General features: G+C 64.2%; 44 protein-coding genes. 26 read left to right on the top strand and 18 right to left on the bottom strand.

Translation table 11 applies throughout. The features are described 5' to 3' along the window. Positions 1–395: 395 nt before the first annotated feature. From CCR82_RS13705 to CCR82_RS13730, 6 genes are all read right to left on the bottom strand, one after another. Positions 396–584, bottom strand: a complete 189-nt coding sequence (locus CCR82_RS13705; protein ID WP_201246365.1) for a DUF1353 domain-containing protein — start codon at positions 582–584, stop codon at positions 396–398. 278 nt (positions 585–862) lie between these two features. Next, positions 863–2,806 (bottom strand): S9 family peptidase, encoded by a 1,944-nt coding sequence (locus tag CCR82_RS13710; RefSeq protein ID WP_201246366.1) that lies wholly within the window; start codon positions 2,804–2,806, stop codon positions 863–865. Between the two features lie 75 nt (positions 2,807–2,881). Then, positions 2,882–3,553: a thiol:disulfide interchange protein DsbA/DsbL gene (locus CCR82_RS13715; protein ID WP_338073172.1), complete on the bottom strand. Its 672-nt coding sequence runs from the start codon at positions 3,551–3,553 to the stop codon at positions 2,882–2,884. A 46-nt stretch (positions 3,554–3,599) separates the two neighbouring features. Then, positions 3,600–4,319 carry a DsbC family protein gene (locus CCR82_RS13720; RefSeq protein WP_201246367.1) on the bottom strand — a complete coding sequence of 240 codons (720 nt, stop codon included), beginning with the start codon at positions 4,317–4,319 and terminating at the stop codon, positions 3,600–3,602. Between the two features lie 163 nt (positions 4,320–4,482). Continuing rightward, complete coding sequence (gene xerD / locus CCR82_RS13725; RefSeq protein ID WP_201246368.1) at positions 4,483–5,484, bottom strand: site-specific tyrosine recombinase XerD; 1,002 nt, start codon at positions 5,482–5,484, stop codon at positions 4,483–4,485. Further along, entirely contained in the window at positions 5,481–5,984 is a 504-nt protein-coding gene (locus CCR82_RS13730; RefSeq protein WP_201246369.1) for a methylated-DNA--[protein]-cysteine S-methyltransferase, read from the bottom strand. The genes xerD and CCR82_RS13730 overlap by 4 nt, the downstream gene beginning before the upstream one ends. Before the next feature lie 53 nt (positions 5,985–6,037). On the opposite strand from CCR82_RS13730, the gene CCR82_RS13735 reads away from it, so the two are divergent. From CCR82_RS13735 to CCR82_RS13765, 7 genes are read left to right on the top strand one after another with little or no spacing between them, the layout of a single operon-like run. Beyond that, a complete protein-coding gene (locus CCR82_RS13735) occupies positions 6,038–6,508 on the top strand; it encodes a YcgN family cysteine cluster protein (RefSeq protein ID WP_201246370.1) in 471 nt (156 codons plus the stop codon). Further along, positions 6,505–7,095 (top strand): Maf family protein, encoded by a 591-nt coding sequence (locus CCR82_RS13740; protein WP_201246371.1) that lies wholly within the window; start codon positions 6,505–6,507, stop codon positions 7,093–7,095. The genes CCR82_RS13735 and CCR82_RS13740 overlap by 4 nt, the downstream gene beginning before the upstream one ends. 9 nt (positions 7,096–7,104) lie before the next feature. Continuing rightward, a complete protein-coding gene (locus tag CCR82_RS13745) occupies positions 7,105–8,586 on the top strand; it encodes a DUF3375 domain-containing protein (protein WP_338073173.1) in 1,482 nt (493 codons plus the stop codon). A 49-nt stretch (positions 8,587–8,635) separates the two neighbouring features. Beyond that, positions 8,636–9,109 (top strand): Uma2 family endonuclease, encoded by a 474-nt coding sequence (locus CCR82_RS13750; protein WP_201246372.1) that lies wholly within the window; start codon positions 8,636–8,638, stop codon positions 9,107–9,109. Between the two features lie 14 nt (positions 9,110–9,123). Beyond that, positions 9,124–9,774: a DUF4194 domain-containing protein gene (locus CCR82_RS13755; RefSeq protein ID WP_201246373.1), complete on the top strand. Its 651-nt coding sequence runs from the start codon at positions 9,124–9,126 to the stop codon at positions 9,772–9,774. Then, positions 9,771–13,196, top strand: a complete 3,426-nt coding sequence (locus tag CCR82_RS13760) for an ATP-binding protein (protein ID WP_242513491.1) — start codon at positions 9,771–9,773, stop codon at positions 13,194–13,196. Before CCR82_RS13755 ends, CCR82_RS13760 begins: the two co-directional genes overlap by 4 nt. A 25-nt stretch (positions 13,197–13,221) precedes the next feature. Beyond that, the gene (locus CCR82_RS13765) at positions 13,222–14,430 is read left to right on the top strand and encodes a DUF3322 domain-containing protein (RefSeq protein WP_201246374.1); all 1,209 of its coding nucleotides are present in this window, start codon (positions 13,222–13,224) and stop codon (positions 14,428–14,430) included. Positions 14,431–14,466: 36 nt separating this feature from the next. Here the strand turns inward: CCR82_RS13765 and recD are convergent, their stop codons facing one another. The 4 genes from recD to CCR82_RS13785 all read right to left on the bottom strand — a co-directional run bounded on the left by recD (position 14,467) and on the right by CCR82_RS13785 (position 25,692). Next, positions 14,467–16,509 carry an exodeoxyribonuclease V subunit alpha gene (gene recD, locus CCR82_RS13770; protein WP_201246375.1) on the bottom strand — a complete coding sequence of 681 codons (2,043 nt, stop codon included), beginning with the start codon at positions 16,507–16,509 and terminating at the stop codon, positions 14,467–14,469. Further along, the gene (recB, locus tag CCR82_RS13775; protein ID WP_201246376.1) at positions 16,509–20,534 is read right to left on the bottom strand and encodes an exodeoxyribonuclease V subunit beta; all 4,026 of its coding nucleotides are present in this window, start codon (positions 20,532–20,534) and stop codon (positions 16,509–16,511) included. The genes recD and recB overlap by 1 nt, the downstream gene beginning before the upstream one ends. Position 20,535: 1 nt before the next feature. After that, positions 20,536–24,309 carry an exodeoxyribonuclease V subunit gamma gene (gene recC / locus CCR82_RS13780; protein WP_201246377.1) on the bottom strand — a complete coding sequence of 1,258 codons (3,774 nt, stop codon included), beginning with the start codon at positions 24,307–24,309 and terminating at the stop codon, positions 20,536–20,538. 180 nt (positions 24,310–24,489) lie between these two features. Next, a complete protein-coding gene (locus CCR82_RS13785; protein ID WP_201246378.1) occupies positions 24,490–25,692 on the bottom strand; it encodes a YbfB/YjiJ family MFS transporter in 1,203 nt (400 codons plus the stop codon). A gap of 176 nt (positions 25,693–25,868) precedes the next feature. On the opposite strand from CCR82_RS13785, the gene CCR82_RS13790 reads away from it, so the two are divergent. Both CCR82_RS13790 and CCR82_RS13795 read left to right on the top strand, forming a co-directional pair. Then, the gene (locus tag CCR82_RS13790; protein WP_201246379.1) at positions 25,869–27,056 is read left to right on the top strand and encodes an efflux RND transporter periplasmic adaptor subunit; all 1,188 of its coding nucleotides are present in this window, start codon (positions 25,869–25,871) and stop codon (positions 27,054–27,056) included. 4 nt (positions 27,057–27,060) lie between these two features. Then, on the top strand, positions 27,061–30,144 hold the full coding sequence (locus CCR82_RS13795) for an efflux RND transporter permease subunit (RefSeq protein WP_201246380.1): 3,084 nt from the start codon (positions 27,061–27,063) through the stop codon (positions 30,142–30,144). A gap of 47 nt (positions 30,145–30,191) precedes the next feature. Here CCR82_RS13795 and urtD read toward each other — a convergent pair whose 3' ends face one another. The 3 genes from urtD to urtB all read right to left on the bottom strand — a co-directional run bounded on the left by urtD (position 30,192) and on the right by urtB (position 33,811). After that, complete coding sequence (gene urtD, locus CCR82_RS13800; RefSeq protein WP_242513498.1) at positions 30,192–30,965, bottom strand: urea ABC transporter ATP-binding protein UrtD; 774 nt, start codon at positions 30,963–30,965, stop codon at positions 30,192–30,194. Between the two features lie 200 nt (positions 30,966–31,165). Then, complete coding sequence (gene urtC, locus CCR82_RS13805; RefSeq protein ID WP_201246382.1) at positions 31,166–32,287, bottom strand: urea ABC transporter permease subunit UrtC; 1,122 nt, start codon at positions 32,285–32,287, stop codon at positions 31,166–31,168. A gap of 18 nt (positions 32,288–32,305) precedes the next feature. Next, complete coding sequence (gene urtB, locus CCR82_RS13810; protein WP_338073174.1) at positions 32,306–33,811, bottom strand: urea ABC transporter permease subunit UrtB; 1,506 nt, start codon at positions 33,809–33,811, stop codon at positions 32,306–32,308. Between the two features lie 700 nt (positions 33,812–34,511). Here urtB and nifB point away from each other — a divergent pair. From nifB to draG, 7 genes are all read left to right on the top strand, one after another. Then, positions 34,512–36,143, top strand: coding sequence for a nitrogenase cofactor biosynthesis protein NifB (gene nifB, locus CCR82_RS13815; RefSeq protein WP_201246383.1), 1,632 nt, complete (start codon positions 34,512–34,514; stop codon positions 36,141–36,143). 109 nt (positions 36,144–36,252) lie between these two features. Continuing rightward, a complete protein-coding gene (locus CCR82_RS13820) occupies positions 36,253–36,531 on the top strand; it encodes a 4Fe-4S binding protein (RefSeq protein WP_201246384.1) in 279 nt (92 codons plus the stop codon). Between the two features lie 7 nt (positions 36,532–36,538). After that, positions 36,539–36,850: a hypothetical protein gene (locus tag CCR82_RS13825; protein ID WP_242513493.1), complete on the top strand. Its 312-nt coding sequence runs from the start codon at positions 36,539–36,541 to the stop codon at positions 36,848–36,850. Between the two features lie 50 nt (positions 36,851–36,900). Continuing rightward, positions 36,901–37,185, top strand: a complete 285-nt coding sequence (locus CCR82_RS13830; RefSeq protein WP_201246385.1) for a 2Fe-2S iron-sulfur cluster-binding protein — start codon at positions 36,901–36,903, stop codon at positions 37,183–37,185. Between the two features lie 63 nt (positions 37,186–37,248). Continuing rightward, the gene (locus CCR82_RS13835) at positions 37,249–37,596 is read left to right on the top strand and encodes a 2Fe-2S iron-sulfur cluster-binding protein (protein ID WP_201246386.1); all 348 of its coding nucleotides are present in this window, start codon (positions 37,249–37,251) and stop codon (positions 37,594–37,596) included. Positions 37,597–37,599: 3 nt separating this feature from the next. After that, entirely contained in the window at positions 37,600–38,310 is a 711-nt protein-coding gene (locus CCR82_RS13840; protein ID WP_201246387.1) for a nitrogen fixation protein NifQ, read from the top strand. Beyond that, on the top strand, positions 38,285–39,244 hold the full coding sequence (gene draG, locus CCR82_RS13845; protein WP_201246388.1) for an ADP-ribosyl-[dinitrogen reductase] hydrolase: 960 nt from the start codon (positions 38,285–38,287) through the stop codon (positions 39,242–39,244). The genes CCR82_RS13840 and draG overlap by 26 nt, the downstream gene beginning before the upstream one ends. Before the next feature lie 138 nt (positions 39,245–39,382). Here the strand turns inward: draG and CCR82_RS13850 are convergent, their stop codons facing one another. Continuing rightward, the gene (locus CCR82_RS13850) at positions 39,383–40,498 is read right to left on the bottom strand and encodes an FIST signal transduction protein (protein ID WP_242513494.1); all 1,116 of its coding nucleotides are present in this window, start codon (positions 40,496–40,498) and stop codon (positions 39,383–39,385) included. 37 nt (positions 40,499–40,535) lie between these two features. Continuing rightward, complete coding sequence (gene parE, locus CCR82_RS13855; protein WP_201246389.1) at positions 40,536–42,425, bottom strand: DNA topoisomerase IV subunit B; 1,890 nt, start codon at positions 42,423–42,425, stop codon at positions 40,536–40,538. A 128-nt stretch (positions 42,426–42,553) separates the two neighbouring features. Here parE and CCR82_RS13860 point away from each other — a divergent pair, with 128 nt between their 5' ends. The 5 genes from CCR82_RS13860 to CCR82_RS13880 all read left to right on the top strand — a co-directional run bounded on the left by CCR82_RS13860 (position 42,554) and on the right by CCR82_RS13880 (position 46,935). Then, positions 42,554–42,814, top strand: a complete 261-nt coding sequence (locus tag CCR82_RS13860) for an exodeoxyribonuclease VII small subunit (RefSeq protein ID WP_201246390.1) — start codon at positions 42,554–42,556, stop codon at positions 42,812–42,814. 68 nt (positions 42,815–42,882) lie between these two features. Beyond that, positions 42,883–43,785, top strand: a complete 903-nt coding sequence (locus CCR82_RS13865) for a farnesyl diphosphate synthase (RefSeq protein ID WP_201246391.1) — start codon at positions 42,883–42,885, stop codon at positions 43,783–43,785. Positions 43,786–43,895: 110 nt separating this feature from the next. Next, on the top strand, positions 43,896–45,089 hold the full coding sequence (proV, locus tag CCR82_RS13870) for a glycine betaine/L-proline ABC transporter ATP-binding protein ProV (RefSeq protein WP_201246392.1): 1,194 nt from the start codon (positions 43,896–43,898) through the stop codon (positions 45,087–45,089). 3 nt (positions 45,090–45,092) lie between these two features. Continuing rightward, positions 45,093–46,010, top strand: coding sequence for an ABC transporter permease (locus CCR82_RS13875; RefSeq protein ID WP_201246393.1), 918 nt, complete (start codon positions 45,093–45,095; stop codon positions 46,008–46,010). 52 nt (positions 46,011–46,062) lie between these two features. Further along, positions 46,063–46,935: a glycine betaine ABC transporter substrate-binding protein gene (locus tag CCR82_RS13880; protein ID WP_201246394.1), complete on the top strand. Its 873-nt coding sequence runs from the start codon at positions 46,063–46,065 to the stop codon at positions 46,933–46,935. Between the two features lie 97 nt (positions 46,936–47,032). On the opposite strand, the gene CCR82_RS13885 is transcribed toward CCR82_RS13880, so the two are convergent. Then, complete coding sequence (locus CCR82_RS13885; RefSeq protein ID WP_242513495.1) at positions 47,033–48,391, bottom strand: hypothetical protein; 1,359 nt, start codon at positions 48,389–48,391, stop codon at positions 47,033–47,035. A gap of 432 nt (positions 48,392–48,823) precedes the next feature. On the opposite strand from CCR82_RS13885, the gene CCR82_RS13890 reads away from it, so the two are divergent. The 5 genes from CCR82_RS13890 to CCR82_RS13910 all read left to right on the top strand — a co-directional run bounded on the left by CCR82_RS13890 (position 48,824) and on the right by CCR82_RS13910 (position 55,071). After that, positions 48,824–50,641 (top strand): BCCT family transporter, encoded by a 1,818-nt coding sequence (locus CCR82_RS13890; RefSeq protein WP_201246395.1) that lies wholly within the window; start codon positions 48,824–48,826, stop codon positions 50,639–50,641. Beyond that, a complete protein-coding gene (locus CCR82_RS13895; RefSeq protein WP_201246396.1) occupies positions 50,638–51,615 on the top strand; it encodes a glycine betaine ABC transporter substrate-binding protein in 978 nt (325 codons plus the stop codon). The genes CCR82_RS13890 and CCR82_RS13895 overlap by 4 nt, the downstream gene beginning before the upstream one ends. Further along, a complete protein-coding gene (locus CCR82_RS13900; RefSeq protein ID WP_201246397.1) occupies positions 51,561–52,313 on the top strand; it encodes a S1 family peptidase in 753 nt (250 codons plus the stop codon). Before CCR82_RS13895 ends, CCR82_RS13900 begins: the two co-directional genes overlap by 55 nt. Positions 52,314–52,441: 128 nt before the next feature. Next, positions 52,442–54,343: a DUF294 nucleotidyltransferase-like domain-containing protein gene (locus CCR82_RS13905; RefSeq protein ID WP_201246419.1), complete on the top strand. Its 1,902-nt coding sequence runs from the start codon at positions 52,442–52,444 to the stop codon at positions 54,341–54,343. Between the two features lie 5 nt (positions 54,344–54,348). Continuing rightward, positions 54,349–55,071: a 3'-5' exonuclease gene (locus CCR82_RS13910; RefSeq protein ID WP_201246418.1), complete on the top strand. Its 723-nt coding sequence runs from the start codon at positions 54,349–54,351 to the stop codon at positions 55,069–55,071. A gap of 109 nt (positions 55,072–55,180) precedes the next feature. On the opposite strand, the gene CCR82_RS13915 is transcribed toward CCR82_RS13910, so the two are convergent. Both CCR82_RS13915 and CCR82_RS13920 read right to left on the bottom strand, forming a co-directional pair. Further along, positions 55,181–56,866 (bottom strand): BCCT family transporter, encoded by a 1,686-nt coding sequence (locus CCR82_RS13915; protein ID WP_201246398.1) that lies wholly within the window; start codon positions 56,864–56,866, stop codon positions 55,181–55,183. Between the two features lie 63 nt (positions 56,867–56,929). After that, the gene (locus tag CCR82_RS13920; RefSeq protein WP_201246399.1) at positions 56,930–57,361 is read right to left on the bottom strand and encodes a universal stress protein; all 432 of its coding nucleotides are present in this window, start codon (positions 57,359–57,361) and stop codon (positions 56,930–56,932) included. Between the last annotated feature and the right edge of the window lie 310 nt (positions 57,362–57,671).

The following is a 57,671-nucleotide window of genomic DNA, read 5'->3' on the forward strand; positions in this document are numbered from 1 at the left end:
GTCGACAGTGGCTGTGGGTGTTGAAACATCATCATCACATGCTTTAATGATTACTCGAAGATGACCTTCATATCTCGCTGATCATGTAGGCTAACAAACGTGCCAAAACCTGGCGATTGTTGCTTGGACGCAACAGGTAAGCATCAGTTTCTTAAGAGATTATTTTTCGTCGGGAATTGCTGACTCCAGGGCGGCCATGGGTGTAACCTGCCGAGCGCGCTTACTGAAAATCAATAAGTTAGAGTCATAACTGGGCAAATCCTTAAAAGGGCTGCACTTTGAGAGCCATTCTCATTGCGTCGACGCATTGACTCAGATTGCGCCCCAAATCGAATCATCAGCCCAAATCAACAGCGCATCGGCCCGGCGGATCGCTGAATCGCATGGGTTGTCTGTCAGGCACTATTTAGGGTCATGGCTTCGTTGAAGATGTCGGCTGCCATTCGGTGGTCGACGCTGTGCGGCTGCTCGTCGCAGAGCCAGTCATGGATGACGGTGGCTTTGCCGCTGCGCCCCACGGGCGGCAGCAGGGGCCAGAGCAGGCGCGGGATGGAGGCGAAGTCGGTGCGATGGCCGGCGGGCACGTTGCTGCTTAGTTGCGGGTCCCTGGCCTGGATTCCGGCTTCCCGGCCGGGATGACGGAGGGGTCGGATGGCTCAAGACGCGCGTTTAAGCTGGGTCAGCCAAGTGTCCCCGCCGAGGCTGAGCAGGAGTTGATCGGCCAAAAAGGGCTAGGCTCAGTTAGCGGTTGTCGTACCTTGCGGGGGCTCAACATCGTCGACCGCCTTGCGACACCTAGGTCGAGGAAGGGGATGGTTATTTCGAGCGAGCGCTCAGAGGTCTTCAGCGATGTGTTACCAGCTCACCGCGCCTCGGCCGTGCTGCCCTCGATCGGCGTGACCGGCTCGGCGCGACCGCCGAGTTGTTCGGCGAGGAACTGCTCGATGCGGGCATTGGCATCAAGCCGGTTCTCCGGTCGCGCGAAGCCGTGGCCTTCGTCGGGGAAGACGATGTAGGTCACGCGCAGTTCCTTCTCGCGCATCGCGCTGACGATCTGATCGGCCTCGGCGATCTTCACCCGGGGGTCATTGGCGCCCTGTAACACCATCAGCGGCGACTCGATCTTTTCGGCATGGAACAGCGGCGAGATGCGCCGGTTCAGCGCGGGGTCGTTCTCGACATCGCCGACGCGCTTGACCAACTGCTTCTTCATCGGTGCCCAATATGGCGGCACCGATTGGAACAGGGTCTCGATATTCGAGGGGCCGACGATATCGACCCCGCAGGCGTAGAGTTCAGGCGTGAAGGCGAGCCCGGCCAGGGTCGCATAGCCGCCATAGGAGCCGCCGTAGATGCAGACGCGCTCGGGATCGGCGATCCCCTGCTCGATCGCCCAGCGTACCGCGTCGGTAAGATCGTGCTGCATGGCGCCGACGCCCCACTCCTCGTTGCCGGCGTTCAGGAAGGCCTTGCCGAAGCCGGTGGAGCCGCGGAAGTTGACCTGCAACACCGCGTAGCCGCGATTGGCCAGCCATTGCGCCTGTGCGCTGTAGCCCCATTCGTCCCGCGCCCAAGGGCCGCCGTGGACCAGCAGCACCAGCGGCAGTTGCTTGGGCTCGACGCCGAGCGGCAGGGTCAGGTAGGACGGCAGCGTCAGACCATCGCGAGCCTGGATCTCGATCGGCTGCATCTTGGCGAGATCGTACTCGGCCAACTCCGGGCGGGTCACGAACAGGCGCTCGGCCTTGCGTGGTTCACAATCATAGAGATAGTAGGTCGCCGGCCCGTCGTCAGGCTGGTCGATGAAGACCCAGCGGTCATCGGCCAGGGTGCGGCTGACGATGGCCACCGTGCCCTGCGCCGTCTCTTCCAGATAGGCCAGATCATCGGCGATGCTCGGGTCGATGACCGTCCATTCCGGCTTCAGGTAATCGAATTCGACCGCTTGGATGCGATGCTCGGTCGGATGCATGATCACCGAGCCGACATCGGCCTTGGAATCTTTGGCCAACTCGCTGCTGACCTCGCCCGTCTTCGCGTCGATGGCCACCAGTCGAGTGGTGTCCGAGCCGAGCGAGCTGGTGACGTAGAGCTGATCGCCCTCTTCATTGAACGCTAGCGCACCGCCGTTCTCGCCGAACGGGAAGCGCAACAGCTCCCGCCAAGGCTGACCGACCGTGTCGCGCACGCGAATGATGTCGTCGCCGGTCTCGGGGTCGGAGGCCTCGGCGGCGCGGATGCGGAACTCGGCATCGGTGAGCCAGCTGACCACGTCTCCCGGATTCTCGGTATCCAGCGCGACCTTGCCGCTGTCGAGCTGCACCCGGTACATATCGAAGACGCTAGGCTCGCGCTTGTTGAGCCCGACCAGCACCTCATTCGGATGCTCGGGGTCGGTCATCAGGTTCTGCGCGCGCACGCCCTCGAAGGGCGTCAGGTCACGCGCCTCACTGCCATCCAGCGCCACCGCGTAGAGGTGCCAGTTTTCATCGCCGCCCTCGTCCTGCACATAAAGGATGCGCGAGCCGTCCTCCGTCCAGCCATAGTTGCGGATGCCGCGTTTTTGATCATCGGTGATCTGGCGCGCCTCCTCGCTGCGGTCAGCCGGCTGCATCCAGACGTTGAGCACGCCCTCGGCGGACGGTGCCAGCCAGCTCAGATAGCGACCCTCTGGCGACAGCCGCGCCTGGGCGCGGGTTGGATTGCCGAACAGGACCTCGCGGGGGATCAGTCGCGGCAGTCCGTCTTCAGCGGCTTCCGTGGCGGAGTTGGCATCCGATGCGGGATCAGCGGCATGACTCGACATTGAACTGCTCATAAGGAGAGTGAAGACAATCAGCAGGGAGGCGGGGCGAAATGAATGAAGGAGCATGAGCGGCGATCAATCTTGCCGAGCTTGACCTTGTCGCGCTTGACGGGCCTTGTCGATCAGCCCCTCGGCGATCTCAAGCAGCTCGGCATGGGTCTTAGCGCCCTCGTTGAGGACCACATAACGCCCGTCGACGATGAACATCGGCACCGCGTCGACGCGATAGCGGGCCGCTAGGGTATTGGCCTTGGCTAGCGCCGCCTCGACGGCAAAGCTGTTGTAGACCTTGGCGAAGGCGTCGCGGTCAAGCCCTTGCTCGGCGACCCAATTGAGCACGGCCTTTTCGGTATAGAGGTTGGTGCGCTGTTTGGTCACGGCCTCAAAGACGGCCTGATCCACTTGGTCGAGTTCGTCGGCGAAATCGAGCGCGAAGTAGAGTCGCGCCAAGCTCTCCCAGGCCGCGCGCCCGAAGGTCACCGGCACGCGCTCGAAGCGCACGTCGCTCGGTAGGTCATCCGCCCACTGCTTGGCCAGTGGGTTGATGTCCGCGCAATGTGGACAGCCGTAGGAGAAGAGCTCCAACACCTCGATCTCGGCCCCTTCGGGTGTGTCTTGGGCGCTGCCGCTCAGGGCGCGCCAATCGCGTCCCTCGACGAGGTCGGCGCTGGCCACGAACGGGCACAGCAGGAAGGCCATGGCGGCCAGCAGGCAGACGCTGAAACGCCGTTGCATCATCTTCATCATCAGTCTCCTCCGCGCCGAGACATCCTCTCAACGATCATCACAGGGGTTATTGCTGTTCGAGCACTTGCGCCAGACGCTTCGGCTCGACGAAGCCGGGCACCATCTGGCCGTTGTCGAGCACGATGGCCGGGGTACCGCGGATGCCCATCAGTTCAGCGAGTTCCATGTGGCGCTCGATCGGATGGTTGCAATCCCGACTCTGCACCGGCTGGCCATTCTTGGCCTCGGTCATCGCGGCTTGCTGATCGTCCGCGCACCAGACCGCGACGGCCTTGTCATAGGACGGGGTATCCACGCCGGTGCGCGGGTAGAACAGGTAGCGCACGCTGATGCCTTCCGCCGCATAGGCGTCGATCTGCTGATGCAGCTTGCGGCAGTAGCCGCAATCGATGTCGGTGAAGACGGTGATCTCGTGCTCGGCGTTGGGGGCCTCGAAGACGATCATTTCGTCCTCGCCGAGGGCGTTGATCGCCCGCAGGCGCGCCTTGTTCTGGGCCGCGTCGGCCAGGTTCTCGCGCGTCTCGAGGTCGACGATGGCGCCATCGATCAGATAGCGCCCATCGCCGGTCATGTACATCACCTGCGGGCCGATCTCGACCTGGAACAGGCCATCGATCGGGGTTGGCTGCACACTGGTCGGCTTCGCATCCGGCAGCACCTTCGCCAGCGCCTCGCGGATGGTCTGTGCCTCGCTGGCGCTGAGCGCCGTGCTGGCGACCAACAGCGCTGCAGCGGCGGCCATTCCGAGCCCAAAACGTGTTGTCATCCTGGTGTCCTCATGTGTCGATCATGATGTTCAAAAGGGAGCGGATCGAGATCGGCCGCGGCAACGATGCCGACAAAAGCGCGATGACGAGCCCGATCACAAAGGCGGGCAACATAGAGCATGCGAGCCTTGAGGTCTACTCCCGGTCGGTTGGCGAGCCCGATCAAGCCCGCGGATGGTGTTTGGTATGCAGTTGCTTGAGACGTTCGCGCGCGACATGGGTATAGATCTGGGTGGTCGAGAGATCGGCGTGGCCGAGCAATAGCTGTACGACGCGCAAATCGGCCCCATGGTTCAATAGATGGGTCGCGAAGGCATGCCGCAGAGTATGCGGCGACAGCGGTTTGATGATCCCGGCCAGCAGCGCGTAGCGCTTGATCAACTGCCAGAAGGCCTGGCGCGTCATGCAATCGCTGCGCTGGGTCGGGAACAGATACTCACAGGCGCGCGCGCCGAGCAAGACGGCGCGCGGGCCGCGCATGTAGCTCACCAACCAATCGGTGGCCTCTTCGCCGAGCGGCACCAGACGCTCCTTGTCGCCCTTGCCGGTGATGCGCACCACGCCTTGGGTCAGACTGACGGCATCGGGCCGCAGGGTGACCAGCTCGGTGACGCGCAGACCGCTCGCATACAGCACCTCGAGCATGGTGCGATCCCGATGGCCGCGCGGATCATCCGGGTCGGGCGCCGCCAGCAGGGCCTCGACATCGGCCTCGGTCAGCGTCTTCGGCAGCGGGCGCCCGAGGCGTGGTGCATCGACCCGCTCGCTCGGGTCTTCGTGGATGCGGCCCTGGCGCCTGAGATGGCCATAGAACTGCCGCAGACAGGACAGCACCCGTGCCGACGAGCGCGGCTTGCGCCCCTGCTGCGCGAGCAGCGCGAGGTAGTCGAGCAGATCGCTGCGCTGGGCTTGGATCAGGTCGCGCTGGCGCTCACGGCTCAGCCAATGGTGAAAGGCGCGCAGGTCCGATTGATAGGCGGCGAGCGTATTCCCGCTCAGCCCGCGCTCCAGCCAGAGGGCGTCGGCGAAGGCCTCGATGATGCTCAGGCCCGCATCGGCGTTGGCGCTATGGCCTACGCCAGCCCTCGAGTCAGCGCCAGCGCCCGGACCGGGAGCCTGTTCCGCGTCGTCCGCGGCCTCGCTGTCTCGACGCCGGCGATTCATCGATCGGCCTCGTCCGGTACGAGCGCCTCGGCCTCATGCGCCAGCAGCCAGCGCTTGATACGCAGCAGGCGCCCGCCGCGATCGCCGGCAAATCCGCCGAGCCCGTTGGCCGCGACCACCCGATGACAGGGGATGCGCAACGGTATCGGGTTGGCCCGGCAGGCATGACCGACGGCGCGCGCAGAGCTTTCGAGTTCGCGCGCGAGCGCGCCATAGGTGCGCGGCTGGCCGGCGGGGATGGCCGCGATCAGCGTCCAGACGCGGCGCTGGAAGTCGGTGCCAGCCGGCTCGACAGCGCATTGGAAACGGTAGCGAGGATCGGCGAAATAGGCCTCGAACTCGGTCCGCAGCCAAGCGGGCGCGGTGGCGACCCGGCGCGCTCCGATCCGGCCCGAGCCGGAATCCTCCAGATCAGGCGCCAGCAGCACGCGGCTGAGCCGCTGACCCCGCCAACGCACGCCAAGGATGCCGAAGGGTGTCGCAACCTCGCTGTAATTCATCAGCCTGAACGGGTTAAGGTAGTAGGATGAACAGTATCAACCAGAGCCTAACGATGGCCAAGCCCTGCCCGTCATCCGAGCCGATTCCATCCATCGACGCGTTTTGGCAGCACCTCCCGCTCGAGCAGATCTCCGCCGCGCAGTGGGAATCGCTCTGCGATGGCTGCGCCAAGTGCTGCGTGACCAAGTACGAGGACGAGGACACCGGCGCCATCCACTACACCGATGTCGCCTGTCATCTGCTCGATCAGGAGCGCTGCCAGTGCGGCGATTATCCGCATCGCTCCACGCGCGTGCCGGACTGCATCACGCTGACGCCCGCAACCCTGGCCGAGCCCTACTGGCTGCCCGAGACCTGCGCTTACCGCCTGGTCGCCGAGGGCCAGCCGCTGCCGGACTGGCATCCGCTGGTGTGCGGCGACCCCGACGCGGTGCATCGGCTCGGCTACAGCGTGCGGGGTCGGGTCGAGTGCGAGACCACCGCCGGCGATCCCCTGATGCGTCTGATCACATGGATTCGATGACTCAGCGAAGCTTGGTGCTGGCGTCCACCTCGCCCTTCCGACGCGAGCTGCTGGCCCGCTTGGGCCTTGCGTTTGACACGGCGGCGCCGGACTGTGATGAGACCCCGCTCGCCGACGAGCCAGCGCCGGCACTGGTCCAGCGTCTCGCCGAGGCCAAGGCGCGCGCGGTCGCGGCCCAGTTTCCGGAGGCGCTGATCATCGGCTCGGACCAGGTCGCCTGTCTCGACGACCAGGTGCTCGGCAAGCCTGGCAACCGCGCGCGCGCGCTTGACCAATTACGCGCGGCCTCCGGCCGCAAGGTCGCGTTTCAGACCGGCCTCTGCCTCTATGACGCCCGCGATGATCATGCCGAGGTCCGTTGCGAGACCTATCAGGTCGAGTTTCGCGTCTTGAGCGAGGCCGAGATCGCCGGTTACGTCGATCGCGAACAGCCCTTCGGCTGCGCTGGCAGCTTCAAATCGGAAGGGCTCGGCAGCGCGCTGTTCGAGCGTCTCGAGGGCGATGATCCCACCAGCCTGATCGGGCTGCCGCTGATTCGCCTCGCCGCGCTGCTGCGCGCGGCCGGCGTCGATCCGCTGCGCGCCTGACACCACCCCGTGCCTTCCGAACTGGACTACCACGACCTCGAGCAACTGCGCCGCCGGCATCCGGCCTGGCGCCTGCTCGCGGCCACCAACGCGCCGCTGGTGATCAGCTGCTTACAGCGCGCCTTTATCCTGCCGAACCACCGTAGCCTGCCGCAGGGTGAATTGGTCGCGCAGCTTGAGGATCTGCTGTTCGAGCTGCGCCAAACCCTCGGCGAGGAGGCCTTCCCGCGCACCGCGTTGGGCTATCTCAGCGACTGGAGCAATGATGAGCGCGGCTGGTTGCGCCGCTATTATCGCAACGACAGCGATGAGGCCCAGTATGACCTGACGCCGGCCACCGAGCGCGCGCTGGACTGGATCGCCAGTCTCGAGCAACGCCAGTTCATCGGCACCGAATCGCGGCTGCTGTCGGTGTTCGAGTTGTTGCAACAACTGGTGCAGGGGACCGAGACCGATCCGGCCATTCGCATCGCCGAGCTGAAGCGCCAACGCGCCGAACTCGATGCCGAGATCCAGCGCGCTGAAGCCGGCGAACTCGCGCTGATGGACTCGACCCAGGTCAAGGAGCGTTTCTTTCAGGTCGAGCAGACAGCACGCGCGCTGCTCTCCGACTTCCGCCAGGTCGAGCAGAACTTCCGCGAACTCGACCGCGCGGTGCGCGAGCGCATCACGACCTGGGACCAGGGCAAGGGCGCACTGCTCGCCGAGGTCTTCGGCGATCGTGATGCCATCACCGATTCCGATCAAGGTCGCAGCTTTCAGGCGTTCTGGGGCCTGCTGATGTCGCCGGCCCATCAGGAGCGCCTGAGCGCGCTGCTGCGGCAAGTGCTGGAACTGCCGGCGGTGGCCGAACTGAAGCCGGATCGGCGCCTGCTGCGGGTGCATTACGACTGGCTCGAGGCGGGTGAATCGGCCCAGCGCACCGTCGCCCGCCTCTCCGAGCAGTTGCGCAAGTTCCTCGATGACCAGGCCTGGCTCGAGAACCGTCGCATCATGGACCTCCTGCACGAGATCGAGCAGCGGGCCTTGACGGTGCGCGCGCGGCCGCCCAGCGACGACCTCATCGCGCTCGACGAGATGGCGCCCCGGATCGAGCTGGTGATGGAGCGCCCGCTGTTTCGCCCGCCGTTCAAGCCGCGCATCGATCAGGTCGTCCTCGAGGCCGGGTCCGAGGAGGCGATCAACGCCGATGCGCTCTTCGAGCAGGTCCATGTCGACAAACTGCGCCTGGCCGCGACCGTCCGCAAGACCCTGCAGCGCCGTGACCAGATCGCACTCTCGGCGCTGGTCGCCGAGTATCCGCTGCAACAAGGCCTGGCCGAGCTGGTCGCCTACCTGAGCCTGGCCGCCGAACAAGCCGACGCGCTCATCAATGATCGCCAGCACGAGACCATCCGCTGGACCGATGCCCAAGGCGTGCACCGCCAGGCGACGCTGCCGACGGTGATCTTCGTGCGTCCCGGCGCCGCGTCACAAGGCGGAAGCGAGTGAGCTAGACTGGAGCTTTCCGTTCCCCGCCCCGCTGAGCGAGCCTCCTTCGATGCAATGGTCCGATGTCCTCAATGATCCCAGCCTGCGCGATCTGCCCTATAAGATCGAACTCGATGCCCAGGGACGTCTGCTGATGAGTCCGGCCTCGAATCGACACGGCATCCAGCAGGCCAAACTGGTCCGACTCCTCGCCAACCGGCTCACCGACGGCGAGATCGCGACCGAATGCTCGATCGGCACGCACGCCGGCGTCAAGGTCGCCGACGTGGTCTGGATGTCGCCCGCCTTCCTGCGCCAGCACGGTGACACGACCCCTTACCCGCAGGCACCCGAGTTGTGCATCGAGATCCTCTCGCCCTCGAACACCGCCGCCGAGATGCAGGACAAGATCCGGCTTTATCTCGGCTATGGCGCCCAGGAAGTCTGGACGCTCAACGATGCCGGGCGGATCAGCCTGTTCGGCCCCGAGGGGGAACGCGCGTGCTCGTGCCTGCCGGGCATGGGCGCCCTCGAAACGCTTTGAACCCTGATGGCTCGATGACACACTCAGCAAGCCCCGCAGCCCGTCCGTCCGACGCCGGCGAAAGCCCACCCGTTGCCGATGGTCCGAGTCCTGATCGCTTATCCCTGGCGCTGATTCCGCTGTTCAAGGGCGTGGTCTACCAGGACGCGGCGCCCACTGTCTGGCAGGCGCTGCTCGACCTGCAGGCGCGCGTGCGCGATTACGTCGGCGTGCTCGGGCTGGAACTGCTGCTCGACGAGGCCGAGGGCTATGCCTATCTGCGCCAGCGCACGCCGAACGAGGGAGAAGACGAGCTGCCACGGCTGGTACCACGGCGCCAGCTCAGCTATCCGGTCAGTCTGCTGTTGGCGCTGCTGCGGCGCAAGCTGGCCGAACACGATGCCAGCGGCGGTGATCCGCGCCTGGTGCTCGCGCGCGAGCAGATCGTCGATCTGATGCGCGTCTTCCTGCCCGATACCAGCAATGAAGCCAAACTCATGGACCGGATGGATACCCACATCAACAAGGTGATCGACCTCGGCTTTCTGCGCAAGCTGCGCGGCCAGGAGGGACAGTTCGAGGTGCGCCGCATCCTCAAGGCCTTCGTCGATGCCCAATGGCTGTCCGAACTCGATCAGCGCCTGGCCGAGTATCAGGCGCACGCGGCGGGCGAGGAATCCGCATGAGCCACGCGTTGCACCCGGAGCCGCTTCAGGGGCCGAAGCCGGGACCGACCGAGGCGCCGATGTTCGACTTCGCCACCAACGAGACCCAGGCCGGCTTTCGGCTGCAGCGCCTGGAGGTGCTGAACTGGGGAACCTTCGATGGGCGCGTCTGGAGCCTGCAGCTCAACGGCGCCAACACCCTGCTCACCGGCGACATCGGCTCCGGCAAATCGACCCTGGTCGATGCCGTGACCACGCTGCTGGTGCCGGCGCAGAAGATCACCTACAACAAGGCCGCTGGCGCCGAGACGCGCGAGCGCAGCCTGCGCTCCTATGTGCTCGGCTACTACAAATCGGAGCGCAGCGAGGGTGGCAGCGCGGCGCGGGCCGTGGCGCTACGCGGCCAGCATCACTACTCGGTGCTCCTCGGGCAATTCCATAACGCCGGCTACGACCAGACCGTCACCCTGGCGCAGGTGTTCTGGCACAAGGACAGTCAGGGCCAACCGATGCGCTTCTATCTGGTGGCGGACAGCGCGCTGAACATCGCCGAGTATTTCGCCGATTTCGGCAGCGATCTGGCCCAGCTCCGGAAGCGTCTGCGCCGCCACAAGGACATCGAGCTGTTCGACGCCTTCCCGCCCTATGGTGCGGCCTTCCGCCGCCGCTTCGGGATCGACAACGCGCAGGCGATGGATCTCTTCAATCAAACGGTGTCGATGAAATCGGTGGGCAACCTCACCGAGTTCGTGCGCGCCCACATGCTCGAGCCCTTTCCGGTCGACAAGCGCATCGAGGCGTTGATCGAGCATTTCGATGATCTCAATCGCGCCCATGCGGCGGTGCTCAAGGCCAAGGCGCAGATCGCCGCGCTGCAGCCGCTGGTCGCCGATGCCGACCGCCACGCCGAGATCCAAGCCCACAGCGAAGAACTCCTCGCCTGTCGCGAGGCGCTGCAGCCCTGGTTCGCCGAACTCAAGGGCGGCTTGCTGAAACAGGCGTTGGCCGGGATCGATCAGGAGCTGAGCCGGCTCGCCGAGCGTATCCGCCAGCTCGACGAGGCGCTGCAAGGCCAACAAGGACGGCGCGATGAACTCAAGCAGGCGATCCACGCACAAGGCGGCGACCGCATCGAACGCCTCAAGGTCGAGAGCGCCCGCAAGGGCCGCGAACGCGATGACCGTCATCAGCGCGCCACCCAGTACGCCGCGCTCGCCAAGTCCCTGGGCTTGGCGGCAGCGACCGATGCCGAGAGCTTCCAAGCCAACCGCCGCGCCCTGAGCGAGGCGCGTCAGTCCGCCCATGAGCGCCAGGACGCGGTGCAGCATGCCTTGACCGAGCAGAGCGTCGCCATGCACGGGCTGCGCCAGGACCATCGGGCGCTCGAGGACGAACTCAGCTCCCTGCGCCGGCGTCGCTCCAACATCCCGGCCGGGGTGCTTGCGATCCGTGATCGACTCTGCGCTGAACTCGGGCTGGACGAAACCGCCCTGCCCTTCGCCGGCGAACTGATCCAGGTGCGCGAGGACGAGGCCGATTGGGAAGGCGCCGCCGAGCGCGTGCTGCACCACTTCGGCCTGTCACTGCTAGTGCCCGAGGAGCAGTATGGCGCCGTCGCCGACTGGGTCGATCGCACCCATCTCGGTGGCCGCCTGGTCTACTATCGCGTGCGCGAGCGGGGTCCGGTCAATCTCGCTGGCCTGCATCCCGAGGCCTTGTTCCGCAAGCTCGCGATCAAGCCCGATTCCGCCTTCTATCCCTGGCTCGAGGCCGAGCTGGCACAGCGCGCCAGCCACGCCTGCTGCCGCACCCTGGCGCAGTTCCGACGCGAAACTCAGGCCCTGACCCAACAGGGCCAGATCAAGGCCGGCGGCGAGCGCCACGAGAAGGACGATCGCCACCGCATCGATGACCGCTCGCGCTATGTGCTGGGCTGGTCCAATGCCGCCAAGATTGCCGCGCTGGAGAAACGCGCGGCCGATTTGCAACAACGCATTCAGGACGTCGCCGGTGCGATCAGCGGCCACGAACAAGAACTGCGCGGGCTACAACAGCGCTTGCAGCAGCTCGGGCAGCTCGAGGTCTACAGTGACTTCCGCGAACTCGACTGGGAGCCACTGAGCCTCGAGATCGAGGCCCTGGAGCGCGAACGTCAGGCCCTGGAAGCAACCTCGGACCAATTGCGTCTCCTCGAGCAGCAGTCGACCGAGCTGGAGGCCGCGCTGGCAGACACCGAAGAGCAGCTCGATACCGCCAAGGGCGAGCGTGCGCGGCTGCAGGAGCGCCAGGAACAGACCGCGGAACAGTTGCAAGAGGTGCGCGAGCTGCTCGAGGCAACCCCGCCCGCCATGCGCGAGCGCTGGTTCCCGCGCCTCGCGGCCCTGCGCGACGAGGCCCTGGGCGGTCAAGACCTGACCCTCAAATCCTGCGACAAACGCCAGGGCGAGATGCGCGATTGGCTGCAGGCGCGGCTCGACAGCGAGGCGAAACGCCTGGATCGCCTCAACCAGCGCATCATCGAGGCGATGAAGGGCTATTGCCTGGCGTATCCGCTGGAAACCCAGGAGGTCGATGTCAACGTCGCCGCCGCTGGCGACTATCGACAGATGCTCGAGCAGCTCAAGGGCGATGATCTGCCCCGCTTCGAGGATCGCTTCAAGGCCCTGCTCAATGAGAACACCATCCGCGAGATCGCTGGTTTCCAGGCGCAACTGCACCGCGAGCGTGAGAGCATCCGCGAGCGTATCGAGACCATCAACCGCTCCCTGCAGGGGATCGACTACAACCCGGGACGCTACATCCGACTGCTGAACGAGGTCAGCATCGAGGCCGATGTGCGCGACTTCCAGCGCGAGCTGCGCGCTTGTACCGAGGATATGACCACCGCTGGCGGCGATGATCAGTACACCGAGGCCAAATTCCTGCAGGTCAAGCAGATCGTCGAGCGTTTCCGGGGCCGCGAGGGCACCACTGAGGCCGACCGTCGCTGGACGCGCCGCGTCACCGATGTGCGCAACTGGTTCAGCTTCTCGGCCTCGGAGCGCTGGCGCGAGGATGACAGCGAGCACGAGCATTATTCCGACTCCGGCGGCAAATCCGGCGGTCAAAAGGAGAAACTCGCCTACACCGTGCTGGCCGCCAGTCTGGCCTATCAGTTCGGGCTCGAATGGGGTGAGCGGTGCTCGCGCTCGTTTCGCTTCGTGGTCATCGACGAGGCCTTCGGGCGCGGCTCGGACGAGTCGGCCCAGTACGGGCTGGAACTGTTCCAACGGCTCAATCTGCAACTGCTGGTGATCACGCCGCTGCAGAAGATCCACATCATCGAGCCCTATGTCGCCAGCGTCGGCTTCGTGCACAGCCCGGATGGGCGCCAGTCGATGCTGCGCAACCTGAGCATCGAGGAATACCACGCCGAGAAGGCGTCCCGGCTTGGGCCGGCCTGATAAGCTCCGCCCTCAGCCCGGCCCGATGAACGCGTCCTGGACCACCCCGGCCGAGATCAAGGCACGGCTGATGCGCCGCTGGGAGCGCGGTGATCTCCTCGCCGCGCGCCTCAGCGGCGAGGCCCTGTTCCCGCTCGAGCTGCGCTTGAAACGACCGACCGGGAGCGATCTCGGCGCGCGCTTCGATCAGGTCCGGGCCTGGATTCAGGCACTGCGCGCGGGCAGCGCCGAGGCGCGTGGCGTTGGCTATCAGATCGAGTGGCGCACCCTGGCGCATCGCGTCCACGGGCGCAATGCGCTGCCGTGGGCGATCCATATCCCGACCGAAGCCGATGCCCTCAAGCTGCTCGGGCGGCGCCAGGACGCCGAGCGCTTCGATGCGCTCTGTGCGCCGACCCTGAGCGCCTTCCCGGCGCTGCGCGCGTGGCTCATCCGCCATCCGCTGAAGATGCTGGAGCGGGCCGAGGAATGGCCGCGCATCCTTGCCGTGCTCGAGCATTTCCAGCGCCATCCACGCCCTGGCTGTTATCTGCGCCAGATCGATATCCCCGGCGTCGATACCAAGTTCATCGAGGCCCGCCGGGGACTGCTCGGCGAATTGCTCGATGCCGTGCTGCCGGCTGCAGCGATCGACACGCGCGCCAGCGGTGCGCGCGGCTTCCATCAGCGCTATGGCCTGCGCGAGGAGCCGGCGCTGATCCGCTTCCGGCTGCTCGATCCGGCCCTGTACATCCAAGGCCTGTCGGATCTCTCGCTGCCACCGGAGCAGTTCGCCCAACTGAACCCGCCGGTGCAGCGGGTGTTCATCACCGAGAATCGAATCAACGGCCTCGCCTTTCCGGACACCCCGGCGGCCTTGGTCATCTTCGGCCTTGGCTATGGTCTGGAGCGCCTCGCCGAGATCCCCTGGCTAGGGCGCACCAGCATCCATTACTGGGGGGACATCGACACCCACGGCTTCGCCATCCTCGAGCGCTGCCGGCAATGGTTGCCGCACACCCAATCGCTGTTGATGGATCGCGCCACCCTGTTCGCGCATCGTCCGCTCTGGGGCAGGGAGCCTGCCGGACAGCGGCCCCTGGGCGCGTTGGCGCGACTCAACGACCCGGAACGGGCGCTCTATGAGGACCTCTGTCAGGACCGACTCGGCGAACGCCTGCGACTGGAGCAGGAGCGCATCGGCTTCGGCTGGGTGCGCGACAGCCTCACGAGCCTGTCCTCGGGGAAGCACTGAGCGCGCTGCCGTCTCTCCATACCAACGCCCGCAGCCCTAGAGCCATTCCCCTTGCAGCCCGCTGGCGCGGTGGACGCGTCGTGTCAGCGCCTCACCGAGCACATCCTCTTGGCTGTAGAGCAGCGTGAACCGTTCTTTGGCGCGTGTGATGGCGGTGTAAAGCAACTCGCGGGTGAGCGTGGGATTCGGTTTGTCCGGCAGAATCAGCGCTGTGTGCTCGAATTCCGAGCCCTGGGACTTGTGCACGGTCATCGCAAAGACCGTCTCCACCGACTGCAAGCGGCTGGGTAGCACCCAGCGCACGCCGCCTTCGGCGCTTGGGAAGGCGACGCGCAGCACTGGCTTCGCTCCGGCCGCGCCCGTCGCCGCCGTCGTGTCGGCGGGCACCGGAAGGGTCAGCCCAATGTCGCCGTTCATCAGGTTCAGCCCGTAATCGTTGCGTGTGATCAGCACGGGTCGCCCCGCGAACCACTGTCGCGGCTGGAATGCAGGGCCGCCACCGCCGGCACCGAGCAGCCCCTGTTCGCGCAGCAGCTCGATGATGCGCCGGTTGAGCCCTTCCACGCCCCAAGCACCCTGGCGCAGCGGCGTGAGCAGTTGAAACTGCTTTTGCGCCTCCAGCAGTCGTTTCGCCCACGCATTGAGCGCGTCCTGATCCAGCGAGCCTGTCGGTGCCTGCTCACGCATCCGGGCCAACGCGCTGCCCTCAGCCCCGTAGCCCGCGATGATCAACGCCCTGAAAGCCTGATCACTGGTCTCGCTCAGTCGCCTTAGGACGATGACACCGTCGTTCGAGTCTTGCCGGGTCGCCTCACGCTCGAACAGCGTGAACGCCTGCGCCAGCCGCGGCTGCGTCGGGGTGTCGCGCGCGCTGTTGACGAGCCTGGCAAGCGCGCCGATGCCGCCCTGCGGATTGAAGCGGAAGCTCTTCTGCAGCATCACCACGGCCTGGCCGAGATCCCCTGCCCGGTCGTGCTCACCGAGCGCGCCTTGGCATAGGTCGCCGAGCACCGCGCCCGCCTCCACCGAGCTGAGCTGGTCCTTGTCGCCGAGCAGGATCAGGCGCGCATCCGGTCGCAGCGCCTCGAGCAATCGCGCCATGAGTTCGATATCGACCATGGAGGCTTCATCGACCACGACCACATCGGCTGGCAACGGATTGGCGCCATGGTGGCGGAAGCGACGGCTGTCCGGCACGGTGCCGAGCAGCCGGTGCAGGGTCTTGACGCGGGTCGGGATGCTGCCCGCCGGCGCCTGATGGCCGCTGAGTTTGTCGACCTGATCGGCGATGGACTCGTTGAGCCGCGCGGCGGCCTTGCCGGTTGGGGCGGCCAGTTCGATGCGCAGCGGCGGCTTGCCGTCCGCCACGGTCAGCCCCTGCAGCAATGCCAGCAGCCGGACCACGGTGGTGGTCTTGCCGGTGCCGGGGCCGCCGGTGATGATGAAGAAGGCGCGCGGCGCGGCGCGGGCACAGGCGATGCGCTGCCAGTCCGGCTCGGCGCGCTGCTCGGGCTCCGGTTTCGACTCGGGCCCAAAGAGGGCATCCAGTTGCGCGTGCAGGCTGTCTTGGTCGACAGCGATCGGCTGGCGAAGGCGTGCGCGGATGCCGTCGCGGATGCGGTTCTCGTCCTGCCAATAGCGGCGCAGGTAGAGCAATGGCCGCGCCTCGCTGCCGGCAAGAACCAGCGGCGAGGCGCCGTCGTCACACTGGCCACCGAGCCAGTCGCTGACCGCCGCACTGCGGGCCAGGCGCGCGACCCAGTCCGACAGCTCGAGCACTCGCAAGCGCGCGTCGAGCGCCTCGCGCACCTGCGCAGCGAGTTGCTGATCGTCGCGCACGCGCCCGAGCAGCGCCGCCGGCTCGCGCAGCGCGCCCTGCAGATCGAGGCAGACGTGGCCATGCCGATGGCGCTCGCTGGTCAGCGCCACGCCGAGCAGCACGGCCTCATCGGTCTCGCCGCTGTGCGTGGCGATGAAGCGCGTCAGCGACAGATCCAGGGCGCGCAGGGCGTCGGCCTCGACCCAGTGCCGCAGGGTCTCGAACAAACCCCCGGTGGTGTGTGTCAGCGTCGTCGGCATCAGGCGTCCTCCGGAATCGCGCTCAGGGGTACGCCGGCAAAGAGCCGATCGAGGCCTTCGATCAGCGCCCTCGGCGGCTTGTCGGTGAACAGCCCCTGGCTCGCCGCGCCACTGCCGCGCAGGAAGACGTAGACCGCGCCGCCGATGTCGCGCGCGTAGTCATAATCAGGCAGGCGCGCGCGCAGTTGTCGGTGCAGGGCGAGCAGATAGAGGCTGTATTGCAGATCGTAGCGATGCGCGAGCATGGCCGTGCGCATCGCCTGGGTGCTATAGGCGCTATCGTCCGGGCCGAGCCAGTTGGATTTCCAGTCGAGCACGTAATAGCGCCCGCCGTGCTCGAACACCAGGTCGATGAAGCCCTTGAGCAGGCCGTTCAAGCGGTCCGCGCGCAGCGCTGGTCGCGCCTGGCCGGGCAAGCAGTGGCGCTGGACCAGGCGGTCCAGGGCGCCCGTGTCGACCTGGCTGCTCTCGAGCCAGAACTCCATTTCCACCTGCGTTTGGCGCGGGGCGAGTGCCCGCAGCCGCAGTCGGGGAGTCTGTCCCGAGGCGTCCTCGAGCCCCGTCAGGCGCCACTCGCGCGTCAGCAAGTGCGCCAGCCAGCGATCGAGCGACTCGATCCACTCATCGAGGCCGCGCAGCGTGCAGCGGCGCGCGAGCATGTCGCGACGCATGTGGGCACCGTCGGCGGCGGCGGCATAGCCGCGTCGGCGCTGGCCCTCGGCGTCCAGCCCCTGCTGCGTGGCGGCCCATTCGAGCAGGCCGTGCAGAAAGGTGCCATAGCGGCTGCCGCGCGGCAGCGAATGCAGCGCGTGCGGCGGAGTCGGGTCTTCTGGCACTGAACGGGATGCGTCAGCCGCGTCAGCCGCGTCGATTACTGCAGCGGCAGGTGAAGCAGCCTCTGCCTCGATTCTGAAGGGGGCAGTCGGTTCCGGCACTGACAGCGGATCAAGATCCGCCTCTTCGAGGGTTGTCTCCTGCGCCGCCGTCTCGGCGGAGAGCGACGGGGATGAGGTTGCCACGTTTGTCACTGTTGAGGGCTCATGCCAAGCCCCACCCCCTTGCAAACGCAGTGCGGAGTAACTAGCGATCCACCAACGCTGAAACTGGCTATGCTGGGGAACACGCGCCGGTTCCATTGTTGTTTCGGACGCGGCAGCGAGTCCACGGGCTCGCGCGCTCGGCGCGGCGGTAAGGTTGATCGCTTCGCTGTCCGCTTTCAGCCCCGCCAGTGCGTTCCAGATCTCATCGGCGGAATTCAGTTTTGTACCTCCATTCAGCACATGGCCGATGGCGGATTTCTCCAGCTGCGGTCCTTCCCCCTGGCCGCTTCTCAGCGGAGCGATGCCGAGCCAAACCGCATGTCGGGCGCGGGTGACGGCGACATAGAGCAAACGCATGTCTTCGCTCAGGCGCTCGTCGTCGGCTGCCTTCCAGGCCTGGCCGAAGACGTTTTTGCCGGCGATCTCTAACCAGCGTTGTACGGCCTTGCCCTGCGTGGCATCTTGATCCTGATACGGCACCTGCCGGGTCTTGCCATCGATCTCACGCCAACCGCAGATGAACGGCAGTAGGACCAGCGGATACTCCAAGCCTTTGGACTTATGGATGGTGACAACCTGGATCAGTTCGGCGTCGCTCTCGAGCCGGACGACGAATTCCTCGCCACGGCAGTCCAGATGCTCGGACAGGTGCCGGATCAACGCTTGCTCGCCGTCCAATGCGGTGGCCGACTGCTGCAGCCATTCCGCCAGATGCAGCAGGTTGGTCAGGAAGCGTTCACCATAGGGCCGAGCCAGCAACCGGGCCGGCAGCTCATGATCGTGCATCAGCCGGCGCAGCATCGCCAGCACGCCCTGGCGTTGCCAGAGGCGGCGGTATTCGCCGAAGCGTTCGACCCGAGCTTCCCATTCCAGCTCGTCCTGCTGCCAGTGGGCGAGCGTCTCGAGCGGGAGAGCCAGGGTATTGGTCACCAGCGCCGCGCGGACCAGTCCTTCGTCGGTTGGTGAGGCGCAGGCGCGCAGCCAATGCAGCAGATCGCGTGCCTCCTCGGTCTCGAATACCGAGTCGCGGTCGGACAGGTAGACGCTGTTGATCCGCAGCGCCGCGAGCGCCTCGCGCATCGCGGTGGCCTCCTTGCGATCTTTCACTAGGATCGCGATGTCTTTTGGCTTCAGTGGCTGGTAAATGCTCGAGCCGCCCGATTCCCGAAAGCCGGTGTGGCCCGCCTGCGCCTGTTCGAGCCAGCGCGCAACTTCGGCGGCGGCCGCCGCGGCCATGGACGCACGATAGCCCTCGGGATTGACCACATCCGGCGCGCCACCGAGCTGCCAGAAGGTCATGGCCTTGGCCGGGATGCCATCGATGAGGAGCTGCTCCTGCCTGCCCTTGGCATCGACCTTGGTGTACGGAATCGGATTCTCGGCGGCGTTATCGGTCGCGAAGCGAAACGCCTTGCGCGGCTGTTCCTCGGCATAGCCAAAGAAGCGATTGCAGGCCTCGACGAGGGAACCCGTGGAGCGGAAATTGATTTTGAGGGTGTAGTGCCGCCCTGCCGTGGCCCGACGCGCGGCCAGATAGGTCTGGATATCGGCGCCGCGAAAACCATAAATGGCCTGTTTTGGATCACCGATCATCACTAACGCGGTTTCGGGATCGTTCTTGGCGACCTCGTAGACGGCATCGAAGATGCGGTACTGGATCGGGTCGGTGTCCTGGAACTCGTCGATCAGGGCAACCGGGAACTGCTCCCGGATGGTTGCGGCCAGATCCTCAGTTTGGGCTTGTGATGCGGGCGTCGGATTGCTTGGTGTGAGCGCGGCGTCGAGCTCGCGCAATAATTCGTCGAACCCCATCTCGGCGCGGAGGTTTAAGCGTTGCGGCAATTCGCGCGCAACCCAGGTCTTCGCGTGAGCGAGCAGGCAGGCCTCCAGCGTGGGCGGCTCGGTGGCCTCCTCATCCGCAGACGTCTCGGCGCGATGCAGCCAGGCGGCGATAGCCGCATAGGCCGGATGCTCGGGCTGCTGCTGAACCTTCGCATTCTTCTTGAAAACGAATGCGTCTTGCGCGAAATTTTTTAGCTTGTCCGGTGCCTTGGCGCCGTCTGCCCAATCTCCGATCTTGGCCAACAACGCCTTGAATTTCGCCTCCGTGGCACTGTCATGGTAGGTTCCGTGAAGATGCGGACGAAGAGCTTTCAGCTGTTCGTTGAGTTCCTCACGATGGTTGTGCCACAGCGCTCGCGCCTGCGTTTGCAGACGCTCCCGTTCGAGGCAAGCGGCTAACGACTCGGCTAGACTGTCGCAGTGAAGCACCTCGCCCTTGTAGCAGAGCGCGGCATCGCGGCGCTTGAGCCACTCGCCGAGCTTGTCCCGTAACGCCTCGGGGGAAGCGAAAGCTGCGCGAATGCAACGCGCCTCCTCGGCGCTGAGCGGATAAAAGTGCGTGCGCCAGTAGTCGCGCAGGATCTCCAGGATCAGCTCCGTCTGATCGGTGACCAGCTCGCGCTGGAACAGCCCACGGGTGGCGAAGGCGTGCTCCTGGAGCATGCGCTGACACCAGCCGTGGATCGTGGCGATCGAGGCCTCGTCCATCCAGTCCGCCGCCTGACGCAGTCGGCGCGCACAGCCGGGCCAGGCCTCGGGCGGATAGTCGGCGCGCAGCATCCGTAGCGGGTCATCATCCACGGTGCTGTTCGGGCCGAGGTCTTCAGTCGCTGAACGAGCGGCCGTCGCCGGCTCGTCGAACACCGCAGCGGCTTCGACCAGACGCGCGCGGATACGCTCGCGCAGTTCCTTGGTCGCCGCGTCGGTGAAGGTGACCACCAGGATGTTGGGTGGCATCAGCGCCGTCTCCGCCGGCCTGCCCCGATCGCCATGGCCGAGCACCAAGCGGATGTAGAGCAGCGCCAGGGTAAAGGTCTTGCCGGTGCCCGCGCTGGCCTCGATCAGACGGCTGCCATGCAGCGGAAAGGTGAGCGGCTCCAGCGGCTGATCGGTGGCCGTGGTGGTGTCCTTCGCAGCCTCCATATCAGAGGTCCTCCAGCGTCGGCGTATGGGCAAACAGGGGGGCGTAGACCTGCTCGACCAGGGAGTGAAAGCCTCGGTTCGAACCTGCGCCCAAGCCTGCGCCCGGATCGGCGCTCAATGCGCCATAGTCGGGCCAATAGCGCCGATAGCCGGGATGGTCGTCGCACTCACCGCTGCGGTTGAAGCCTCCTTCGTAGGTTTCCGCCGGGTTCGCACGCCGATCGCCTGCCTCCTTTGCCAGCGCGGCGAAGGCGGTCCTGCAAGCCAGCGGCAGCAACTGCGTCAGCCCTTCGACATAGCCCTGCAGCAACGCGCGCAGATGCGCTTGCGCCTCATCCGGTGCGAGCGGGGCCAGGATCACCGCGCTGCCCGGGCCGATCAGCCAGCTGGTGGTCGGCGCCTCGCACTGAGCGGCCAGATGCGCGGGCCAGCGGCGCACCAGGTGGTACCATTTGAGCCGTTGGTCCTTGACCAGCTCACTGGCCTGCAGGGTCAGGCGCAGGCGCTCGCCATCGGCTGCCGCGCGCAGGCCGGTCAGGCGATCCTCCAGGACCAGCCCTGCCTGCTCGAGGTGCACCACCTGGTTCGGCAGCGACTGCGGATGCGCCGCGAGCAGCGCTTGGTAGCGCGCCAGCGGCGCGGTCAGCGCCGCCGTCAGTTGCTCGACCCAGGGGGCATCGAAGGGCTTCAGCGGCAGTTGACCCGTGCGCGCAAGGCGCCCGATGGCCCGCTCGAGCCCCTCGTCGAGCGTCCGCTCCGGGGTCTGCACCCACTGGAGCGCAACCGCGTCGATGACCTGCTGGCGCAACCGCCAGCCACTGAGCGCATCGATGGCGAAGGGCTCGACATCCTCGCTCTGCTCGACCTCGCGCTCCAACGATGCCTGCAGGCGCTGGGTATAGAAGGTGCGCACCGGATGGCGCAGAAAGTGCCCGAGGGTGGCCAGTTGGATCGGGCCATCGATGCTGGGTGGAGGCAGACTCGGCGGCTGCTCCCGTTTGGGCGCTGGTCGGGATGCCGGAGCGGAGGTCGTTTCAGTCGTTGGCCTGCTGTCAGAGACAGCGCCCGGGGAAGGGGCCGCACGATGCAACGCACGCCATTCGTGGGCATAGGTGAACAGGCGCGGATCGCGTCCGGGCTCGAAGTAGCGCCGGCTGAAGGGCTGCAGCGGATGCTCGGTGGTGAGCGCGGTGACCAGCGCATCTGCTGCCACACTCGCATTCGCCGCAGCCGCCAGCGGCCAACCGGCGGCCAGGTGATCGCGCAGCTGTCCGACCAGCACCGAAGGGGGGCGCGGGCTGTTGTCGCGGAGGCTGCGTCCGACCCAGCTGATGACCAACTGCTCGCGCGCCGAGAGCAGCGCCTCCAGGAACAGATAGCGATCATCCTCGCGCCGGGAACGATCGCCGGGCCGATAATCATGGGCCATCAGATCGAAATCGACCGGACGGCGGCTGCGCGGGTAGTCGCCGTCGTTCATGCCGAGCAGCCAGATCTGGCGGAATGGGATCGCGCGCATCGGCATCAGGGTGGCGAAATTCACGCTGCCATCCAGGAAGCGCTGGCTCAGTGTCGGCTCATCGAGCCGCGTCAACAGCGAGCGGCGCACCACCTCCAGCGGCAGCGGCTCGTCGCCCAGCCCGCCGCGCGCCCCCTCCTGCTGCCACTGCTCCAGGGCCTCGCGCAGGCCTGCCAGGGTCAGCTCCTCGGTTTCGCTCTCGGCGCTGAAGCAGTCCTCGAGCAAACTCGCGATGAGGACCGCCCAGGCCTTGGCCGAGCGCGGCTGCTGGAGTTGCGTCCAGTAGTGGACCAGGGTCTGCAGCAAGGCATCGAGGCGCCCGACCAGGGCCGACTCGAGCCCCCCGACCTCGGCGTAGGGTTCCACCTCGTGCCAGGGGTCGCTGTCGCCGGTGGCGAAGCCGAGCAGCATGCGCTCGAGACCGAAGCGCCAACTGTTCTGCTCCAGGCCCGCAGGCAGGCCAAGCCCGGCGCGCTGCGCGGCATCGAGCCCCCAGCGGATCTGCGCACCGGCGACCCATTGACGCAGCCGTGGCAGGTCCGACTCCTGCAGCCCGAAGCGCGCGCGCAGGGCCGGGATGTCGAGCAGGTCCAGCACGTCGCTGGTCGACAGCCGCGCCTGCGGCAGGTTGAGCAGGGTCTCCAGACCGATCAGCAGCGGGTTGCGCTGGCGCTCGCCCTGATCGGCGATGTGGAACGGGATAAAGCGCGGATCATCGCGGGCCAGCCGGCCGAAGACGGCCTCGATGTGCGGTGCGTAGGTGGCGATGTCCGGCACCATGATCAGGATGTCGCGCGGTGACAGTGGGGTCGTCGCGGACGCCTCATCGCCGGTCTTGGCGGCCGCGAAGGCGGCGAGCAGTTGGTCCTGCAGGATCTCGATCTCACGCTGCGGGCTGTGAGCGACCTGAAACACCAGGCTGTGGTCGCGGCGCGGGTCGATCGCGGTATTCAGGGCGCGCCGCTCCTGGAGGGTGCGCAGCTCCAGGATGTCGTCCTGCAGTTGCTGCAGCAAACTGGCGGTGCCGGCGGTGTCTGGGTCGATCGGGGACTCGAACAGATCGATCTTGAGGCGCTGGGCGGCGAAGTGCTGTTCGTACTGCGTGCGATCGTCGTGCTCATCGAGCAGGCGGATGTAGTCGCGCCCCTGCTTGCCCCAGGCCGCGAGCAGCGGATGACCGTGCAGGTGCAGCGTCTGTTCATCGAGGCCGTCGGGCACTTTGCGCTCGGCGCTCCGTTGGTAGGTCCGGCGGAACAGCTCGCGGCCCTCGACGATATCGCCCCAATAGTGTCGGCTCGGGTTGTTCACTAGGAGCATGACCTGGGCGACCGGGGCGATGGCTTCGAGCACCTCGATGGTCTGGCGTGGCAGCGAGGAGATGCCGAAGACGATGACCCGGCGCGGCAGGTCCTCCGGTCGCGTCTCCGGGGTCAGCGCCTTGGCCTGCGTCAGGAAGCGGGTGTGGATCTCAGCGCGGCTGGCCTCGAGGCCCCCGCTGGCGAGCGTTGCCTTCTCCGTGTCCGTGCCTGCGCCCATGCCCGTGCCGCTCAGATCCTGCTTCAGCCGCCGCCACAACAGCGATTGCCAGCGCTGATCCTCGGGCAAGGCAACGCGCTCGCCGTTCGGTCGGATCAGCACATCCTCACCCTGCTGCCAGGCGGCGAGCCAGTCGGCACGGTAGACCTGATACTGATCGTAGAGATCGGCCAGCCGCTCGGCGAGTTGGTGGCGCCGGCGCGCGCGCCCGTCGTGGTGCGGATCGGCATCGAGGAAACCGCGCAGCGGGGCGAGCCAGCCCTGCTCGGCGCCGTGGTCGGCGAGGTCTTCGAGCGCGCCCAGCAGTCGGTAGAGCCGCCAGCCGAGGGGCACCTTGTCATAGGCCGAGACATCCGGCAGGTCGCCGAGTACGGCGCGGTAGGCCTGCCACAGGAAGCGCCCGGGCAGCATCATGTCCAGTGCTGCGGCGATGCCGCAGCCGCCCTCTGTCGCATCGGATGACAGCGTCCCGGACGCCCCCGCCCCGGACGCCACGCCGGCCCTCGCCATCGGGTCATCGGCGGGCAGCGCCGCCAGCGCGAGTTTCAGCCACTGGCCGATGCCGTTGCTCTGCACCAGGATGGCTTCGTTTTCCAGCGGATGCAGCGGATGCCGTCTGAGCCAGGTGCTGAGCAACCCGCGCAGGGACTCCAGCCGGTTCGCCTGGATGAGCATGAAGCCCGTCGGCCAGTCGTTGGTGTGATCCGTCTTTTGCTCCATCCACTCGCTCCTATTGCAAGGGTATCGACTGCTGAAATTCGTTGTAAGTCCGCGTTCTACGTGCCAGAAGTCGTGCGCGTTCGCGGACCTGTGCCAGCATGGAGGTCGAGCGTGCGCGTGCCTCGCGCTGTTGCCGCGCCCAACGCGCCTCGAGCCGATGGAACTCGAAGCCTCGGGTTATCAGCGCTTCTCGGCGTTCGTCGCAACGCGCTCCATCGCCAGCAGACACAGCAGCCCGAGCACCATGATCACGCCGACCATGATCAGCGAATCATCGAAGGTGCCGCGCAGCTCGGCCAGCTCACCGGCGACCACTGGGGCGATGATCTGCGCGATGCCGTAGCCGACCGTCAATCGCGCCATGATCTGCGCCGGATGCGCCGGATAACGCACCCCGACCATGGTCAAGACCAAGGAGACGATGCCGATGAAGGTGAGGCCAAACAGCAGCGAGCTGGCAATCGCCGCTGCCAAGGAGGCGCTGAAGACCGGCAGCAGGATGCCGATGATCTGCAGCAAATAGGCGGTCTGCAGCGAACGCAAATACCCCAAGCGGCGCGCGATCCGGTCCCAGAGGACCGGGGCCGGGGCTGCGGCGAGGCCGACCAGCAGCCACATCAGCCCCCCCTGCCCGCTCAGCGCCGGCTGCTGCTCGGTGATCAGCACCGTGAAGGTGGCGTTGATCGTGTAACCGAAGCCGGCGCACAGATAGGCCGCTTGTAGCAGCCACAACCACAGCGGACCGGGCTCACTGGCGGCCTCGCGCGAGTGGGCGCTCAGCGGAACCCCCTGATTGGGCCGCGGCAGCCCGTACCAGGCCGGGATCAACAGCAGCAAGCCAACGCCGGTGAGCAGCCACCACTGGCCGCGCCAGTCGGTATAGGGCGCGGCCAGTTCCACCAGCAGCCCGCCGAGGACGATCCCCAGCCCGAGCCCGCTGAAGTGCAGACCCAACTCGCTGCGATGCCCATGGCGGATCAGCCAGTTGAGGATCAGCCCGGAGCCGAGCATCAGCCCGCCGGCGGTACTGACCCCGGCCAGATAGCGGCTCAGGCCCCAGATCCAGGCCTCCTCCAAGCGGGGTATCATCGGCATGAACTCAGTCAGCGGCATCATCGCCGTGGTGGCGACCGCCAACAGCAGGCTGATCCGGTACAGCCGATCCTTGCGCATCAGATCCTTCATCCGCGTGACCACGAGCACACCGGTGAGATAACCGAGATAATTCCAACCCGCGAGCCAGCCGGCAAGCGCATCACTCAGGCCGGTCTGTGCCTGCATATAGGCCAGCATCGGGGTGTAGGCAAAGCGCGCCACCCCCATGGTGAGCACCAGCGCGCAGATCCCGGAGAGGAGAACGAAGGTTCGGTTTGGCGACATCATCGGCGAACTCCAAGGCCCTCATCGTCACTAAAACATCGTCTACAGCACTTCTGTATACTTGCGACTCATACTCAAAACAAATGTTTGAATCCAAGCGATTGAATGAAGTGGCCCCTAAGCCACCAAGTCGCCTTGATCTCCTGCTTGGTTTCCTTCGCTGCCAACGGACTTGATCGATGATCTTACGCTCGCTGCTCGTCATCCTCATCCTCGCGCTGCTCGGCGGGGGCCTCGCCTTGCTCAAGTATCAACAGATCCAAGAGTCGATGGCGCAGCTCTCGCAATCGCAGCCGCCTTCGACGGTTACCGCCACCGAGGTCCAAACGACGCGCTGGCAGCCGCGCTTGCAAGCGGTCGGCAATGTGCAGTCGGTGCAGGGCGTGGTCGTCAATAACGAGGTCGCTGGTCAGGTCAAGCGCATCTTGTTCGAATCCGGTGACCAGGTCACGGATGGGCAAGCACTGGTGCAGCTTGATACCGAGGTCGATGAGGCCGCGCTCGTTGGACTGAGGGCTAGTCTGAACCTCGCGCGGCTGCAGCTCGAGCGCAACCAGAAGCTACTGCGTGATCGCGCGGTGTCCCAGGGCGATGTCGACGAACTCAATGCCCGCGTCGCCGAGTCCCTCGCCCAGGTGCGCGAGAAAGAGGCGCTGATCCGCAAGAAGACCATCCTCGCCCCCTTCGACGGCCAGCTCGGGATTCGCCGCGTCAACCTCGGTCAATTCCTCGATGCCGGCTCGGCGATCGTCGAACTCGAAGCAATTGATCCCGTCTATGTCGACTATGCCCTCCCCGAACGACAGCTCTCTGAGATCGAGGTCGATCAACGGGTCGAGGTCAAGGTCAATGCCTATCCGGGGCGGGTCTTCGAGGGTCGTATCCAGGCGATCAGCCCGGCCGTCAACCGTGAAACCCGCAACATCCAGGTGCGGGCCTTAGTACCGAACCCGGATCGCCTCTTGCTGCCGGGAATGTTCGCCAAGATCGAGACCCTGATGGCGGCACGCGACGCTGTGCTCACGTTGCCGCGCCAAGCCATCACGTTCAACACCTATGGCGATTCGGTGTTCGTGATCGAGCCAAGCGATGATCAGCAGGAGTCCGGGCAGAACTCCAAGCAGGACTCAGGACAAGCGTCAGGGCTCATTGTGCAACGGCGCCAGGTCAAGACCGGTGCTGTGCGTGAGCAAGCCGTCGAAATCCTGAGCGGACTCGAGGCGGGCGAGCGGGTCGTCCTGGCCGGACAGGTGAAGCTGCGCAATGGAGCGAGCGTCAAGGTCGTCGAGGATGAGGATCAGGTCGCGCCGGAAAAGACGGAAGCAGCGCCGCCGAGCGAGAACGCTGACGCCGACAGCGAGGCCTAAACCGATGCGTTTCACCGACATCTTTGTCCAACGACCGGTCTTGGCGAGTGTAGTCAGCTTACTCATCCTGATCCTTGGACTGCGCGCGCTCATTGGCCTCGAGATCCGCCAATACCCGGAGACCCAGAACACGGTGGTCACCGTCACCACCGCCTATCCGGGCGCGAGCAGCGAGCTGGTCAAGGGCTTCATCACCACACCCTTGCAGCAGGCCATCGCCGAGGCCGACGGCATCGACTACCTGAACGCGACCAGCACTCAGGGCGTCTCGACCATCGAGGCCAACATGCGCCTGAACTACGATCCGAATGCCGCAGTCGCCGAGATCCAAGCCAAGGTCGCCAGTCAGCGCAATGTGCTTCCCGAGGCGGCACAGAATCCGGTCATCGACTCCACCACCGGCGACTCAACGGCGCTGATGTACCTCGCCTTCTACAGCGAGAAAATGGATCTGCCGCAGATCACCGACTACCTGATCCGGGTCGTGCAGCCACAACTCCAGGCGCTCGAAGGCGTCGCCAAGGCCGAGATCTTCGGCGACCAGACCTTTGCGATGCGGGTCTGGCTCGACCCCGACCGAATGGCCGCGCTCGGCATCAGCGGCGAGCAGGTCGCACAGGTGCTGCGGGCGAATAATTACCTAGCCGGTGTTGGCCAGATCAAGGGCGAGATGGTCCAGATCGACCTCTCGACCACCACCGATGTCGGCGATGTCGACAGCTTCCGCCGCCTAGTGGTGCGCGAGAACGGCGGCACCTTGGTGCGCCTGGAAGACATCGCCGAGATCGAACTCGGCGCCGCCAACTACGACTCGGCCACCCTCTACAAGGGCATTCCGGCGATCTTCATCGGCATCGAGCAGACGCCGGGCGCCAACCCGCTCAATGTCGCCCAACGGGTGCACGACGCCCTGCCCGATCTCAGGGCGCAGTTCCCGGAAGGGCTCGAGGCACATATCCCCTATGACGCCAGTGAGTTCATCGAGGAGTCGATTAACGAAGTCTTTAAGACCCTCGCCGAGGCGGTGCTGATCGTGCTGTTCGTGATCTTCCTCTCGCTCGGCTCGCTGCGGGCCGCGATTGTCCCCTCGATCGCGGTGCCGCTGTCGCTGGTCGGTGCTGGCTTCCTGATGCTGCTCGCCGGCTTCTCGATCAACCTGCTGACGCTACTAGCGATGGTGCTCGCGATCGGCATCGTCGTCGATGACGCCATCATCGTCGTCGAGAACGTGCACCGTCACATCGAAATGGGCAAGACCGGCACCGAGGCGGCCATTGATGCGGCGCGCGAGCTGGCCGGACCGATCATTGCCATGACCACGACGCTGGTCGCGGTCTATGCGCCAATCGGTTTCATGGGCGGGCTGGTCGGCTCGCTGTTTGTGGAGTTCGCGTTCACGCTCGCTGGCGCCGTGTTGATTTCCGGCGTGGTCGCGCTCACCCTCTCGCCGATGATCTCGGCGCGAGTGCTGCGTGCCGGCCAGGAGGCGGGTCGTTTCGAGCAGGCGGTCGAAGGTTTCTTCCAATGGCTCGCGCGCGTCTATGGCAAGGCCCTGCACGGTTGGCTGCGCTATCCGGGTGTCACAGTGATCATCGCGGTTGCGGTCATCGCCAGCGTCTACGTCATGTACACGATGACACAGAAGGAGCTGGCACCCACCGAGGATCAAAGCATCCTGTTCTTCCGGGCGACCGCGCCGGAGACCGCCACCGTCGACTACAACCTACGCTATATCGACCAGATCCTGGATCGCTTCGAGGCGATCCCGGAATACCAGGAGAGCTTCATCATCGCCGGATTTGGTGGCAGTCCGACCACGACCTTCGGCGGCTTCAAGATGTCGCAGCCCTCGGAGCGCGAGCGCTCGCAGATGGCGATCCAGCCAGAATTGCAGGGCGCGCTGGCGAGCGTGCCGGGCTTCCAGACCGTGATCTTCCCGCGCCCCAGCCTGCCCTCGCCGGGACGCGGCGTGCCGGTGGAGTTCGTCATCCTCTCGGATGCGAGCTACCAGGAACTCGATCGCCTCGCCGATGAGTTGGTCGGGCAAGCGATGCAGAGCGGTCAGTTCATGTTCCTGCAGAAGGATGTGAAGTTCGAGCGCCCGCGCACCATCATCGAGATCGACCGCGATCTGGCCGGCGATCTCGGCATCGACATGCAGCAGTTGGGGCACTCGTTGGCGGTGATGCTGAACGAGGACTACGTCAACTGGTTCAGCCTCGAGGGGCGCAGTTATAAGGTGATCCCGCAGGTCCATCGTGAAGCCCGCAACGCCATTGAGCAGATCGAGTCGTACTACATCCGCACCGACAGCGGCGAGCTGGTTCCGCTCTCGACGCTGGTCGAGATTCGCCAGTCCGTCGAGCCCTCGCAGCGCACCCAGTTCCAGCAGCTGAACGCGGTCACCCTCTCTGGCGTTCCCACGCCGGGCGTGACCCTCGGCGATGCGCTCACCTCGCTCGAGGACAGTGCCGCCGAGCTCTTTCCGCGCAATGTGCGTTGGGACTACAAGGGTGAGTCGCGGCAGTTCAAAAGCGAGGGCGGCGCGCTGGAAGCGACCTTCTTCCTCTCGATCCTGGTCATCTACCTGGTGCTGGCGGCGCAGTTCGAGAGCTGGCGCGATCCGTTCGTGATCCTGATGTCGGTACCGCTGACCATCGCCGGGGCCATGGTGTTTTTGTTCCTTGGGCTCGCCAGCGTCAATATCTACACCCAAGTGGGGATGATCACCCTGATCGGGCTGATCGCCAAGAACGGCATCCTGATCGTCGAATTCGCTAACCTGGTGCGCGAACGCGACAGACTCGACAAGCGCGAAGCGGTCGAGCAGGCCGCCCAGATCAGGCTACGTCCCATTCTGATGACCACGGTAGCGATGCTCGTAGCGATGATCCCACTGCTGCTTGCCAGTGGCCCCGGTGCCGTGAGCCGCTTCGATATCGGCCTCGTCATCACCACCGGTCTTGGTATCGGCACCCTGTTCACGCTCTTCGTGGTGCCAGCGATGTATATGCTGGTGGCGTCGAAGCAGGTGCAGTCGCTTCCTGGCTCGCCGGCTGAGCCTCAGCCACGCACGAGCGCGGGCTGAAACACCTTGTCCGTGCCGCGCTTCAAGCGCGGTCAGCCTCTCTTACATTACTCCCCGAGATAGACCTCAACCACGCGCGGATCGTCCTGCACCTCGTCCATGCTGCCTTCGGCGAGCACCGAGCCCTGGTGCAGCACAGTGACGCGCTTGGCAATCGAGCGCACGAAGTCCATGTCGTGCTCGACGACGACCACCGTATGCTTGCCAGCCAGCGAGGTCAGTAGTTCCGCCGTGCGCTCCATCTCTTGATGGGTCATTCCAGCGACGGGTTCGTCGACCAGCAGCAGGTGCGGGTCCTGTATCAGCAGCATGCCGATCTCGAGCCATTGCTTTTGCCCCTGCGAGAGGGTGCCGGCCTCGAACCGCGCATGTTCCTGCAAGCCGATGATGTCGATCACCTCATCGATGCGGTCACCCTGAGCGCCACTCAACCGCGCGAACAGCGTTGGAAAGACTCGCTTGTCCGTGGCCATCGCTAACTCGAGATTCTCGAAGACGCTGTGTTGCTCGAACACCGTCGGCTTCTGGAACTTGCGCCCGATGCCAACCTCGGCGATCTCGGGCTCGCTGAGCTTGAGCAGGTCGATCTTCTGGCCGAAGAAGGCAGTGCCCGAGTCCGGTCGTGTCTTGCCGGTGATGATGTCCATCATCGTGGTCTTGCCAGCACCATTCGGACCGATGACACAGCGCAGTTCGCCGGCATTGACATAGAGATTCAGCTCATCGATCGCCTTGAAGCCGTCGAAGCTGATGTTTAGCCCTTCGAGATAGAGGATTGGGCCATGGCTGACATCCAGCTCCAGATCCTTGGCCTGGATCATGAAGTCGAACTGTCGGTCGCGTCGGGTCAGCTCCTTGAAGTCCTGCCCGAAGCCTTGCCAGACCTGCTTTGGGCCGCTGAAGTCGAAGGTACGATCGCTGCGCAGCAGATCGCGGTTCGAGCCGCGGCCGGATTCGCTGCTCGGAGTCTGTTTGCTGCTCGCAACCGGCTCGCTCTCTGGATGCGGTTCGCTCGTAGAGCTCATGCGCTCGCCTCCTGAATCGTCTTAGGCTCGGCGCGGCGGCGCTTTAAGGTCTTCAGCAGTCCCGCGATGCCCGTAGGCAGGAAGACAGTCACCAGCACGAACAACCCGCCAAGCACGAACAGCCAGGCCTCCGGGAAGGCACCGGTAAACACGGTCTTGCCGTAATTGACCAACACCGCGCCGATCACCGCGCCATAGAGGGTCGCGCGGCCGCCGATCGCGACCCAGAACACCAGTTCGATCGAGTTGAGCGGCGAGAACTCGCCCGGATTGATGATGCCGACCTGGGGCACATAAAGCGCGCCCGCCATCCCGGCCAGCGCCGCCGAGAAGGTCCAGATTGCCAGTTTGACCCGATCCACCCGATAACCAATGAAACGCACCCGCGACTCGGCATCGCGCACCGCGACCGCGACGCGTCCCAGCTTGGAGGTGACGATCCAGCGGCAGGCCCAGTAGCCGAGCGCGAGCGCCAGCACCGAGGCGATGAACAACCCGATGCGCGTGCCGTCGGATTGCAGATCAAAGCCGAGCAGTTCCTTGAAGTCGGTCAGGCCGTTGTTGCCACCGAAGCCCATCTCGTTGCGGAAGAAGGCCAGCATCAGCGCATAGGTCAGCGCTTGGGTGATGATCGAGAGATAGACGCCGGTGACGCGCGAGCGAAACGCCAGCCAGCCGAACACGAACGCGAGCAGCCCGGGCACCAACAGGATCATCAGCGCCGCGTACCAGAACTGATCGAAGCCCTGCCAGAACCAGGGCAGTTGCTGCCAGTCGAGGAAGACCATGAAATCCGGCAGCACCGGGTCGCCGTAGACCCCGCGATCGCCGATCTGGCGCATCAGGTACATGCCCATCGCATAACCGCCAAGGGCGAAAAAGGCGCCATGGCCAAGACTCAGGATGCCCAGATAACCCCAGACCAGGTCGACCGCCACAGCCAGCAGCGCATAGGTCAAGTATTTGCCGAGCAGGGTTACCGTGAAGGTGCTGACATGCAGCGGACTCCCTTCCGGCACCAACAGGTTTAGGATCGGCACTAGGATCGCGATCACCGCCAGCACCGCCAGCATGATCTGGCCGCCAGTATCGCCCTTGAGTGGTTGCAACAAGCCCATGTTGAAGGTTCTCGATGCTTAATCAGCCGCAGCGCGGCCGCGCTGCGGGAACAGCCCCCGCGGACGCTTTTGGATAAACAGGATGATGAATACCAGCACCATGATCTTGGCCAGCACGGCCCCAGCCCAGGGCTCCATCAGCTTATTGGCGACGCCCAGCGTCATGCCCGCGATCAGGGTGCCCCAGAGATTACCGACACCGCCGAAGACCACGACCATGAAGGAGTCGATGATGTAGGCCTGCCCCATGTTGGGCCCGACGTTGGTGAGCTGCGACAGCGCCACGCCCGCGATCCCAGCGATGCCAGCACCCAGCCCAAAGGTGAGCGCATCGACGCGCGCCGAGCGCACCCCCATCGCGCGCGCCATGGCACGGTTTTGCGACACCGCCCGCACCTGCAGCCCAAGCGCGGTGCGCTTGAGCACCAACAGCAGCAGCGCGAAGACGATGAGCCCGAAGATCAGGATGTAGAGCCGGTTATAGGTCAGCGCCAAGCCTGGATTGAGCTGCAGCGAGCCGCTCATCCAGCTAGGATTCTGCACTACCACATTCTGCGCCGAGATGGTCGTGCGCACCAGTTGCTGCAGGATCAGGCTGATACCGAAGGTCGCGAGCAGGGTTTCCAAAGGTCGCCCGTAGAGGAAGCGGATCACCGTGCGCTCGATGGCGACGCCAAAGGCACCGGAGACCAGGAAGGCGGCCGGCACCGCCACCAGCAGCGACCAGTCGGTCAACCCCGGCATCGCCTGCTGCACCAGATAGGTGGTGTAGGCGCCGATCATGATCAGTTCGCCGTGGGCCATGTTGATCACGCCCATGACGCCGAAGGTGATGGCCAGCCCGATCGCCGCCAGCACCAGCACCGAGCCGAGGCTCAGGCCAAAGAACAGGGTCTCGATGCTACTGTTCAGCTGGCGCTTGCGATCGATCGCATCCAGCGCCGCTTTCGTTGCGGCGAGTACCCTGGAGTTCTGCTCTGATTCGAGCAAGGCATTCAGCGCATTCCGAGCCTGCGGATAGAGGTTGCCATGCAGCACCTCGATGGCCGCCAAACGGCTCTCTGCCTCCGGTTGTTTGAGATCGGCGATCGCCACTACCAAGGCCAGCGCATCCGCCACCGGCTTGTCGTCTTCAACCGCAAGCTGCGTGCGAACAGCGTTGATGACCAACGGATCATCACTGCCGATCATCTCGCGCGCGGCCCGCAGGCGCAGCGCTGGATCTGGACTGGCCAGGGTCAGCGCCGCAATCGATGTCCGCAATGCGCTGCGCATTCGATTGTTGACGGTAATCTTGCGCACATCACGGCGCCCGACCTCGCCGAGGGCCTCGCCGCTCAGTGCATCGGTCAAGGTCCAGCCGCGACTGCCTGCCGGCGCCACATAGACAATGCGATCATCGTCCTTTCGATAATAGAGATCACCCGCGAGCAGCGCTTTCAGCAGCGGGATCGCGCGCGCATCACCGGTTTCGGCGATGGCTTGAGCCGCGGCCTCTTTCACCTTGAACGAGCGATCCGTCAACCGCGAAACCTGCTCGTTAAAGGCAGCAGCTAGAACTGTTGCAGGTTCAGCTTTAGGAGTGGCCGTGCTGCTCGTCGCCGTGATCAACAATAGCAGCAGACCGAGCATCCTCACCCATTTGCGACCGCTGCCACCAACGCCGAACCTAGACATAATCTTAATCGACCGCACGAGGAAACGAAGGAATGGGAACCCAACCGGCAACCGGACCTCCAAGCCGAAGCCATCCTTGGCACCAGGTCGGCATCAGTGCCTACTCGGCTGGCTGCTCGGCACCGAGGCACTTCTCGGTCTCGGTATTGTGTAATTGCCGCAGTTGATCGGGTCCGTCCAAGTCGGCGATCAGATCCTTGGAGCCCTCCAGATAGTCAGACCAGGCTTCAGGTCAGCATCAGCACCGTATCTTTCAGCACCGTATCTTTCAGCGTGGTCTCGCTGATCGCCATGGTGCCGGAGAATGAATATCACTCTGGTGCAAGATTGTGCACCAAAATGGTGAGTATCGTCCAAGGTCGTAGATACGACAACAGCGAGTTGCGCTGTGTCAGTCTCCCCACAGCCGCATCAACAATCCTGCGCTGATCGACGACGAATCAAGCGCTTAGCATCCAAAGAAAAATAGGCACGCAAATTGCTTTGACCCCCGTAGAACCTAGCGCGTCGCCGATGCGACGCCGTTATCCGTTATGGGGATCAAGACATGGTGCAAGCGGTAACCACTCTGGAGACAGGGCGGCGAACGACGGAGAGCGCGTCCACTGGCGGCTGCGCGTCGAGCGGCTGCGGTAGCAGTACCGACAAGCTCGCGCATCTGCCTGCAGCGATTCGCGCCAAGGTCAACGACCACCCCTGCTTCTCCGAAGACGCCCATCATCACTATGCGCGCATGCATGTGGCGGTGGCGCCAGCCTGCAACATCCAGTGCCACTACTGCAATCGGAAGTACGATTGCTCCAATGAGTCACGTCCCGGGGTGGTCTCCGAACTGCTGACGCCCGAGCAGGCTGTCCAGAAGACGCTGGCGGTCGCTGCCGCGATTCCGCAGATGAGCGTGCTCGGCATCGCTGGCCCTGGTGATCCACTGGCCAACCCGGAGCGTACCCTCGCCACCTTCCGCGCCCTGTCCGAGAAAGCGCCCGACATCAAGCTCTGCGTCTCGACCAACGGCCTGGCGCTGCCAGCGCTAGTCGACGCAATCTGTGAGCACAACATCGATCATGTCACCATCACCATCAACTGCGTCGACCCCGAGATCGGCGCCAAGATCTATCCCTGGATCTTCTGGAACAATCGCCGCATCAAAGGGGTCAAGGCCGCTCGCATCTTGATCGAGCAACAGCAGAAAGGTTTGGAGATGCTCACCGAGCGCGGCGTGCTGGTGAAGGTCAACTCGGTGCTCATCCCGGGCGTCAACGACGAGCATCTGAAGGAAGTCAGCCGCGTGGTCAAGGCCAAGGGGGCCTTCCTACACAACGTGATGCCGCTGATCGCCGAGCCTGAGCACGGCACCTTCTATGGGCTCATGGGCCAGCGCGGCCCGACTCACGACGAGCTGCAAGCCCTGCAGGACGCCTGTAGTGGCGACATGGCGATGATGCGCCACTGCCGGCAGTGCCGCGCTGACGCGGTTGGCATGCTCGGCGAGGATCGGGGAGCCGAGTTCTCAATCGAGAAGATCGAGCAGATGGACATCGACTACACCGCTGCGATGCAGCGCCGCGCCGCGGTGCACGCCGAGATCGAGGCCAAGCGTCAGGCCCAACGTCAAGCTCAGTACGAGAAGCGCGAACAGGCGATGCAACCGCAGCGCGGTGAAGTCTTCGTCGGCCTCGACTCGCTGACACGTCGGCGCCCAAAAGCCCTCTCGAACGCCCAACCCGGCGTTTCTGAGAGCTCGGCGGCCGCTACCGTTACCCCGGCACCGACTCGTCGTGCAGGTCGAGCGCTACGCATCGCCGTTGCGAGCAGCGGCAGCGGCGTCATCAATCAGCACTTCGGACACGCACACGAGTTCCTGGTCTACGAGGTTGATGATCAGGCTGTGCGTTTTGTCGGCACGCGCCGGGTCGCGGCCTATTGCAGCGGCGATGAAACCTGCGGCGACGGCGAATCGGCGCTCGCCGGCACCTTGCGCGCCCTCGACGGCTGCACCGTCGTGCTCTGCTCGAAGATCGGCATCGAGCCCTGGGATGTACTCGAAGCCGCTGGCATTACGCCGAACGGCGAGCATGCGATGGAGCCAATTGAGGATGCCGTCGCCGCGGTCTATGCCGAACTGGCGGCCGCGGGCCACCTTGCCGAATTCGAAACCCAAACTGCGCTGAGCGCCTAAGCCATCGCGGAGGCCACGCGTCGTGCTTAGCCACTAGCCGTTAGCCAAAAGCGCGCGCAATGGCTCCGGTGCCGAACGCCCCGCTAGCACCAACCCTGAAGACAACATCATGGCTTATCAAATTACCGACGGCTGCGTGAACTGCTGGGCCTGCGAGCCGCTGTGCCCAAGCCAAGCCATTCAAGCCGCCAAGCCGCATTTCATCATCGACCCGAGCCAGTGCAGCGAATGCGCCGGCGACTTCGCCGAGCCGCAATGCGCGAGCATCTGCCCTGTTGAGGGCGCCATTCTCGATGCTGGCGGCAAGCCCGTGAATCCGCCTGGCTCGCTGACCGGCATTCCAACGGAACGACGAGCCGCCGCCCAGGCCGAAATCCGAGCCCGTTGAGCCGTTGATGACCGAGCACGACTGCAATGCGATCGAGATCGCACCCGGAGTGCACTGGATCGGCGCGCTCGATCCTGGGCTGCGCAGCTTCGACATGATCCTGCGCACCGCCAACGGCACCACCTACAACGCCTACGCGGTGCGGGGTCGTGACGGCGTCGCCATCATTGATACGGTCAAGGCCGAATTCGCTGACGGCTTCTTCACACGTCTCGAGCAAGTGGCTCGTCTCGAGGAGACATGTGCGCGATACGCTCAAGCTGATCGAACCACTGCCGCTGACGCTGATCGCTCCGGCACATGGCCCGAGGCGCCCTGATAATTCCACACCCCGACTCCATTCCAACTGAAACCAAGAGGAAAAACCACATGGCCAAGGCAAAAGTCACCTTTCAGGACATCGATCAAACCGTCAATGTTCCCGCCGGCATCCGCGTCATTGATGTCTCCGAGAAGATCGGTGCCGGCATTATCTATGGCTGTCGAGAAGGCGATTGCGGCACCTGCATGATGCATGTCGTCGAAGGCTGGAACAATCTCACAGAGCCCTCGGTGCTCGAAGAAAAGGTCTTGCGCGAGAACATGGCCAGCCGCCATGACCGGCTCGCCTGCCAAGCCCAGATCATCGGCGATTGCGCCGTCAAGCCAGCCTAGAACGGTGATCCTGATCACCATCCCTCATCAGCTCATCCAACATTCAACGCGGAGCCCAAATCAATGGCACTCGTGACCTTTTCTAACCCCGATTACAAGGACAAGACCGTTTATGCGGTCGCTGGCAGCCATACTGAGACCCTGCTCAAGATCGCCAAAGAGCACAAGATCCCGGTGCAGTTTGACTGCCAGGACGGCGAATGCGGCCATTGCCTGGTCCGCGTAACCAGCATCGACGACAAGGACCGCATGGGTTATTTCCTAACCGATAAAGAGCAGACGGTGCTCAAGGAACTTGGCAAGCTGACGCAGGATCAGATCGACCGGCTGCATGTGGACGATATGCCGAGTGAATGGCGTCTGGCCTGCCAGATGATCGTGCGCGACGAAGACGTCCGCGTCGAGTACTGACCCATGTCCGCGTCGGCTCCGGCTTGCCCAACGCCCTTCTCCGACGCGAGCACCAAACGGGTGCCCGCCGCCAACAACTGCTCCAGCTCGGCTCTGAGTTCGACTCTGGCCGAGGCGGCGGAACACTGGCGGAACTGGCTCCTAGCCCATGCCGCTGGCCGCCGCAATGACGAGAGTCTGGCCTCGATGCTCGCCAGTCAGTGCGTTGGCCTCGGCGCTATGCCAAACTGGCTCGGCCTCGCGCCTGAAACGTTCGAGGATCTAATTGCCTATCACTTTCCGGCACTGCAACAGAGTGCGCTTCCGCGGCCGCAACGCCAACTCGATCCAGAGCGGGCCGACGAGCGGGACGAACTGGTTCGGCTTTTGCTTAAACCATGGAATGAGAGATCCGATAGGATTCGCGAGCGCTCCAAACCAAGCATCTCAAGCATCGACCCGCAGCCAAGTCAGGGCTGGATGGCCCAGATCATCGCTGCTGGTTGCATGGGAAGCGATCATCTTTGGCAAGATCTTGGTCTCTGCAAGCGAGTGGAGCTAAGTCAACTGATGGAATACAACTTTCCGGCGCTTGCCAAACAGAATCGTCACGACATGAAGTGGAAGCGCTTCCTGTACAAACAGCTATGCGAGGCCGAGGGCATCTACACCTGCCGTTCACCCTCCTGCGAGGTCTGCGTCGACTACCATGCTTGTTTCGGGGCTGAGAACTGAATTCCTCCTGCTGGCCGAGAACGGCAGCGGCGATCACATCAAGCGTCGTGCCATCGGCGCCTATCTGGGCCTCGCCGTCGGCGATGCGCTCGGCGCCACCGTCGAGTTCATGACCCCGCGCGAGATCCGCGACCAGTTTCGCGAGCATCGCGACATCAAAGGCGGCGGCTGGCTGCGCCTGCGCAAGGGACGCGTCACCGACGACACCGAGATGGCGCTCGCACTCGGCGAGAGCATCCTCGGCGCGGGCGAGGTCGACGCCCAAGCCGCGGCCGAGGCCTTCAGCGACTGGATGCGCAGCAAACCGGTCGACATCGGCAATACCGTGCGCCGTGGCATCTCCCATTACCGCCGAACCGGCGAGTGGGAATCCCCCGAGAGCACCTTCGATGCCGGCAACGGCGCCTGCATGCGCTGCCTGCCCGTCGCCTTGGCCACGGTCGGCGCCGATGTCGACGACGTCGCCGAGGCCAATCGCCGCCAAGCCCATGTCACCCACAACAACCCCATCTCCGATGCCGGCACCCTCTGCGTGATCCGCATGGTGCAGGCTGGCCTGCTCGGCGGCACGCGCAAAGACCTCAAGCTCCTGGCGGATGGATTGGTCGCCGAAGACGCGGTCTACGCCTACGACCGCAAACGCATCGAGAACCCGAGTGGCTTCATCGCCGACACCCTACGCACCGTGTTCCAGGCGCTGTTCGCGACCGACGATCTCGAATCGGCGCTCATCGAGGTCGTCAACCGCGGTGGCGATGCCGACACCACTGGCGCCATCCTCGGCATGATCGCCGGCGCCCTCTACGGTCCCGCCGCCCTACCCGCGCGTTGGGTGCGCACCCTCGATCCCGAGGTGCGTCAGCATTGTCTGTCACAGGCCCAGCAACTGCTCAAACTAGCGCCGCTCCGCAGCATGCGCGCGGCGACTGGCTAAACCACGCAGAAGCTGTCTCGCCACAGCTCTATGAGCAGCAGCTGCGGCCATGATTGAGGGCGTACCTGTGATGAGGAACCGAACACCGTTAATCTCCGCAGCCCGAAAGGGTCAGAGTTGATCGGCGTCAAACGCGCATCAGATGAACAAGGTCAACACCCCCGTATAGCCATAGAGTCGATTCTGCGAGAGTTCTCCATTCGCGAAGAAACCCACCAGCGGAAACTCCCCCAACTCGTTGCGAATCTGCTTTAGCTCCTGCGAGTCGTCACCGAAGAGGTTGGCACCCCGGCCGAGACAGGAGACATAGACACCGCCGCGCGGCGGTGTCTTCAAGCGCGCCTTGAGGTGACCGAGCATGCGCGAGAGATCTTCGCTAGCGGTGTTGGCATCGCGGCGACAGAACATCAGCTCCTGCCCTTTCTCGACCAGATCGCCGATCCCGATCAGTCGCTTCTCCATGTCGACGCCGATCAGATTGCGCACCAGATAGTCGCCGGTATCGGAGCCGGCGATCGGCAGGCCAGCGAAGATGTAGCCTCCCACGCGCGAGATGTCACGCGCCAAGACCTCGCCGATGTCGTCCTTGAACACATCCAGCGCCGGACGCCCATCGAGTTCGACGATCACATTGCGCTGACAGGCGGTAATGCGCCGGTGCGGCCCGATCGGCGAGCAGCCCTGGGACAGCGCGGTCTGAATACCAACCGCCTCGGTGAACATGACGCCGGTCAGGCCACCTTCGGTCGGCTCATCGGCGATCACGCGGGCGTTTTGCTGGCTGCTCGCCAGACCCCCAACCAGGAAACCGGTCACGGTGCGCTCGGCGAGCTGGCGGATCAGACTCTCGGTGAGCGGATTCGACGGATCGGCATGCACCAAGCCCATGAACGGCTGGGCGCTGCCGAGCCAGGCGCGCTGCGCGGCATCGAAGCCGTCGAGATCCTTGACGATGGGCGCAAAGACCCGGAACGCGTCCTCCGGCAGATCGGCGATCATGGCCGCGATCGCCGGACGCTCGTAGTATTCGACCCCGGTCGCGCAGATGCCGATGCCCACCGCGCCGACCCAGTGCTCGACATCGGTCGCCTCGCGCAACGCATCCAGGATCGCACCCAGATGGGCGTTGATCGCATCACTGACGTAGAGAAACCCGAGCCGCCCTTGCGCGGCGCCTAAGCCGGCGATGACGCGCTCGAGGGCCAGGTGCCAATCGTCGTCGGCGGCGTGGGCATAAGGAAAGGGGTGCATCATCGATCTTGGGCTCGCTCAGTGACAGCTTGGGGCTGGCTTAGACCTCGGCCAGGTCGCCTTTTTCCTGTAGCCAGGCGCGCCGATCGGCGGCGCGCTTCTTGGCCAGCAGCATATCCATCAAGGTGGCGCTGTCATCGCCGGGCTCAACCGTCAATTGCACCAATCGGCGCGTATCCGGATGGATGGTGGTTTCGCGCAACTGCTGCGGGTTCATCTCGCCAAGGCCCTTGAAGCGCTGCACGCTGACCTTGCCCTTGAGCTTCTCGGCGGCGATCCGATCCAGCACGCCACGGCGTTCCGAATCATCCAAGGCGTAGAAGACCTGCTTGCCGACATCGATGCGAAACAGCGGCGGCATGGCGACATAGACGTGACCGGCCGCGACCAGGCGCGGGAAGTGCTTGAGGAAGAGCGCGCAGAGCAGGGTTGCGATATGGGCGCCATCGGAATCGGCATCGGCGAGGATGCAGATCTTGCCGAAGCGCATCCGGGCGAGATCGTCGCTGCCGGGATCGACGCCGATGGCGACGGCGATGTCGTGCACCTCCTGCGAGCCCAGCACCTCGGCCGGGTCCACTTCCCAGGTGTTCAGGATCTTGCCGCGCAACGGCATGATGGCCTGGAACTCGCGATCGCGCGCCTGCTTGGCCGAGCCGCCGGCGGAATCGCCCTCGACCAGGAACAGCTCGCTGCGGGCCGGATCGGTGGCGGTGCAATCGGCCAGTTTGCCCGGCAATGCCGGCCCCTGGGTCACGCGCTTGCGCGTTACCGCGCGCCCGGCACGCAAGCGCGCCTGGGCGGCGCCGATGGCGATCTCGGCGATGCGCTCGCCGTCGCCGACATGCTCGTTGAGCCAGAGACTGAAGGCATCCTTGACCACGCCGGAGACGAAGGCCGCGCACTCGCGCGAGGACAGACGCTCCTTGGTCTGGCCGGAGAACTGCGGATCGGCCAGCTTCACCGAGAGCACCCAACTGGCACGCGCCCAGACATCGTCCGGTGCCAGTTTGACGTTGCGCGGCAGCAGATTGCGAAACTCGCAGAACTCGCGCACGGCCTCGGTCAGACCGCTGCGAAAGCCGTTGACATGGGTGCCGCCCTGCACCGTCGGGATCAGATTCACATAGCTCTCGGTGACCTGTTCGCCCGCCTCGGGCAGCCAGGTCACGGCCCAGCTCGCGGCCTCGGTCTTGCCCTCGAGCGCGCCGACGAAAGGCACCTCCGGCACCCGCTCGGCGGCGCCGAGGGCCTCGCTCAGATAGTCGCGCAGCCCGTCGGCATAGCACCAAAACTGCTCCTCGCCACTGGCCTCGTCGCGAAAGCGCACCTCGAGCCCGGGGCAGAGCACGGCCTTGGCGCGTAGCAGATGGGTCAGTTGGCGCACCGCGACCTTGGGCGTGTCGAAATAGGTCGGATCGGGCCAGAACCGCAGCCGCGTGCCGCTACTGCCGCGCCCGACCCGGCCGATCGGGGTCAGCGCCTCGACCTTGTGGCCATCGGCGAAGGCCATCCGATATTCCTGGCCATCGCGCTTGACCCAGACTTCCAGACGTTGGGAGAGCGCGTTCACCACCGAGACGCCGACCCCATGCAAACCGCCGGCGAAGCGATAGCTGCTGCCTGCGGTGAACTTGCCCCCGGCATGCAGTTTGGTCAGGATGACCTCGACGCCGGGCAGCCCCTGCTGGGGGTGCATGTCGACCGGCATGCCGCGCCCATCGTCACAGACCTCGATCGAGCCGTCCTGGTACAGGGTCACCGCGATGCGGGTGGCCTTGCCGACCAGTGCTTCGTCGACGCTGTTGTCGATCACCTCCTGCGCGAGATGGTTCGGACGGGTGGTATCGGTGTACATGCCCGGGCGCTTGCGCACCGGGTCCAAGCCGCTGAGAACCTCGATCGCCGAGGCATCGTAATTACCGCTCATCGCGGGGTCGGACACTCCTTGAGTAAGGGACGAAAAACCGATCCGGCCCTGATCCGGACCTGGGGGCCGCGTTGACCGGTCAAAGCCGGCTACGGTAACTTAGAGTGAAACCGCTGTTCAAATGCCCGATGAGCGAAGACAAGATCGACGACCCCAAGCAGTTCGAGGCTTCATTGCAGGCGCTAGAGACGCTCGTCGATCAGCTTGAGCGTGGCGACCTCGGTTTGGAAGACTCGCTCGCCGCCTTCGAGCAGGGCATCCGGCTCAGCCGTGGCTGCCAACGGGCGCTCGATCAGGCCGAGCAACGCATACGCATCCTCAGCGAACCTTCGGAGGACGCCGAACCCGAGCCGTTCGCCGGCGCCACGGCCCCTCCCCCAAGCGACTGATCCCGAGCCGCGGACAGGTCCGCGTTCGCACCTCTCCACTCCCGTCACCGACACAAGCGATTGGCCCCATGCAAGACGCCCCCCGCCTGAAGACCTTTCTCAAAGACTGCCAAGACCGGGTGGCAAAAACCCTGGAGCACGTCCTGCCCGCCGCCGAACAGCCGCCGACGCGGCTGCATCAGGCGATGCGCTATGCGGTGCTCGGCGAAGGCAAGCGCGTGCGCCCCACCCTGGCCTACGCCAGCGCGCAAGCCCTCGACCTCGCGCCCGAGCGCGTCGATGCCGGTGCGGCGGCGGTCGAGCTGATCCATGGCTACTCGCTGATCCATGACGATCTGCCGGCGATGGACGACGATGATCTGCGACGTGGGCGACCGAGCTGCCACAAGGCCTTCGATGAAGCGACGGCGATCCTCGCCGGCGATGCCTTGCAGACCCTCGCCTTCGGGGTCCTGGCGCAAGATGATGCGGCGGCCCCCGAGGCGCCCGCGCGTCTGCGCATGTCGGCCGCACTGGCGCGCGCCGCCGGCTCGATCGGCATGGCCGGCGGCCAGGCCCTGGATCTGGAGTCCGAGGGCAGCGACCTCGATCTGGTCATGCTCGAGAACATCCACATCCACAAGACCGGGGCGCTGATCCGCGCCAGCGTGCAGATGGCCACCCTCGCCTGCCCCGCGCTGGAGCCGGCCAAGGCCGAGGCTCTCGATCACTATGCCAAGTGCATCGGGCTGGCGTTCCAGATCCAGGACGACCTGCTCGATGTCGAAGGCGAGACCGATGTCATCGGCAAGCAGAGCGGCGCCGATGCCGCCCATGAGAAAGCGACCTATCCCTCGCTGATGGGCATCGCGGCGGCCCACGAGGCGGCCAACGAACTGATCTCGGACGCCCTCGCCAGCCTCGAGCCGTTCGGCGCGGGCGCCGATCCGCTGCGCTGGATCGCGCGCTATATCGTCAGCCGGGAGCGCTGATTCGCACTCTCCCAGTTCGCATCCTTGCTGCCTCTTAAAACCAAGACATGGACCGGCTAACCTGTTAATTTGGACTCTTAAGATTGCCCACTCTCTCTCAATCCAGGCTTATGCAAGATAAGGTTGTCGTCAAAGACCTTTACAAGATCTTCGGACCCGAGCCCGATCGCGCCCTAGAGCTGCTCGATCAAGGACTTTCCAAGGAGGAGATCTTCGAACAAACCCGAACCACGGTCGGCGTTCAAAAGGCCGATTTCAGCATTCGCGAGGGTGAGGTGTTCGTGGTCATGGGGCTCTCGGGCTCGGGCAAATCGACCCTGGTGCGCATGCTCAACCGCCTGATCGAGCCGACTCGAGGCCAGGTGATCGTCGACGGCGTCGATATCACCCAGATGTCGAAGCAGGAGCTGATCACGATGCGGCGCCGTTCCATGAGCATGGTGTTTCAGTCGTTTGCACTGATGCCGCATAAGAGCGTCGGCGAGAACGCCGCGTTTGGGCTCGAGGTCTCCGGAATGCCGAAGGCGGAACGGCGTGAGCGCGCGCTGCAGGCACTCGATACCGTGGGCCTAGCCGTCAATGCCGACAGCTACCCGGACGAGCTTTCCGGTGGCATGAAACAGCGCGTCGGCCTCGCCCGCGCGCTGGCCACCGATGCGCCGATCCTACTGATGGACGAGGCCTTCTCAGCGCTCGACCCGCTCATCCGCACCGAGATGCAGGACGAGTTGGTGCGCTTGCAGACGACCCAGGCCCATACCATCGTCTTCATCTCGCATGATCTCGACGAGGCGATTCGCATCGGCGACCGCATCGCCATCATGGAGGGCGGAGCCATTGTCCAGATCGGCACTCCCGAGGACATCGTCACCAATCCGGCCAACGATTATGTGCGTTCGTTCTTCTACGGCGTCGACGTCAGCAAGGTCTTCAGTGCTGGCGATATCGCCTCGGACCGTGCCATCACGGTCTTCGAGCGCACCGGCGTTAACGTCCGCGCGGCCTTGGCGCAACTGCACGACCGCGGCCATAGCCTCGGCATCGTCATCGACTCGGATCGGCATTATCGCGGCATGGTCAGCGTCAATTCGCTGGCCGATGCCGGTCGCGACAGCGAGCATCCACATTGGGAAGACGCCTTCCTCAAACAGATCCAGCCCGCGTCAGCCGACACCGAGTTGTCCGAGGTCCTGAGTCAGGTCACGTCCAACGAATTTCCGGTCCCCATCGTCGATACCGAGGGACGTTATCGCGGGATCGTCGACAAGACCGTCTTGCTGCAGACACTGGATAAGACAACCTGAGCCATGACGAACGACATCACCGATTTCGAAATCCCGATTGGCGACTGGGTCGCTGCGGGGGTCGATTGGATCCAGACCAACCTCACCGGCATCCTTGACGGCATCTCCGAGGTGCTCGCGCTCGTCATCGACTCCTTCGAAGGTCTGCTGCAGGGGATTCCACCGCTGATTCTGGCGCTTTTCATCGTGCTGCTCGCGACCTGGCGCGTTGGCTGGAAATTCGGCCTCTTCGCCATCGCCGCCATGGTGCTGCTATTCGGCATGGACATCTGGACCCAGACCATCTCGACCCTGGGGCTGGTCATCGCCTCGAGTCTCGTCGCACTCATCATCGGTATCCCCATCGGCATTACCATGGCTCGACATGATGCCTTCGAGGCGATCACTCGCCCGATACTCGACTTCATGCAGACCATGCCGCCCTTCGTCTACCTGATTCCAGCCGCCATCTTCTTCGGTCTCGGCAAGGTTCCCGGCTCGATTGCGACCCTTATCTTCGCCATGCCCCCCGCCGTGCGCCTCACTAATCTCGGCATCCGGCAAGTCAGCGCCGAGCACATCGAGGCCGGCAAGGCCTTCGGCTGCACCAGTAGTCAGCTTCTGTTCAAGGTCCAGCTGCCCTTGGCCATGCCCTCGATCATGGCCGGTATCAATCAGACCATCATGCTTGCCCTGTCGATGGTCGTCATCGCCTCGATGATCGGTGCCGGCGGGCTCGGCAACACCGTGCTCACCGGTATTCAACGGCTCGATGTCGGACTCGGCTTCGAGGGCGGTCTCGGGGTCGTATTGCTGGCAATCCTCCTCGATCGCATCACCCAGAGCTTCGGCATCGCCCAACGCGCCGGCGGGCCGCCGTCGCTCATCACCCGCATCCGCCGGTTCTTCCAGCGTACCCCGGACAGCCCGGGCAAAGGTTGAGCGCTAACGATCTTTCCTTCCATCCACCCACCCACCACCATGAGGAATCACGATGTTCATGAAGACCTCACTTAAGGCCTTAACGGCAGGCGCCCTCGCCCTCTCGTTTGGCACCGCCGCCTACGCCGCCGACAACAGCGTCAAGATTGGCTGGACCGCCTGGTCCGATGCGGAATTCGTCACCAAACTAACCCAGCGTATCCTCGAGGAGCGCATGGACTATGAGGTCGAACTGGTGCAGACCGATATCGCCCCCCAGTACCAGGGGCTGTCCGATGGCGATCTGGATCTGATGCTCATGTCTTGGCAGCCGGGCACGCACGGCGATTACATGGAAAAGGTGTGTAACGATGTGGTGCCCCTCGGCATCCTGTACACCCACGCCCGACTCGGCTGGGCGATACCGGCCTATATCCCGGAAGAGACCCTCGCCAGCATCGAGGATCTGAGCAAAGACGAGGTCAAGGAGCAGCTGGACGAGACAATCACCGGCATCGACCCCGGCGCAGGCATTACGCGTCTCTCCAAGGATGCGCTCGAAGCGTATGGACTCGACGACTATGAGCTGCAGATCTCCTCGGGTGCGGGTATGACTGCTGCCCTGGAACGCGCCACCCAGCGTGATGAATGGATCGTGGTCACCGGTTGGAGCCCACACTGGATGTTCGGCGCCTACGATCTGCGCTATCTGGAAGACCCCAAGGGCATCCTAGGCAGCTTTGAGCGTGTCGTCGCATTGGCACGCGAGGGCTTCTACCAAGAAGATATCGATGCGGCGAGCTTCATCTCGCGTATCCAGATCCCGATTGATGATCTTCAGGCGGCCATGTACGACGCCCAGGAGACTTCGTATGAAGAGGCCGTGACCAAGTACATCGAGAACAACGAGGCGCGCATCAACTACTGGGTCTCCGGCGAGTTCTGAGCCGCGAAGACGAGCGCGTGATACCAGCGTGACAACAGGGCCGTTCAACGGCTAATAACCGCCACCGAGTTTCCGGGCTCGGTGGCGGTTCGCGCAATTAGAAGTAGTAACCGAAGTTGATATTGAAGCGGTAATTCCAGTCGTCGTTGCCGTTGACGCCGAAATCACCGACCCCATCGACGATATTGCCGTAGTTGTCATCCTTGTTGCCGACGAAGTAGTTACCGTCGGAGAAGGCGAGGTCGGTATAGATGTACCAGCCGTTGCGCGCCCAGGCCGCACCGAGAATCGCGAGCTGGCTATCGTTGAAGTCGCTATCCTCCTTGATGATGCTGCTGTACTCGACATAGGGACGCACCGAATCCAGCCAGGGGATCTGGTTGGTCTCATAGAGATAGCTCAGTGAGATCGCCGGCAGCCAGGCATCGGTCGCCACCGGCCAAGCGAACTCATAGGCCCCCATCGGTAGCAACTCATCGGTGCCGAGTGGGTTGTCGTCATCGATGTTGAGCTGGTAACGCGTGAGCTGGGTCGCCAGCAGCCAGTTGTTCCAGCTGTTGGTCATGTGCACCGAGGCGGCCCAATGGTCGCCATCGTCGGCCCGTCGCCCATCGAGCTGGCCGTATTGCAGCGACACGCCGAGCGCGGTATCGACGGCGCTCTGATCGACGTTGTAGATGGCGCGAAGATTGAACTGGTTGCGCTCTTGGTAGCCGTTCGGCAGGGCGCTGAAATCGACGCTGCCATCCGGGGCGAGGGCTGCATTCCAGACCACGGGATCATAGCTGTAGCGCGCGCTGTCGTGGCTCGTCGTGCCGTTGCCATTCCACTCGCTGCGCGCGTAATAGGCAATATCGAAGTCCCAGTTGTCGATGCTGGTGACATACTTGACGCCGAGGTCCATGTCGTCCGACAGGCCGACGTAGTAATGCTGGTCGAAGAACCAGCTCTGCGAGACGCCGTAAGGGCCGGGACCGAAGGGCACCCGGTTGATACCGACCTGGATCTGACTGCCGTCGTCGAAATCCCATCCGAGCCAAGCGGTATGGACGAAGTTATACCCGTCACCCCCAGAACTCAACCAGTTATTGTACCAGCGATATTCGAGCTTGCCGACCAACTGATCGTACTTCAGATCCATGTTGATGCGGAACGTGTCGAGCGCAAAGTTACCTCCATTGCCGCCGCGCGAAGGTCCATTTCTTTCACCGGGATAACTGCCAAGGAGATAATTAGCGCGGATCGCGCCACCAATGGTCAGTGGCCCGACCTTGATCTTATTCGCTTGTGGCGACCCGGCCTTAACCAATTCGGCTTCGGCCGCTTCGGCCTTTTCGGTAGCGGCAACGGTTTCGGCTTGAGCCTCGGCGAGTTCAGCCTGGGCCTGATCGAGCTGGCGTTGCAGCTCGCGGACACGGCGCTCGAGGGCGGCTGGATCGGCTGCGGCGGTCGCCAATTGCGGAGTAGAACCGACAATCGCGGCAAGGCTGATTGCCAGCAGTGTTCTTGAACGTCGAGAGGCCGATTGTGGCAATGTGGCCGATGCGTATGCAGTGCGCGGTGTTGATGGTTTCATGATGGCTTAATCAGATGGTGAGTTGACGACTCTAGGGATGCCGTAATGCGACGTCGCTCGTATGCGACCAACTCATGCTCTTAGCAAGAGACATGTCGTGCATTTACAACATTACAGTTTAGTGTATATCCTGAGCCGCTTATTTTCCAGTCACCCAACGAGCCCTTTACCCAGCAGTTTGGCTTGCTGCGTCATCAACACCCGTGCGTTTGGACCTCCGCGCCCTAAGGTTTTTCTGTCGCAGGCGATTGCGCTAACATGAAAAATTCTTCATGAACGCCGGCCCCGGCGCACCCGCCACGAGTTAAGCCTATGCAAGACGCAACCGACCGCTCGAGTGAGCAGCCTGGCTGGCTGCGGATCGACGTTCACCCGTGGGTCTTCTTCACCTCCGCCATTATCATCGTGCTCTTCGTTGGACTGACGATCTTCTTCGAGAACCAGGTCGACAATCTCTTCAATGTCGTGCAGGGCGCTGTCGCCACCTATGCCGGCTGGTTCTTCGTCGGCGCGATGAATATCATCCTGATCTACGTCGTCGCCCTCTTGCTGGGGCATTACGGCGACATTCGCCTCGGTGGCGAGGGCGCTAAGCCCGAGTTCTCGACGCTCGGCTGGTTCTCGATGCTGTTCAGTGCCGGCATGGGTATCGGCTTACTCTTCTACGGCGTTGCCGAGCCGATGTTCCACTACGTCGCCTCGCCGCTGGCCGAATCCGGCACCCCCGAGGCAGCCCGCGTCGCCATGGACTTCACCTTCTTGCACTGGGGAGTCCACCCCTGGGCGATCTACACGCTGGTCGGCCTCTCGCTCGGTTTCTTCGCGTTCAACAAAGGGCTTCCGTTGTCGATTCGCTCGGTGTTCTACCCGGTCCTCGGGGAGCGTATCTACGGACCGATCGGCAATATCATCGATATCATGGCGACGGTCGCAACCATGTTCGGCGTCGCCACTTCGCTCGGCCTCGGTGTACAGCAGGTCAATGCCGGGCTGAGCCATCTGTTCGATTTCATCCCGCAAAACACCACGGTGCAGATCCTACTGATCTCCGGCATTACCGCCGTGGCGACCTGGTCGGTGGTGCGTGGACTCGATGGCGGCATCAAGTTGCTCAGTCAGCTCAACGTGATCGCCGCCGCGATCCTGATGTTCTTCGTCATCTTCGTCGGCCCGACCCTGTTCATCCTGAATGCCTTCATCGAGAACCTCGGCATCTATGTGCAGCATTTCCCGTCGTTCAGCACCTGGAACGAGACCTATGACGATACCGAGTGGCAGAACGGGTGGACGGTTTTCTATTGGGGCTGGTGGATCGCCTGGTCACCCTTCGTCGGCATGTTCATCGCGCGGGTCTCCTACGGCCGGACCATCCGCGAGTTCATCAAGGGCGTGTTGCTCATCCCCACCCTGGTGACCTTCCTGTGGGTGACGGCCTTCGGCAATACGGCCCTGAACATCGAAATGTTCGGTGTCGGCGGCATTGCCAAGGCGGTGCAGGAAAACATCCCGGTGTCGCTCTTCGTGATGCTCGAGACCTTGCCCTTGGGCGAAATCTCGTCGGTCGTCGCGATCATTGTCATCATCACCTTCTTCGTCACCTCCTCGGACTCGGGTTCGCTGGTGATCGACATCATCACCGCTGGCGGTAATCCGGAACCGCCGGTGATTCAACGCGTGTTCTGGGCGATCATGGAGGGTGCCGTCGCCTCGGCCCTGCTGCTGGGTGGCGGCCTGGTTGCGTTGCAGACCGCGGCCATCTCGACCGGGCTACCGTTCGCGATCATCCTACTCGGGATGTGCTGGTCGCTCCATGTGGGGCTAGTCCATTACAAGACCGGCCAAGGCTTCGAACTCAGTTTGCAGGGTTACCAGGGACCGGAATTCTTCACCCAGGCCACGCGCAAGATGCCAACCTTCGGTCGGCGGCAGTTCTGGATACCGGCCGGCCTGCAGCAACGCGCCACCGGCGCGGCCATCCGTCCGCGCCCGAGCGTCGGCCCAGCGGGGGCGGATAGTGCTCGCACAAACTTCAAGATCAATCCTCAAACCACGTCCGAGACCCGGTCGAACGCCATCGAGCCTGGCACTGATCTCGGCAAGGGCAAGCCAAGCGGCGGGGACAACAAATGATCATTCCAACAAGCGTCGATCTCCTAGCGCGGGTGCAATGTCGATGGCTTCATCGCGGCCCGCATCGGCAAACCACCCCCATCGCGGCGCTCGCCATTGGGCTGGCGTTGCTGCTCGGCGTTTCGAGCGCAAACAGTGCACCGCCGCTGCGCATCGCTTACGTCGACTGGTCATCCTCGGTGGCCAGTTCTCATGTCGTCTGTGCCCTGCTCAACGAACGCCTCGAGCAACCCTGCGAATTAATCGAGACCACTGCCGACGAAATGTGGCGCAAGGTGGCCGAAAACGAGGCGGACGTCATGCTCTCGGCTTGGCTGCCGGACACTCATGCCGATTATTACGCGCAATACGGCGAGCAATTGGATGACCTTGGGCCCAATCTCGTCGGCACCCGAACCGGCTTAGTCATCCCGGCCACCGGCGTTGGGCGCCAGACCGACCAACGCGGGGCGCATACCCAGCCGAGCCTTGATATCCAGAGCATTGCGCAGCTAAGCGAGCATCGCCAAGCGCTTGCTAGCCGTATCATTGGCATCGACCCCGAGGCCGGCATCATGACGGCGACCGAGCAAGCGCTTAGGGAGTACGAACTGAACGGCTTTCGCCTCATCCCCGGTGCCGAGTCGACCATGACCGCTAGCCTCGCCGATGCGATCACGCGCAATCGGCCTATCGTCGTCACCGGTTGGGTCCCACACTGGATGTTCGGACGCTGGTCGCTACGCTTTCTCGACGACCCCAAAGGCATCTATGGCGGGAGCGGCAAGATCCATAGCATGGCACGCCCTGGCCTGGCCGAGGATTTCCCGGCGGCGGCGATCCTGATCGACCGCTTCGCTTGGGATGCCGACAGCATGGAGCAACTGCTGCTTTGGATTCATCAAGACCGTGGCCACGATCCCTATGCGCAAGCCTTGCGTTGGATCCGAACGCATCCCAGCCAGGTGAACGCCTGGCTGACAGAGGCACAATAAACGGAGGCACCCTCATGCTGCAGAATATGAGTCAGAAATTTCGCGGCGGTTGCCTAATGTTGGTGCGCGACAATGACGGCACGGTCGATTTTCTCGGCACCGCCTTCGTTGTCCACTCTGAAGGCTATCTCCTCACCGCCGCTCATCTGGTCTCCGAGGCCGACGGGCTGCGGGTCGTACCGACGCCGAGCGGTGGCGAATTCCAGCCCATCAGTTTCGATCGGGTCGCAGCCATGGCGGTGTCGGTTGCGCGCCGCGACAGCGCGCATGATGTCGCCCTCTTGAAGATCGATGAAGGACTCGATATCAGCGTTCCGGACGACTTCCTCGGCAGCGGCGAGAATGTCCTGCCGGGAGCCTCGGTGATGAGCCTGGGCTATTCTTTCGGCCATAACCAGATCCACACGGCCCTCACGGTCGGTGGCTTTGCCGCGGCCAAGATCCGCTCTTCCAACGAGACCCAGTTGATCCTCTTCGACAATATGGTCCAAAACGGCGATGTCGGCGGTCCGCTTATCCATGTGACCGATGGCCATGTGGTTGGCGTCATCAATGGCCGCTTCGAACCCGCCGATGTTGTACATGGCGGCGATAATTGGGAACGTCGCCCGGCGCCTAACATCAATACCTCCTTTGCAGTCGATATTGACTATGGCACGGCATTGATGCGCTCCGAGGGGCTCTTGGAACACGAATGAGACGTGCCCAACACTTGTAGCCGGCGGGGCATGTGCAGGGGTCCGGGGGGGAGCCCGGGCTTGCCCGCGCCCAAGGGTCTCTTTACAGTTCCCGTCACGGGGCCGACGATCCACAGCACGGGGACGCCATGGAAGCAGAAATCCGGGAGATTCGCGATCACATCAGCCGTCATCCGCCCTTCGACGGGCTGACCGACGACCTCCTCGACGAGGTGGCCGGCGCGGTTGAGATCACCTATTTCAAGGCCGGCACCACGATCGCCGAACGGGACGGCTCGGTGCAGGCGCTGTCCTACATCCGCGGCGGTGCGGTGGAGGTCTACCGCCATAACGGCCAGCTCTACAACCGCCTCGGCGAGGGGGATATCTTCGGGCAGCTCGACCTGCTGCGCGGCCGCCCGGTGCGCTTCCCGGTACAGGCCATCGAGGACACCCTGCTCTATCTGATCCCGAAGCCCGTTTTCGACCGCCTCTGCGCCACGGACGAGGATTTCGCCGATTTCGTCGAGCTATCCGGCTCACGGCTCAAGAGCACGGTGGAACAGAGCCAACGCGACAACGATATGATCGCCACGCGGGTGCGTCGGCTCATCTCCCGCCTGCCCGTGATGATCGAGGAGTCCGCCACCGTGCAGGAGGCGGCGCGCCTGATGACCGAGCACGACGTCTCCTCGGTGCTGTTGCTCAAGCCCGGCAACGACGACGATTCGGACCGCATGTTCACTGACACCGAAGGACAGCAGTGGCTGCTCACGGGGATGATCACGGACAAGGACCTGCGGCAACGCATCATCGCCGCCGGGGCCTCGGCGCAGACACCCCTCGCCAGTATCAGCCACGACAAGCTCATCACCATCCAGTCCAGCGAATCGGTCAGCGAGGCCATGTTGACCATGCTGCGTAACAATATTCAGCTCCTGCCGGTCCTGCACCGCCGCCGTCCGGTGGGGGTGGTGGATCTGTCGGATATCGTTCGCTACGAGACCAACAACAGCGTCTACCTGGTCAGCAACATCTTCAGCCGCATCTCGGTCAAGGGCCTGGCGCGACTTACACCCGAGGTGCGGGCCTCCTTCGTGCGGCTGGTCGACGAGGGCGCCACCTCGCGGATGATCGGCGGGGCCATGTCGAGTGTCGGCCGCAGCCTGATGCGCCGCCTGGTGGAGCTGGCCGAGGCCGATCTGGGTCCGCCCCCGGTTCCCTACTGCTTCATGGTGCACGGCTCTCTCGCACGCAACGACCAGTCCATCGCGACGGATCAGGACAATGCCATCGTGCTCCACGACGCCTTCGAGCCGAAGCGCCACGATGACTACTTCAGGGCATTGGCGCGACAGGTGAGCGACGGGCTGCACGCCTGCGGCTACCCTTACTGCAAAGGGGGTGTCATGGCCACGAACGACCTGTGGCGCCAGCCCCTCGCCCGCTGGAAGCGCTACTTCAGGGACTGGATCGCCAAGCCGGATCCGCAGGGGCTGCTCCACAGTAGCATCTTCTTCGACCTGGACGCGGTCCATGGCGAGGCGCGGTTCGTGGAGGAATTGCAGGACCTGATCGCCACCCGCGCCAAGGCCAGCCCCCAGTTCCTCGCCGCCCTGGCGCGCAATGCTCTCGGCCGCACGCCACCGCTGGGCTTTTTCCGCACCTTCGTGCTGGAGCAGGACGGGCGGCATAACAACAGCATCAATATCAAGCGCCGCGGCATCGCCCCCCTGAACGACGTCATCCGGGTCCATGCCCTTGGGGTGGGCTCCCGGGCTCAAAACGGCTTCGACCGGCTCGATGAGATCACTCAGGCCGGCGCCCTACCCGCCGGACAGACCGACAAGTTGAGCTATGCCCTAGAGTTCCTGTCCATCGTGCGGATGCGCCATCAGGCCCAGGAGATCCAGGACGACCATGAGCCGCACAATGCCATCCAGCCGGAGCGCATATCGGACACTGAGCGCCACAACCTCAAGGAGGCCTTTCAGGTGTTGAGCAACGCCCAGAACTTCCTGCGCTTCCGCTACCCCAGCCCGGGCCGTTGACGGCAGTGATCTTCGGTGCGCGCCAGCAGCAGGCATCCCCGACCTGGGCGGAGTATTTCGCCCGCCAAGCCGAGGCTTGCAAGAGCCCGGCCCTGAAGCGCTTCTACGCGGCGGGGTTGCCAGCAGAAGAGCGCCCCATCGGAGACGTCCCGCTGGTGGCATTGGATTTCGAGACCACGGGCATGGACCCCCTGGAGCACGCCATCGTCAGCATCGGCTTGGTGCCCTTCGACCTGCGGGTGATCCGCCCGTCGGCGGGCCGTTACTGGGTCGTCAAGCCTCCCCGGCCGCTGACAGAGGAATCCATTGCCTTCCATCGCATTACCCATTCAGAGGTCGAGCACGCGCCGCCTATCGCTACGATCCTCGACGAGGTGCTGTCGGCGCTCGCCGACCGCCTGGTGGTGGTCCACTACCGCAACATCGAACGGCCATTCCTCGATGCCGCCGTCATGGCCGCTCAGGGCGAGCATTGCCTGTTTCCCCTCATCGACACCATGGCGTTGGAGGCGCGCTGGGAGCGCCGCGGCCGCCTACAGGGCATCAAGCGCTTGTTTGGCATCCAGCCCGCCTCCATCCGGCTGGCCGACAGCCGCACCCGCTACGGCCTGCCCCATTACTCCTCCCATCACGCCAAGGTGGACGCCATGGCCACGGCGGAACTCTTCCAGGCCCAGATGGCCCGGCATTTTACGCCTGACACACCGCTCTCCGATCTCTGGCTATAGGCACCGAGAGGTGCAGGCTGATCGCGGCGAAGGCCGGTCACGGCTAAAAAGCGAGGCGGCCACAGCCGCCCCTTGAATGGCTGAGAAACAGGCCCTAGGGCCTTGCCGCTTAAGCCTTTGCTAGCTTTGCCTTGCCAGCCCGGGGCTCGCTCAACAGCCCCATGACGATGGCGTAGCAGCCCGCTAGGAGTAGCAAGGTGAAGGGCAGACCGGCGGATACCGCCACCGCCTGCAGGGCGGCCAGACCACCCCCCAGCAGCAGTGCGATGGCGATGGCGCCCTCAATGACGCCCCAGAACACCCGTTGGGGCTTGGGGGCATCGATCTTGCCGCCCGCTGCGATGGTATCGATCACCAGAGACCCGGAATCCGACGAGGTGATAAAGAACACGAGCACAAGCACGATACCGATAAACGAGGTGATGTCCGCCAGCGGCAGCTCGCCCAGCATCATGAAGAGCTGCAGGGGCAGTTCCGCCGAGGCGGCCCCATCGAAGCCGCTCCGCACCTGATCGATGGCTGTGGTGCCGAAGGCCGTAAACCAGAAGATCGACACTGTGGTGGGAATGAGCAGCACGGAGATGAGGAATTCGCGCACCGAGCGCCCCCGGCTGACGCGGGCAATGAACATCCCGACGAAGGGTGACCAGCTAATCCACCAGCCCCAGTAAAAGGTGGTCCAGCCCTGGCTGTAGTTGACGTCCTCCCGGGCGAATGGGTTGGACAGGAAGGGCAGCTCAGCCAGATAGCTAACGATATTCTTGCCGAAACTGGTCAAGATGAGGAGTGTCGGCCCCACGAACACCACGAACATCAGCAGCATGAATGCCAGGAACATATTGATCTCAGACAGGCGTTTCACGCCCTTGTCCACGCCGGCCACGATGGACAGGATCGCCACCGCCGTGATGCCGGTGATCAGCAGCACCAGGGTGACATCGCCGCCACCGATCCCGAACAAGTAGTTCAGCCCCGCAGCTGCCTGCTCGGCGCCGTAGCCGAGGGACGTGGCCAGTCCGAACAGGGTCGCGAACACCGCCAGGATGTCGATAAGATGCCCCGGCCAGCCCCAAATGCGCTCACCCAGAATCGGGTAGAAGATGGACCGGACCGTCATCGGCAGGCCCTTGTTGTAGGAGAAGATGCACAAAGCCAAGGCCACGATGGCGTACATGGCCCAGGGATGCAGGCTCCAGTGGAGCAGGGTCGCGGCCATGCCCAGGCGGGCGGCGGCCTCCGAATCGCCGGCGGCCCCGCCCAGGGGGGCCCAGTCGGTCCGCACGCCGTCCGCGCCCACGCTGATGCCTTCCAGGGCCGTACCGTAGTGGGTCAAGGGCTCGGCCACGCCATAGAACATCAGGCCGATACCCATTCCCGCCGCGAACAACATGGAGAACCAGGAGATCCTGGAGAAGTCAGGCGTCGCATCGGCGCCGCCGATGCGCACACGCCCCAGGGGCGAGACGATCAGGCCGAGGCAGAGCAGCACGAAGACATTGGCCGATAGCAGATAGAACCAGGTGGCATTGGCGTTGATCCAGCTCTTCGCCCCGTCGAAGGTAGCGGTGGCCTGCTCGGGCAAGGCGAGGGTCAGCACTACGAAGCTGAGGATCAGTAGGGACGACACGGCGAACACGGCGCCGTGGATGTCGATATTGATCCCAAGAGGACGGGCTTGGTAGTTGTCCTGACCGATCCGGTAATCGGTATCGATCAGATTGGACGCACCTTCCGGGGCCGGTACGCCGACCGACTCCGGCGGTGACTCCGGGGCTGTTGTGGGTTCTTTTTCCACGGGATTCTCCCTTGTCTGCCTGATTCTAATGCGGGGGTCTTGTGGGCTAGTCTTGAGGCGCGGCTAGTCGGCCGGGGTATGGCCACGCACGAGGAACACGGACGCCTCGGAGTGCTGCGCGATCTTGGCCCCGTTGGCGGGCATGATGGCGTCGAGATGGGTGGGCAGATGGGTCGCCATGACCACCAGGTCCGCACCGATGTCATCGATGGCTTGGACGAGGATATTGTCCAGATCAGCCGACGGATCGTGGCTGTTGTAGACGCGCGCCGTAGGCTCATGACCGCTGTCGGGGGCATGCTCGTGGGCGAACGCCTTAAGCTTGACCTCATACTCCTGAGGCGTGCGGGCCACTGCGCTGGGCTGGGAGGTGGTCACGCCGACGTAGCACAGGGCCGCCCCGTAGTGGCGCGAGAGATCGGCCGCGACGGTCAGAGCCTTCTCCAGCGCACCCAGGTGCGCAAGATCCACCGGCACCATAATCTTGTTGAACATGAAGGCGTGCCTCCTCGAGGTTACGCGAGCGCATGCTGCGGGGGATCATCCAGCACCACCGCGCCACCGGCTCGTCTGGTAGGTAATTGATTAGGTCATTTTAAATTCTAACAGGAAGGCGCTTGGGAAGACCAACGGACGGGGCGATCTCTCTCCCGCAGTATCCGGGTCGCGGAGGTACGAGGCATGATCTGCGCCTTGTAGGTCGTTGCTTTTGGCCTCATCGTTTCAAGCAAGCTTTACAATCGAGATCGGTCGAACGCAGGATGCCGTCCGGCACGATTCATCCCTGCCATCTCTAGGAGCAAGT

The organism is Halochromatium salexigens (genome assembly GCF_016653295.1).
Taxonomy (GTDB): domain Bacteria; phylum Pseudomonadota; class Gammaproteobacteria; order Chromatiales; family Chromatiaceae; genus Lamprobacter; species Lamprobacter salexigens.

Coding starts and splice junctions, on each gene's coding strand:
- CCR82_RS13710 (WP_201246366.1), bottom strand. CDS start 2,806: ATGTCGAGTCATGCCGCTGATCCCGCATCGGATGCCAACTCCGCCACG.
- CCR82_RS13715 (WP_338073172.1), bottom strand. CDS start 3,553: ATGATGAAGATGATGCAACGGCGTTTCAGCGTCTGCCTGCTGGCCGCC.
- CCR82_RS13720 (WP_201246367.1), bottom strand. CDS start 4,319: ATGACAACACGTTTTGGGCTCGGAATGGCCGCCGCTGCAGCGCTGTTG.
- xerD (WP_201246368.1), bottom strand. CDS start 5,484: ATGAATCGCCGGCGTCGAGACAGCGAGGCCGCGGACGACGCGGAACAG.
- CCR82_RS13730 (WP_201246369.1), bottom strand. CDS start 5,984: ATGAATTACAGCGAGGTTGCGACACCCTTCGGCATCCTTGGCGTGCGT.
- CCR82_RS13735 (WP_201246370.1), top strand. CDS start 6,038: ATGGCCAAGCCCTGCCCGTCATCCGAGCCGATTCCATCCATCGACGCG.
- CCR82_RS13740 (WP_201246371.1), top strand. CDS start 6,505: ATGACTCAGCGAAGCTTGGTGCTGGCGTCCACCTCGCCCTTCCGACGC.
- CCR82_RS13750 (WP_201246372.1), top strand. CDS start 8,636: ATGCAATGGTCCGATGTCCTCAATGATCCCAGCCTGCGCGATCTGCCC.
- CCR82_RS13755 (WP_201246373.1), top strand. CDS start 9,124: ATGACACACTCAGCAAGCCCCGCAGCCCGTCCGTCCGACGCCGGCGAA.
- CCR82_RS13760 (WP_242513491.1), top strand. CDS start 9,771: ATGAGCCACGCGTTGCACCCGGAGCCGCTTCAGGGGCCGAAGCCGGGA.
- CCR82_RS13765 (WP_201246374.1), top strand. CDS start 13,222: ATGAACGCGTCCTGGACCACCCCGGCCGAGATCAAGGCACGGCTGATG.
- recD (WP_201246375.1), bottom strand. CDS start 16,509: ATGCCGACGACGCTGACACACACCACCGGGGGTTTGTTCGAGACCCTG.
- recB (WP_201246376.1), bottom strand. CDS start 20,534: ATGGAGGCTGCGAAGGACACCACCACGGCCACCGATCAGCCGCTGGAG.
- recC (WP_201246377.1), bottom strand. CDS start 24,309: ATGGAGCAAAAGACGGATCACACCAACGACTGGCCGACGGGCTTCATG.
- CCR82_RS13785 (WP_201246378.1), bottom strand. CDS start 25,692: ATGATGTCGCCAAACCGAACCTTCGTTCTCCTCTCCGGGATCTGCGCG.
- CCR82_RS13790 (WP_201246379.1), top strand. CDS start 25,869: ATGATCTTACGCTCGCTGCTCGTCATCCTCATCCTCGCGCTGCTCGGC.
- CCR82_RS13795 (WP_201246380.1), top strand. CDS start 27,061: ATGCGTTTCACCGACATCTTTGTCCAACGACCGGTCTTGGCGAGTGTA.
- urtD (WP_242513498.1), bottom strand. CDS start 30,965: ATGATCCAGGCCAAGGATCTGGAGCTGGATGTCAGCCATGGCCCAATC.
- urtC (WP_201246382.1), bottom strand. CDS start 32,287: ATGGGCTTGTTGCAACCACTCAAGGGCGATACTGGCGGCCAGATCATG.
- nifB (WP_201246383.1), top strand. CDS start 34,512: ATGGTGCAAGCGGTAACCACTCTGGAGACAGGGCGGCGAACGACGGAG.
- CCR82_RS13820 (WP_201246384.1), top strand. CDS start 36,253: ATGGCTTATCAAATTACCGACGGCTGCGTGAACTGCTGGGCCTGCGAG.
- CCR82_RS13825 (WP_242513493.1), top strand. CDS start 36,539: ATGACCGAGCACGACTGCAATGCGATCGAGATCGCACCCGGAGTGCAC.
- CCR82_RS13830 (WP_201246385.1), top strand. CDS start 36,901: ATGGCCAAGGCAAAAGTCACCTTTCAGGACATCGATCAAACCGTCAAT.
- CCR82_RS13835 (WP_201246386.1), top strand. CDS start 37,249: ATGGCACTCGTGACCTTTTCTAACCCCGATTACAAGGACAAGACCGTT.
- CCR82_RS13840 (WP_201246387.1), top strand. CDS start 37,600: ATGTCCGCGTCGGCTCCGGCTTGCCCAACGCCCTTCTCCGACGCGAGC.
- draG (WP_201246388.1), top strand. CDS start 38,285: ATGCTTGTTTCGGGGCTGAGAACTGAATTCCTCCTGCTGGCCGAGAAC.
- CCR82_RS13850 (WP_242513494.1), bottom strand. CDS start 40,498: ATGATGCACCCCTTTCCTTATGCCCACGCCGCCGACGACGATTGGCAC.
- parE (WP_201246389.1), bottom strand. CDS start 42,425: ATGAGCGGTAATTACGATGCCTCGGCGATCGAGGTTCTCAGCGGCTTG.
- CCR82_RS13860 (WP_201246390.1), top strand. CDS start 42,554: ATGAGCGAAGACAAGATCGACGACCCCAAGCAGTTCGAGGCTTCATTG.
- CCR82_RS13865 (WP_201246391.1), top strand. CDS start 42,883: ATGCAAGACGCCCCCCGCCTGAAGACCTTTCTCAAAGACTGCCAAGAC.
- proV (WP_201246392.1), top strand. CDS start 43,896: ATGCAAGATAAGGTTGTCGTCAAAGACCTTTACAAGATCTTCGGACCC.
- CCR82_RS13875 (WP_201246393.1), top strand. CDS start 45,093: ATGACGAACGACATCACCGATTTCGAAATCCCGATTGGCGACTGGGTC.
- CCR82_RS13880 (WP_201246394.1), top strand. CDS start 46,063: ATGTTCATGAAGACCTCACTTAAGGCCTTAACGGCAGGCGCCCTCGCC.
- CCR82_RS13890 (WP_201246395.1), top strand. CDS start 48,824: ATGCAAGACGCAACCGACCGCTCGAGTGAGCAGCCTGGCTGGCTGCGG.
- CCR82_RS13895 (WP_201246396.1), top strand. CDS start 50,638: ATGATCATTCCAACAAGCGTCGATCTCCTAGCGCGGGTGCAATGTCGA.
- CCR82_RS13905 (WP_201246419.1), top strand. CDS start 52,442: ATGGAAGCAGAAATCCGGGAGATTCGCGATCACATCAGCCGTCATCCG.
- CCR82_RS13920 (WP_201246399.1), bottom strand. CDS start 57,361: ATGTTCAACAAGATTATGGTGCCGGTGGATCTTGCGCACCTGGGTGCG.